Genomic DNA, 54,029 nt, shown 5'->3' on the forward strand with positions numbered 1-54,029 from the left:
ATGGCAAAGAGCAAGTTTGAACGGACCAAGCCGCACGTGAACGTGGGCACGATTGGTCACGTTGACCACGGCAAGACGACGCTGACGGCGGCGATCACGACGGTGCTGTCGCGCAAGTTCGGTGGCGAAGCCAAGGCCTACGATCAGATCGACGCGGCGCCGGAAGAAAAGGCGCGCGGCATCACGATCAACACCGCGCACGTCGAGTACGAAACGGCCAACCGCCACTACGCGCACGTCGACTGCCCGGGTCACGCCGACTACGTCAAGAACATGATCACCGGCGCCGCCCAGATGGACGGCGCGATCCTGGTGTGCTCGGCTGCCGATGGTCCGATGCCGCAAACGCGTGAGCACATCCTGCTGGCCCGTCAGGTCGGCGTGCCCTACATCATCGTCTTCCTGAACAAGGCGGACATGGTCGACGACGCCGAACTGCTTGAGCTCGTCGAAATGGAAGTGCGCGAACTGCTCAGCAAGTACGACTTCCCCGGCGACGACACCCCGATCGTCAAGGGCTCGGCCAAGCTCGCCCTTGAAGGCGACAAGGGCGAACTCGGCGAAGAAGCCATCTACAAGCTCGCCGAAGCCCTCGACACCTACATCCCGACGCCCGAGCGCGCCGTTGACGGCACCTTCCTGATGCCCGTCGAAGACGTGTTCTCGATCTCGGGTCGCGGCACGGTCGTGACCGGTCGCGTCGAGCGCGGCATCGTCAAGGTCGGCGACGAAATCGAAATCGTCGGCATCAAGGCGACCGTCAAGACGACCTGCACGGGCGTCGAAATGTTCCGCAAGCTGCTCGACCAGGGTCAGGCTGGCGACAACGTCGGCATCCTGCTGCGCGGCACCAAGCGCGAAGACGTCGAGCGCGGCCAGGTGCTGTGCAAGCCGGGCTCGATCAAGCCCCATACCCACTTCACCGCCGAGGTCTATGTTCTCAGCAAGGAAGAGGGCGGCCGCCACACCCCGTTCTTCAACAACTATCGCCCGCAGTTCTACTTCCGCACGACGGACGTGACCGGCGCGATCGAGTTGCCGAAGGACAAGGAAATGGTCATGCCGGGCGACAACGTGTCGATCACCGTCAAGCTGATCGCCCCGATCGCCATGGAAGAGGGCCTGCGCTTCGCCATCCGTGAAGGTGGCCGTACCGTCGGCGCCGGCGTCGTCGCGAAGATCATCGAGTAATGATCGACATTTCCGACGATCAGAACGATCGCCGGAAATCGCTGATCGACGTCATTCCGTTCTTTGGAGCACTACATGCAAAACCAGAAGATCCGCATTCGCCTCAAGGCCTTCGACTACCGTCTGATCGACCAGTCGGCGCTCGAAATCGTCGATACGGCCAAGCGCACTGGCGCGGTTGTCAAGGGCCCGGTGCCGCTGCCGACACGTATCCAGCGCTTCGACGTCCTGCGTTCGCCGCACGTCAACAAGACCTCGCGCGACCAGTTCGAGATCCGTACCCATCAGCGTCTGATGGACATCGTCGATCCGACCGAAAAGACGGTCGATGCGCTGATGAAGCTGGATCTGCCGGCGGGTGTCGATGTGGAAATCAAGCTCCAGTAAAGCTTGACTGCGGCGAGAGCCGCACGCCATAATCAATGGCTTCGCCCGCTTCGTGCGGGCGCGAATTTTTTGGTCCGGCCAATCGCAGCCGGGTTTGGAGATAACAATGGGTCTTCGCTCCCAATTGGGTCTGATTGGGCGGAAGGTCGGTATGACCCGCATCTTCACGGACGATGGTGATTCCATCCCCGTGACCGTGCTGGACGTGTCGAACAACCGCGTTTCCCAAGTCAAGTCCCTCGAAGTGGACGGCTATGCTGCCGTCCAGGTCGTCTACGGTACGCGTCGTGCATCGCGCGTCACCAAGGCGCAAGCCGGCCATCTGGCTAAGGCAGGCGTCGAGGCCGGCTCCCTCGTCCGCGAATTTCGCGTCGACGAAGGCAAGGCCGCCGAACTGCCTGCCGGTTCGGTCGTTGGTGTTGATCTGTTCAGTGCTGGCCAGAAGGTTGATGTGCAAGGCACGTCGATCGGTAAGGGCTATGCCGGCACGATCAAGCGTCACAACTTCTCGTCCAACCGTGCCTCGCACGGCAACTCGCGTTCGCACAATGTCCCGGGCTCCATCGGTATGGCTCAGGATCCGGGTCGCGTGTTCCCCGGCAAGCGCATGACGGGTCATCTCGGTGATGTGATCTGTACGGTCCAGAACCTCGAGATCGCGCGTGTCGACGCCGAGCGTCAGTTGCTGCTGGTCAAGGGTGCTGTTCCGGGCGCGAAGGGTGGCTCCGTGATCATCACGCCGGCCGTCAAGGCCAAGGCATAAGGAGCGAACGCAATGGAACTCAAGCTCCTGGGCAATGAAGGTACCGTCAGCGCTCCCGACACGATTTTCGGTCGCGAGTACAACGAGCCCCTGATTCACCAGATCATCATCGCGTATCAGGCGAATGCCCGTTCGGGCAACCGCGCTCAAAAAGATCGCGAGCAGGTCAAGCACACGACCAAGAAGCCGTGGCGCCAGAAGGGCACGGGCCGTGCCCGTGCCGGTATGTCGTCGAGCCCGCTGTGGCGTGGCGGCGGTCGCATCTTCCCGAACTCCCCCGAGGAGAACTTCACCCAGAAGGTGAACAAGAAGATGTACCGCGCCGGCATGCAGTCGATCTACTCGCAGCTAGCCCGCGAAGGTCGCCTGTCGGTCATCGATTCGTTCTCGGTTGAAGCTCCGAAGACCAAGCTGCTCGCTGAAAAGCTGAAGGCGCTGGGTCTGCAATCGGTTCTTCTGATTACCGACAGCGTCGATGAAAACCTGTTCCTGGCCTCGCGCAATCTCGCTCACGTTGAGGTCGTGGAGCCGGGTCAGGCCGATCCGCTGTCGCTGGTTCGCTACCAGAACGTCGTGATCACGAAGGCCGCGATCGACAAGATTCAGGAGATCCTGGCATGAGCAACTTCAGCGAAGAGCGTTTGTACAAGGTCCTGCTGGCGCCGGTGATTTCCGAGAAGTCGACATTCGTTGCCGACAAGCACGAACAGGTCGTGTTCCGCGTTCTGCGCGATGCGACCAAGCCGGAAATCCGTGCCGCCGTCGAAAAGCTTTTCGACGTGCAGGTGGAGTCGGTGCAGGTGAGCAACCGCAAGGGCAAGGTGAAGCGTTTCGGCCGCACGATCGGCCGTCGTGATCACGAGAAGAAGGCCTTTGTCTGCTTGAAGCCCGGTCAGGAAATCAACTTCCAGGCGTTGGAGGCGAAGTAATGGCCCTCGTCAAAGTCAAGCCGACGTCCCCGGGACGTCGCGGCGTGGTCAAGGTGGTGAACCCGAATCTTTACAAGGGTCGCCCGGTTGCCTCGCTCGTCGAGCCGCAGTCCAAGACTGCCGGTCGCAACAACAATGGTCACATCACCACCCGTCACAAAGGTGGTGGTCATCGCCAGCACTATCGCCTCGTTGATTTCCGTCGTAACAAGGACGGCATCATCGCGAAGGTCGAGCGTCTGGAATACGACCCGAACCGCTCGGCGAACATCGCCCTGCTGTGCTACGCGGACGGCGAGCGTCGCTACATCATTGCCCCCAAGGGAATTGATGTCGGTGCCCAGCTGCAGAGCGGTCCGCAAGCGCCGATCAAGGCTGGCAATGCCCTCCCCATTCGTAGCATTCCGGTTGGTACCACCATCCACTGCGTCGAGATGCTCCCGGGCAAGGGGGCGCAGATCGCGCGTTCGGCCGGTACCAGCGTTCAGCTGCTCGCGAAGGAAGGCATCTACGCTCAGCTTCGTCTGCGTTCCGGTGAAATCCGCAAGGTGCACATCGAGTGTCGCGCGACCATCGGTGAAGTCGGCAACGAGGAACACAGCCTGCGTCAGATCGGCAAGGCCGGTGCGAACCGCTGGCGCGGTATCCGCCCGACGGTGCGCGGTACGGCGATGAACCCGATCGATCACCCGCACGGTGGTGGTGAGGGTCGTACGGGCGAAGGCCGTGAGCCGGTCAGCCCGTGGGGTACGCCGGCCAAGGGCTACCGCACGCGTAGCAACAAGCGCACGACGAGCATGATCGTCCAGCGCCGTAAGAAATAAGCGGAGGACTGAATGTCTCGTTCCATCAAGAAGGGACCGTTCGTCGATGCGCACCTCGTGCACAAGGTGGACGCCGCGCGCGCTTCGAACGACAAGCGCCCGATCAAGACCTGGTCGCGTCGCTCGACGATCATGCCCGACTTCGTCGGCCTGACGATCGCCGTGCATAACGGCCGCCAGCACGTGCCCGTGTACGTGTCCGAGAACATGGTCGGCCACAAGCTCGGCGAGTTCGCGCTCACCCGCACTTTCAAGGGGCACGCTGCGGACAAGAAGGCGAAGAGGTAAGCCATGGCAATCGAAACCACCGCCACCCTGCGTGGCGTTCACCTGTCGGCCCAAAAGGGTCGCCTCGTGGCCGACCAGATCCGCGGCCTGAAGGTCGACAAGGCACTCAACGTGCTGGCTTTCAGCCCGAAGCGTGCCGCGACGATCATCAAGAAGGTTGTTGACTCGGCAATCGCAAATGCCGAGCACAACGACGGCGCCGATATCGACGAGCTGCGGATCAAGCGCATCCACGTCGAGGAAGGCACCCCGATGAAGCGGTTTACCGCGCGCGCCAAGGGCCGCGGCAATCGCATCCTGAAGCGCACTTGCCACGTTTACGTGGTCGTCGGCGACTGAGGAAAGACATGGGACAGAAAATCCACCCTACCGGGTTCCGGCTCTCGGTCACGCGCAACTGGTCGTCGCGCTGGTATGCCAACGGTCGTGACTACCCGCAGATGCTCGGCGATGACATCCGTGTCCGCGAGTACTTGAAGAAGAAGCTGAAGAATGCATCGGTTGGTCGCGTGCTCATTGAACGCCCGGCGAAGAACGCCCGCATCACGATCTTCAGCTCGCGTCCTGGTGTCGTCATCGGCAAGAAGGGCGAGGACATCGAGACGCTGAAGGCCGATCTGCAGCGCCTGCTGGGTATTCCGGTTCACGTGAACATCGAGGAAATCCGCAAGCCCGAGATCGACGCCCAGTTGATCGCCAACAGCATCGCCCAGCAGCTCGAGAAGCGGATCATGTTCCGCCGTGCGATGAAGCGTGCGATGCAGAACGCCATGCGTTTGGGTGCCCAGGGTATCAAGATCATGTCGTCGGGCCGTCTGAACGGCATCGAAATCGCCCGCACCGAGTGGTATCGCGAAGGCCGTGTGCCGCTCCATACGCTTCGCGCCGACATCGACTACGGCTTCGATGAAGCTCGCACCACCTACGGTGTGATCGGCATCAAGGTCTGGGTCTACAAGGGCGATCTGCTGGCCCGCGGTGAAGCGCCGACCGTGGCCGAGCCCGAAGAAGAGAAGCGTGGTCGTCGCCCGGGTCGCCCGGGTCCGAAGGACGGTCGTCCGCCGCGTGGCCGCGGCACTCGCGACGGCGGCAAGCCCGCCCGCAAGGTTGAAGGAGAGAAGGATGCTGCAGCCAGCTAGGCGGAAGTACCGCAAGGAACAGAAGGGCCGCAACACCGGTCTGGCGACTCGCGGCGCTTCGGTGTCGTTCGGTGAGTACGGCCTGAAGGCAATCGGTCGCGGTCGTCTGACGGCCCGCCAGATCGAAGCGGCTCGTCGTGCGATGACCCGCCATATCAAGCGTGGCGGTCGCATCTGGATTCGTATCTTCCCGGACAAGCCGATCTCGCAAAAGCCTGCCGAAGTCCGTATGGGTAACGGTAAGGGCAACCCCGAGTACTACGTGGCTGAGATTCAGCCGGGCAAGGTGCTCTACGAAATGGACGGCGTCGACGAATCGCTCGCCCGCGAAGCTTTCCGCCTCGCGGCGGCGAAGCTGCCGCTGCCGACGATCTTTGTCACGCGCCAGGTCGGCGCTTGACGCAGGGAGCAAGCAATGAAGGCTAGTGAACTCCGCGCCAAGGACGTCCCGGCGCTCGAGGCCGAACTCAAGGACCTGCTGAAGGCCCATTTTGGTCTGCGCATGCAGCACGCCACACAGCAGCTGTCGAACCCCGCGCAGCTGTCGCGCGTGCGTCGCGACATCGCTCGTGTCAAGACGGTCCTTCATGAGAAGGCGAGCAAGCAATGAACACCGAAACCAAGTCCACGTTGCGTCGCGTCCTGCAAGGTCGCGTCGTGAGCGACAAGATGAACAAGACGGTCGTCGTGCTGGTTGAGACGCGAGTCAAGCACCCGCTTTACGGCAAGTTCATCAAGCGCTCGAAGAAGTACCACGCTCACGATGAAGCCGGTGATTGCCATACCGGCGACACGGTCGAGATCAGCGAATCCCGTCCGATCTCGAAGACTAAATCGTGGGTCGTGACCCGTCGAATCGCCCAGGCTCAAGTCGTCTGAGGTAGAGAAGCTTGACGCTGCGACGGCGTCAAGCTATAGTTTTTTGCTTTCCTTCTCGCGCCTTGTGCGTGAGCCTCTTCCCAAGCAGGCCTTGCCTGACGGGACCAAGACTGACCAAGGCGAATTCGCCTTGGCTTAAGTTGGGACAAATCCATGATCCAGATGCAATCGACTCTGGATGTCGCTGATAACACCGGTGCGCGTACTGTCATGTGCATCAAGGTGCTCGGCGGCTCCAAGCGCCGGTACGCGAGTATCGGGGACATCATCAAGGTGAGCGTCAAGGACGCTGCGCCCCGTGGTCGCGTCAAGAAGGGCGAGGTGTACAACGCCGTCGTCGTTCGGACCGCCAAGGGTGTTCGTCGCCAAGATGGCTCCCTCGTCCGTTTCGACGGCAATGCTGCCGTCCTCCTGAACAATAAGCTTGAGCCGATCGGCACCCGCATCTTCGGGCCGGTCACTCGCGAGCTGCGCACCGAGCGATTCATGAAAATCGTCTCGCTGGCGCCGGAAGTTCTGTAAGGAGCGGCAGATGAACAAGATTCGCAAGGGCGACGAAGTCGTCGTGCTGACCGGCAAGGACAAGGGCAAGCGCGGCGTCGTGCTGCAGCGTGTCGATGTCGATCACGTCCTCGTCGAAGGCGTGAACGTCGCGAAGAAGCATGTTCGCCCGAACCCCATGAAGGGTGTCCAGGGTGGCATCGTCGACAAGACCATGCCGCTTCACATTTCGAACGTCGCGCTGTTTGACGCCAAGGCCGGGAAGGCCTCGCGCGTTGGCGTGAAGATCGAAGACGGCCAAGCTCAGCGCTTCTTCAAGAAGAGCGGCGAACTGGTTAAGGCTTGAGGTGACGACGATGGCAAGACTGCAAGAGTTCTACCGCGAGAAGGTCGTCGCCGATCTGACGGCCAAGTTCGGCTACAAGTCGGTCATGGAAGTGCCGCGTATCACCAAGATCACGCTGAACATGGGTGTGGGTGAAGCGATCTCGGACAAAAAGGTCATTGAGCACGCCGTTGGCGACATGACCAAGATTGCTGGCCAGAAGCCTGTCGTGACGAAGGCCCGCAAGGCTATCGCGGGCTTCAAGATTCGTCAGGGCTATCCGATCGGCTGCATGGTCACGCTGCGTGGCGTGCGCATGTACGAATTCCTGGATCGCCTCGTGACCATCGCGCTGCCGCGTGTTCGCGACTTCCGAGGCATTTCGGGCAAGGCGTTCGACGGCCGCGGCAACTACAACATGGGCGTCAAGGAACAGATCATCTTCCCGGAAATCGAGTACGAGAAGGTTGATGCGCTCCGTGGGCTGAACATCAGCATCACCACCACCGCGAAGTCGGACGATGAAGCCAAGGCGCTTCTCGCTGCCTTCAAGTTCCCGTTCAAGAATTGAGGTCGGCATGGCGAAGCTTAGCCTAATCAATCGCGAGATCAAGCGCGCGGCACTGGCGGATAAGTACGCCGGCAAGCGCGCAGCCCTGAAGGCGATCATCGACGACCAGTCGAAGTCGGACGAAGAGCGCTACGAAGCGCGTCTGAAGCTGCAGCAACTGCCGCGCAATTCCAATCCGACCCGTCAGCGCAATCGCTGCACGGTGACCGGACGCCCCCGCGGCACCTTCCGCAAGTTCGGTCTTGGTCGCATCAAGCTGCGTGAAGCGGCGATGCGCGGCGAAGTGCCGGGCATGGTCAAGGCCAGCTGGTAAGTCGACGGACGGAGAACGCTATGAGTATGAGTGATCCCATCGCCGACATGCTGACCCGCATCCGCAACGGTCAACAAGTCGAGCGCAAGGTTGTCGAAATGCCCTCGTCGAAGCTCAAGGTCGCGATCGCGAACGTGCTGAAGGACGAAGGCTACATCGAGAGCTTTTTGGTGAAGACCGAGGATGGCAAGGCCACCCTCAGCATCGAGCTTAAGTATTACGCGGGTCGTCCGGTCATCGACCGTATCGAGCGCGTATCGAAGCCTGGTCTTCGCATTTACAAGGGCCGCGACGGCATTCCCCAGGTCATGAATGGCCTCGGCGTGGCGATCGTCTCGACGTCGAAGGGCGTGATGACGGACCGTCGTGCACGTGCCGCGGGTGTCGGTGGCGAAGTCCTGTGCTACGTCGCCTGATCCGGGAGGAATGAAGAATGTCTCGTGTTGGTAAGGCTCCGATCGAGCTGCCGAAGGGCGCGGAAGTCGCGTTCGACGAGCAGACGATCACCGTCAAGGGTCCGCTGGGCACGCTCAGCCAGGCCCGCCATCCGAAGGTCGGCGTTGAAATCGTTGACGGCAAGGTTCAGTTCACGGTCCTCGACGAGAGCCGTGAAGCGAATGCGATGTCGGGTACGCTGCGCGCGATCGTTAACAACCTCGTGACCGGCGTCACCAAGGGCTTCGAGCGCAAGCTCACCCTGATCGGCGTTGGCTACAAGGCACAGGTTCAGGGCGACAAGCTCAACCTGTCGCTCGGTTTCTCGCATCCGGTCGTGCACACGCTGCCCGCTGGTGTGAAGGCCGAGACGCCGACCCCGACGGAAATCGTCATCAAGGGTTCGAACAAGCAGGCCGTCGGTCAGGTTGCTGCCGAGATCCGCGCCTATCGTCCTCCCGAGCCTTACAAGGGTAAGGGTGTTCGCTACTCGGACGAGCGAGTGGTGATCAAGGAAACGAAGAAGAAGTAACGGAGCCAGGCTATGAACAAGAAGGAATCTCGCCTGCGCCGCGCGACTCAGACGCGAGCCAAGATCGCCGAACTTCGCGTTGTGCGTCTGGCGGTGCATCGCACCAACACGCACATCTACGCGAACGTGATTGCCGCCGACGGCGGAACCATTCTCGCCTCTGCCTCCACGTTGGAGAAGGAAGTGCGCGATCAGTTGGCCGGGCAGACCGGCCGTGGCGGCAACGTTGCCGCCGCCGCCCTGGTGGGCAAGCGCGTTGCCGAGAAGGCCAAGGCTGCGGGCATCGAGTCCGTCGCTTTCGACCGTTCCGGTTTCCGTTACCACGGTCGCATCAAGGCGCTCGCTGACGCTGCGCGTGAAGCCGGCCTGAAGTTCTAAGGACACGACGATGGCGAAAGTGCAAGCGAAGGTCGCGGGCGGCGAAGAGCGCGATGACGGCCTGAAAGAAAAGATGATCGCGGTGAACCGCGTCACCAAGGTTGTGAAGGGTGGCCGGATTCTCGGTTTCGCCGCTCTGACCGTGGTTGGCGACGGCGACGGCCGTGTTGGCATGGGCAAGGGCAAGGCGCGCGAAGTGCCGGTCGCTGTCCAGAAGGCGATGGACGAAGCCCGCCGCAAGATGTTCAAGGTGTCGCTTAAGGGCGGCACGCTGCAACACTCGGTTGTCGGCAAGCACGGCGCCTCGACGGTGCTGATGTCGCCTGCCAAGGAAGGTACCGGCGTGATCGCGGGCGGTCCGATGCGCGCGATCTTCGAAGTGCTCGGCGTGACCAACGTCGTGGCGAAGAGTCTCGGCTCGACGAATCCGTACAACATGGTTCGTGCCACGCTGAACGGTCTCCAAGCCATGAACACGCCGGCCGAGATTGCTGCCAAGCGCGGCAAGTCGATCGAAGAGATCCTGGGGTAATGCCATGACCGAAGCGAAGAAGATCAAGGTCACGCTCGTCCGTAGCGTCATCGGCACCCGTGAGTCGCATCGCGCCACGGTGCGCGGCCTCGGCCTCAAGCGCCTGAACAGCAGCCGCGAACTGGTGGATACGCCGGAAGTGCGCGGGATGATCAACAAGGTGTCTTACCTGCTCAAGGTTGAGTGAGACCCGGCGGAGTGATCAGCATGAAACTGAATGACATCAAGCCCGGCGAGGGCGCCAAACACGCGAAGCGTCGTGTCGGTCGCGGTATCGGCTCGGGTCTGGGCAAGACTGCAGGTCGCGGTCACAAGGGCCAGAAGTCGCGTGCCGGCGGTTTCCACAAGGTGGGCTTCGAAGGCGGCCAGATGCCGCTGCAGCGTCGCCTCCCGAAGCGAGGCTTCAAGTCGCTGACCAAGGAATTCAATGCCGAGGTCCGTCTGTCGGATCTTGAGGCGCTGGGTTCGACCGAAGGTGCGATTGATCTCCTGTCGCTGAAGGCGGCCGGCGTTGTCCCGCAACTCACCATCGCGGCCAAGGTCGTGCTGTCGGGTTCGCTGACGAAGAAGGTCGTGCTGCGCGGGATTGGCGCGACTGCGGGTGCCAAGGCGGCGATCGAAGCCGCTGGTGGTTCACTCGAGTAATCGAGTCAGGAGAGCACGTTGGCAACAGCGACTGCTGCCCAGAAGGGACGATTCGGCGATCTGAAGCGCCGAATCGTTTTCTTGCTGCTGGCTTTGCTGGTGTATCGGATCGGCGCCCATATTCCGGTGCCGGGAATTGATCCGACCCAGATCGCAAAGCTTTTCGGCAAGGGCGGAATTCTGGACATGTTCAACATGTTCTCCGGCGGTGCGCTTTCCCGTTTCACCGTATTTGCATTGGGGATCATGCCGTACATCTCGGCGTCGATCATCATGCAGCTCCTTGCTATCGTTTCGCCGCAACTCGAAGCGCTCAAGAAGGAAGGTGAGGCAGGGCGTCGCAAGATCACGCAGTACACCCGTTATGGAACGGTGTTGCTTGCGACTTTTCAGGCTTTCGGTATTGCCGTGGCGCTGGAGTCGCAGGCGGGATTGGTGATCAGTCCCGGCTTCCTGTTCAAGTTCACGACGGTCGTATCGCTCGTGACCGGGACGATGTTCCTGATGTGGTTGGGCGAACAGATCACCGAACGTGGTCTGGGTAACGGAATCTCGATCATCATCTTCGGGGGTATTGCAGCCGGTTTGCCGAATGCGCTGGTCAGTTCGTTCGATCTGGTGCGCAATGGTTCAGTGGGTCCGTTTGCCGCCATCGTGATTCTGGCGCTGGTTGTGCTGGTAACCATGTTCGTCGTGTTCGTCGAGCGTGGGCAGCGAAAGATCGTCGTCAATTATGCGAAGCGGCAGGTCGGCAATCGCATCTACGGAGGTCAGAGCTCGCATCTCCCGCTGAAGCTGAACATGGCAGGTGTGATTCCGCCGATCTTCGCGTCGTCAATCATCCTGTTTCCGGCCACGCTGACGAATTGGTTCAGCAGCAGTGAATCGATGCGCTGGTTGCGTGATATCTCGGCCACGTTGTCGCCGGGGCAGCCGCCGTACGTGATGCTGTATGCGGCCGCGATCGTGTTCTTCTGCTTCTTCTATACGGCGCTCGTCTTCAACAGCAAGGAGACGGCGGACAACCTGAAGAAGAGTGGTGCCGTGGTGCCGGGTATCAGGCCTGGTGAGCAGACCGCGCGCTACATCGACAAGATCCTGATGCGATTGACGTTGGTCGGCGCGATCTACATCACGCTGGTTTGCCTGCTGCCAGAGTTCCTGATTCTCTGGAAGAACGTTCCGTTCTATTTCGGTGGCACGTCTCTGCTGATCATCGTTGTCGTGACGATGGATTTCATGGCGCAGGTTCAGGCGTATGTGATGTCGCACCAATACGAGAATCTGCTGAAGAAGGCCAACTTCAAGGGAGCCGGTTCGCCTTCCCGTTAAGGCAACCTCCAGGACAGGTATGGCGAAAGACGATGTAATCCAGATGCAGGGCGAGGTATTGGAAAACCTTCCGAATGCCACGTTCCGCGTCAAGCTCGAAAACGGTCATGTCGTGCTCGGGCATATCTCCGGAAAAATGCGAATGAATTACATCCGTATTCTTCCGGGGGACAAGGTCACGGTGGAATTGACGCCGTACGATCTGAGCCGGGCGCGAATCGTTTTCCGCGCCAAGTAGTCAAGAACAGGGTTTTGGGAGTCCCGACATGAAGGTAAACGCTTCGGTTAAGCGGATCTGCAGAAACTGCAAGATCATCAAGCGCAACGGCGTGGTGCGTGTCATCTGCACGGATCCGCGTCACAAGCAACGCCAGGGCTGAGTGCCGGCGGTAACGAAGGAAAACTGAAATGGCACGTATCGCTGGCGTCAACATTCCGAATCATCAGCACACCGAGATCGGTCTGACCGCTATCTACGGTATCGGCCGTTCGACCGCGCGCAAGATTTGCGACGCTGCCGGCGTGCCGATGAACAAGAAGGTCAAGGACCTGTCCGACGGTGACCTCGAAAAGCTGCGCGACGAAATCGGCAAGCTGACGGTCGAAGGCGATCTGCGTCGTGAAGTCACGATGTCGATCAAGCGTCTGATGGACCTCGGCTGCTATCGCGGTCTGCGTCATCGCAAGGGCCTGCCTTGCCGTGGCCAACGCACCCGCACCAACGCTCGTACCCGCAAGGGCCCGCGCAAGGCGCCGCAGTCGCTGAAGAAGTGATCGACTGAGTCGCTCGCTCGGTTCGCACAGCATCCCGAAGGAAATTCGCAATGGCGAAAGCATCGAACGCGGCCGCGTCGCAACGCGCCCGCAAGAAGGTCCGCAAGAACGTTGCTGAAGGCATCGCTCACGTTCACGCATCGTTCAACAACACCATCATTACGATCACCGATCGTCAGGGCAATGCGCTGTCCTGGGCGACGTCCGGTGGCCAAGGCTTCAAGGGGTCGCGCAAGTCGACACCCTTCGCAGCCCAGGTCGCGGCCGAATCGGCCGGTCGTGTAGCGCTGGAATGCGGCATCAAGAACCTCGAAGTTCGCATCAAGGGTCCTGGCCCGGGTCGCGAATCTGCGGTTCGCGCATTGAACTCGCTTGGCATCAAGATCACTCAGATCGCCGATGTGACGCCGGTTCCGCACAACGGCTGCCGTCCGCCCAAGCGTCGTCGCATCTGATTCAGATGCAAATCGGATCGGTTCGCGTATGATCGCGGCCCTTCCGACCAAGTCCATTGCCCGCACATCCGGTGTGGGCTGACGCGGGGGCTGTTGCCCTGCCGCGAAGACACCACCCAGGAATTTCAAGATGGCACGTTATATCGGCCCCAAGGCCAAACTTTCCCGCCGCGAAGGCACCGATCTTTTCCTGAAGTCCGCGCGTCGCTCGCTGGACTCGAAGTGCAAGCTCGACAGCAAGCCCGGTCAGCATGGTCGCACCTCGGGTTCGCGCACCTCGGACTTCGGCACGCAACTGCGTGAAAAGCAAAAGGTCAAGCGCATGTACGGTGTGCTGGAGCGTCAGTTCCGCCGCTATTTCGCCGAAGCCGATCGTCGCAAGGGCAATACCGGTGAAAACCTCATCGCCCTGCTCGAATCGCGCCTCGACAACGTCGTGTATCGCATCGGTTTCGGTTCGACCCGTGCCGAAGCGCGTCAACTGGTCAGTCACAAGGCGCTGACCCTGAACGGTCAAGTCGTGAACATCGCATCGATCCAGGTCAAGCCGGGCGACATCATCGCCGTGCGTGAAAAGGCCAAGAAGCAGGCCCGTATCCAGGAATCGCTGCAGCTGTCCGAAACCGTCGGCGTGCCGGGCTGGGTGTCGGTGGACAAGAACAAGCTCGAAGCCACGTTCAAGAATGTTCCGGATCGCTCGGAAGTCGCGCAGGACGTGAACGAGTCGCTGATCGTCGAACTGTATTCGCGCTGATCTGCATGAGCGCCGCCCGGTTCGTCCGGGCGGTGTCACATCAAGTCGAGGACCGCGCTGGGCGCGACCTCGGCTTATGTCATTTCTGGCGGGACGATTTGTTCCGTCATCGGCAGCGATGGTTGTGACCCGGCTCGCTGCCTTGTTTGTCCAGGGTCGCCCTTCAGCCTTATCGGTGTAACGAGCCGAGGGTATTCGACAGGAAATCCAGTCAATGCAAAGCATTCTCAAGCCCCGTGCGATCGAGGTCGAAACCATCGCGCCGAACGTCGCGCGCGTGACGATGGAGCCGTTCGAGCGTGGCTATGGTCATACGCTCGGCAACGCGCTGCGCCGCGTGCTGCTGTCGTCGATGGTTGGTTTCGCGCCGACCGAAGTCTCGATCGCCGGCGTGGTGCACGAGTACTCGACGATCGACGGCATGCAGGAAGACGTTGTCGATCTGCTGCTGAACCTCAAGGGCGTGACCTTCAAGCTCCACAACCGTGACGAAGCCATCGTCACCCTCAAGAAGGATGCGCCGGGTGTCGTGACCGCCGGTGACATCGACGTCTCGCATGACGTCGAGATCATCAATCCCGATCACGTCATTGCCCACCTGACCGCTGGCGGCAAGCTCGACATGCAGATCAAGGTCGAACGCGGCCGTGGCTATGTGCCGGGCACGATGCGCAACTTGGGCGAGGAGTACAAGCAGATCGGTCGCATCGTTCTCGATGCGTCGTTCTCGCCGGTGCGCAAGGTTAGCTACGCGGTCGAGTCGGCCCGTGTCGAGCAGCGTACCGACCTCGACAAGCTGGTGATGCATATCGAGACCAATGGCGTCATCACGCCGGAAGAGGCGATCCGCCAGTCGGCCCGCATCCTGGTCGATCAGCTGTCGGTGTTCGCGGCGCTCGAAGGCATGGCCGACACGACCGTGCGCGCCGAAGCCGGCCGCCCGACCGTCGATCCGATCCTGCTGCGTCCGGTGGACGATCTCGAACTGACGGTGCGTTCGGCCAACTGCCTGAAGGCCGAGAACATCTTCTACATCGGTGACCTGATCCAGCGCACCGAGAACGAACTGCTCAAGACGCCGAACCTCGGCCGCAAGTCGCTGAACGAGATCAAGGAAGTGCTGGCCTCGCGCGGCCTGTCGCTCGGCATGAAGATCGACAACTGGCCCCCGGTCGGAATCGAGAAGTGATCGGTGCGGCTGTGAGGCCGCACAGCGGGACGGTCGTCATGACCGGCCTCACAACGGCCAGTCTGCGGACCGGTCGGCGCGGGACGATGGCGCAGCCGTCGTCCCGCGAAGCAGCAAGAGGTTTTCGCGGCCCACGATTCAGCTAGACTCGCGGGCCTTTCACTGAGGCGGGTGAACTGCACAAGGCTGAGCTTCAGCCCGGTGCCCGCCGACAACCGTGCCCGACCGCTCGCGGACCGGGACAACACAAAGGAAACGCCATGCGTCACCGTAACGGCCTTCGCAAGTTCAACCGGACTTCGGCACACCGTATCGCCATGTTCCGCAACATGGCCAACTCGCTGATCCAGCACGAAGCGATCAAGACCACGCTTCCCAAGGCCAAGGATCTGCGCAAGTTCGTCGAACCCCTGATCAACCTGGGCAAGACCCCGTCGCTGGCCAACCGCCGCCTCGCCTTCGACCGTCTGCGCGACCGTGATTCCGTCGTGAAGATCTTCAACGTGCTCGGCCCGCGCTACGCGACCCGTCCGGGTGGCTATCTGCGCATCCTCAAGATGGGTTTCCGCGTCGGCGACAACGCGCCGATGGCCTTCGTCGAACTGGTCGATCGTCCGGAAGTCGAAGAGACCGAGGAAGCTTCGACGGAAGCGACCGAGGCGTAAGCTTCAGGCGTCTCAGCCGACCACGAGAAAGCCGGGTTCGCCCGGCTTTTTTCTTGCCCGTCGAAAGCGGGTGACGGACGGTTGACGGACGCGAACAATTGCAGGCGGATGACGATGGATCAGGTGCTTTTGCTCGCTGCCGTGATGGTGGCGGTGATTTCCGCGGGCCGGACGGCCGTGCTGCGCGGCATGGCGATCGGCGTCGCGCTGCTGGTGCTGACCGCTGGCGCGCAAGCGGCCGACGACTTTCTCGATCCGACCGACGCATTCCGCATGGACGCGCGTCTCGTGTCCGGGGGGGGCGGGCTGGCGGTCGAGGCGCGCTTCACGGTGGCGGACGGCTACTACGTCTATCACGACCGTTTCGCCTTTTCGGCCGAGGGCGCGACGCTCGGCGAGGCTGAGGTGCCGCCGGGCAAGGTGAAATTCGACGAGAACTTCGGCAAGGAGGTCGAGACGCATCGCGGCGAGATCGTCGTGCGCGTGCCGGTCGCGCAGGCCGGCGGCGCCTTCGATTTCACGGCGAAGCTCCAGGGTTGCGCCGACAAGGGCCTGTGCTATCCGCCCGAGACCCGCGTCGCGCATCTCGATCCCGCGCGCGTGGCGAGCGAGGGCAGCGCCGAGGCGCCGGCGGACCGCATCGCCGGCGCATTGGCTTCGCGCTCGGTGGCGGCGGTGGTCCCGGTATTCCTGCTGCTTGGTCTGCTGCTGAGCTTCACGCCCTGCGTGCTGCCGATGCTGCCGATCCTCGCCTCGATCATCGTCGGTCAGACGCATCACGCTGGCGGGGAAGGCTCGCCGCGCAAGCCGAACCGGGGGCGTGGCTTCACGCTCGCGCTTGCATATTCGCTCGGCATGGCGCTGGTCTATACCGCGATCGGCGTGGCGGCCGGTCTGGCCGGCGAAGGCCTGGCCGCGACCTTGCAAAAACCCTGGGTGCTGGCGCTGTTCGCCGCGCTGCTCGCGGGCATGGCGCTGTCGATGTTCGGCTTCTATGAATTGCAGCTGCCGGCGAACTGGCAGTCGCGGCTCGCGTCGGCATCGGGACGCCAGCATGGCGGGCGCTACCGCGGTGTATTCGTGATGGGCGCGCTCAGCGCGCTCATCGTCGGTCCCTGCGTGGCGGCGCCGCTCGCCGGCGCGCTGCTCTACATCTCGCAGACGCGCGATGTGCTGATCGGCGGGCTGGCGCTGTTCTCGCTGGCGGCGGGCATGAGCGTGCCGCTGCTGCTGCTCGGGCTGTCGGCGGGCACGCTGCTGCCACGCGCGGGCGCCTGGATGGAGGCGGTCAAGCGCTTCTTCGGCCTGCTGCTGCTGGCGACCGCGGTGTGGATGCTGGCGCCGGTGCTGCCCGACTGGGCGGCGATGCTGGCCTGGGCAACGCTGGCCTTCATCGGCGCGGCGCTGCTCGGCGTGTTCGAGACCCAGCCGGCGGGCTCGGGCGCGGCGGCACGGCTGGGCAAGGGCATCGGCTATCTGCTGTTCGCGCTCGGCGCGGTACAGGTCGTGGGCGTGGCGAGCGGCGGGCGCGACGTGCTGCGGCCGCTCGCGGTACCTGCCTCGGCGCGCGCGGCGACGGGCGCGGTGGCGGCGCAGACCGCGACCGCCGAGCCGACGACGTCTCAAGGCGCGGAGTCGGCCGGCCACTGGCAGCCGATCGACAGCCTCGCCTCGCTCGACACGGCGCTCGGGCAAGCGCGTGGCCGGCTCGTGATGCTCGACTTCTATGCGGATTGGTGCGTGAGCTGCAAGGAGATGGAGCGCTTCACCTTCGCCGATCCGGCGATCGCCGGGCGCCTGGCCGGCATGCTGCTGCTGCGCGCCGACGTCACTGCCAACGCCGACGCGCATCGCGCGCTGCTGCGCCGCTTCGGGCTGTTCGGGCCGCCGGGCATCGTGTTCTTCGGGCCGGACGGCCGCGAGCTGGACCGCCAGCGCGTGATCGGTTTCGAGGATGCCGCCACCTTCGGCCGCTCGCTCGACCGCGCCGAGGCCGCCGCGCGAATGTCGCGCGTGGCGAGCGTGCCGGGCAGTGGCGCGCTGAACTGAACAAGGCAAGGGCGCGGCGCTCTTCCGCGGGCCCGCCCGCCCGCAGGCCGCCCCGCTCGTGAAGCGGCGCCGTCCGCCGACCTTCTCACTCCCGCTCGCGCAGGCTGCGCCTGAGCACCTTGCCGACCTGGCTCTTGGGCAGCACGTCGCGGAACTCGATGATCTTCGGCCGCTTGTAGCCCGCGAGCCGGTCGCGGCAGAACGCCGTCAGGGTGGCAGTGTCGAGCGCGGCGTTGCGGCGCACCACCACCAGCTTCACCGCCTCGCCCGAATGCTCGTCGGGCACGCCGATCACCGCGCACTCGGCCACGCCCGGATGCGCCGCGACCAGCGCCTCGATCTCGTTGGGGTACACGTTGAAGCCCGACACCAGCACCATGTCCTTCTTGCGGTCGACGATGACGGTGCGGCCCTCGCCATCCATCACGCCGATGTCGCCGGTACGCAGCCAGCCGTCGGGCGTGAAGGCCTGGGCGGTTTCAGCGGGGCGATTCCAGTAGCCCGCCATCACCTGCGGCCCGCGCACGCAGATCTCGCCCGGCACGCCGTGCGCCAGCTCGGTCAGGCCGTCGTCGTCGCGAATCGAGATCGCCGTGGACGGCAGCGGCAGACCGATGCTGCCGGTGAAGCCCTCGGTCGTGACCGGATTGCAAGCCACGATCGGCGAGGTTTCCGACAACCCGTAGCCCTCGACGATGTTGCTGCCGGTCACGCGCCGCCAGTCGGCCGCGACGCTGGGCTGCACCGCCATGCCACCGCCGATTGACAGCCGCAGCGCCGAGAAATCCACCTCTCCGATACGCGGATGCCGCGTCAGCTCGCGGAACAGCGTGTTCACCGCCGGAAAGACGTGGATGCGATGCCTCTTCAGCAACGCGACAAGCCCGTCGATGCGACGCGGATCGGGCACCAGCACCGCGTGGCCGCCCAGCTCCATGAATAGCAGCGCCCCGACCGTGAACGCGAACACGTGATAAAGCGGCAGTGCGATCAGCACCGTGAGCGGCTCGGCATTCGCACCGGCGTCGACAGATGTTGCCGAGGCGACGTTCGCGTTCCGATCGGCGCCCGCGCCCGTATTCCTGTCCGCGCCGTGATCCGCGCCCACCGCCTTCTGCCCGTCCTCCGTCCACGCAGGCGCCAGCCAGGCGCGCGACTGCGCGAGGTTGGCCAGCAGGTTGCGATGGCTGAGCATCGCGCCCTTGGCCGTGCCGGTCGTGCCGCCGGTGTACTGGAGCACCGCCACATCGTCGGGCGCGGGATCGGGCGCGCGGCTCTGCAGCCGGCGTCCCTCGGCCAGCGCGCGCGGCAGCCTGACCGCGCCGGGCAGCGTCATTGCCGGCACTTCCTTGCGTACATGGCGCAGCACGAAGTCGGTCGCCGCGCCACGCAGCGGGCCGAGCAAATCGCCGGCGCTCGCGACCACGATCACGCGGATGCGTGTCGCCGGCAGCGCTTCGGCGAGCGAGGGCGTCACCTTGTCGAGCACGACGATCGCCTCTGCACCGCTGTCGGCGAGCTGGTGTGCCAGCTCGCGCGCGGTGTAGAGCGGGTTCACGTTCACCAGCACGGAGCCGGCGCGGATCACGCCTGCCGCCGCCACGGGCCAGCTCATGAGATTGGGCAGCATCACCGCGACACGGCCGCCCGGCGCCATGCCGCGTGCCTGAAGCCAGGCCGCGAAGGCCCGCGACAGCGCATCGAGCCGCGCATAGCTCATGCGCGCCCCGAGGCAGGTGAAGGCGGTGCGTCGCGCATGACGCGCGAAGGCGCTGTCGAGCAGCCGGGCCAGCGTGGCTGCGGGAAGAGCCTCAATGTCTGCCGGCACGCCCGGCGGGTAATGTGCCAGCCAGGGACGCGGCCCGGCCATCGAGGCGAACAGGTCGTCGGGCACCGGCTTATCCGGTGATGCGAGCGGAGCGGGGGTGGTCATCATGGCGAGGCATTGTTCGCGCCACCTCGGGCTGCCGCGATGTGCCGTCGGGACGCAACCGGGTGTGTCGCGGACGGACCGGGGTTATCCCGGCGCTGTCCGCGTCGGACCCGGTGGCGTCCCCGGTGCACCTAGGCGCGTTTCGCCGCGCCCGCCGACCATCGGCGCCACCACATAACGAGCAGCGGTTGGCCGGCGCGGCCAACCGCGACACGAGGAGATACGCATGCAAGCCCTTGCCCATCGCCTGAAGCCGATCGCCGCCGCAACGCTGGCATTCGGCCTTGCCCTGCCTGCCATGGCCCAGACCGCCGGATCGCATGTCGTGTCGGTCGGCGCGCTGCGCTACCAGCCCAACGACAGCAGTGATCCGCTCAACATCACCAACGTGCCGGCGGCTGCCGGCGGCGGACCGCAAGCCGGCAGCGGCTTCACGATCAGTGCCGAGACCACGCTGGCCTTTACCTACGAGTACTTCATCACCGACAACATCGGCATCGAGGTGCTCGGTGGCGTGCCGCCCAAGCACACGCTCAAGGGCACCGGCACGCTCGGGGCCGACGCGATCAACCCGCTCGCCACCGTGCGCCAGTACAGCGTGCCCGTGCTGCTGCGCTGGCACTTCAACGAGCCGACCGACCGTTTCCGCCCCTATGTGGGCCTGGGCGCTGCGTACACGTGGTTCGACGAGATCCGCATCACGCCGCAGTTCCAGCAGGCGCTGTCACTCAAGCTCACGCGCGGCGCGAGCGGTGCCGGCGTCACGACTGCGAGCGTCGATGGCCGGCTCAAGCCGGTGTTCAACGTCGGCGCCACCTACGCATTCGACAAGAACTGGGGCGCGATCGCCTCGGTGTCGTACATGCCGCTCGACGCCACCGCCAAGCTCACCACCACGCTGCCGACCGGCGCCGTGGTCAGGAGCGAAGGCAAGCTGGATATCAACCCGGTCATCATGTACCTGGGTGTGACGCGCACCTTCTGAGAGGGGCGGCGGCGCTGGCGGCGCGACTGCGCGCCCTCCATCGTCCGCAGCCCTTTGCAAGCGATTGCAAGCCGGGATGGCGGCGCGGGCCGGTCAGCGCCGGTACTCGCCCGGCGTGCGGCCGGTCCAGCGGCGGAAGGCGTGGCGGAAGTTGGCGCCGTCGCTGAAGCCGAGCGCGGCCGCGATGTTGTCGGTGCTCATGCGCGTGTTGCGCAGGTAGTCGATGGCGAGATCGCGCCGCACCCGAGCGAGCAGTTCGCTGAAGGAGCTGCCTTCGGCTTCGAGCTTGCGGCGCAGCGTGCGCGCGGTGATGTTGAGCCGCGCGGCGGTGGTGTCCATGTCGCAGAACTCGCCCGGCATCCGCATGAGCATGCGTTCGACCCGCGCGGTGAACGAGGCCGCTTCGCCGGCGCGCGCGAGCAGGCGGTCGCAGGCTTCGGTGGCCATCGCCTTGCTGAGCGGGCTGCCGAGCGGCAGCGGCAGGTCGCGCAGCGCGGGGTCGAAGCGCAGCTCGGTGCGGTCGGCGCCGAATTGCACGGGGCATTCGAGATGCCATTCGTACAGCTCGCGCAGGCGCGCGTCGCCGTCGTGAGCGATGCGTGCGTCCACCGGCTGGCCGCGCTCGCCGAACAGGTCGCGGCTCATGCCGACGATGATGCCGAGCACGACCGCAAGCCCGAACCGGTACAGCTCGGCCGGCACCGGCACGGCCGCGTTCGGCGCGAGCCGGCAGACGACGGCGTCGCGCTCGACCGCCCAGGTCATCTCGGTGACGGGCGCGGTCAGCGCGTGGTAGCGGGTCGTGAAATCGACGATCTCGTCCACCGACGAACAGCACAGCAGCGCATAGCCGTACATGCCGAACTGGGACAGCCGCAGCCGTCGCGCGACGCGAAAGGGCAGGGCGGGATCGCGCGTCAGCGCGAGCGCATTGCGATGCACCCGCATCAGCTGGCGCAGCGAGGTGAGCAGTGCCGGATCGCGCAACTCGGCCGGCGCGATGCCGCTGCCGTCGAGCAGCAGGGCGGCATCGATGCCAAGCTCGGCGCCGGCCTCGACCACCGCGGCGATGCGCTGCGCGGAATAGGCCTTGTCGGCCGGGACGCGGTCGAGGAGGTCGTCGGTGACGTGGGCGAGGGAAGCGGGCATCGGCATGGCGCGGCAGTGAAGGCTGGGCAGCGCCCGATTGTGTTGACCCGCGGCGCCAGGCATCAACACGGAAAATCCCCATACGTAGCCGTCCGGCAGGCACTCGATGCTGACCGGCAGCGACCTCGCCCGCGGGGAAAGGCGACCAGCAGAATCCGTCCCCTGCGCCGCGAGCCGAAGGCGCGGCGCGCCCCTCGCCCGTTTCCGCCGGAGCCCGGACCATGACCGAACAGAAGATTCATCCGCATTGCAGGATAAGCCGGCGCCGGCTTCGAGCGGCCATGCGCCTGCTGCTGCTCGCGGCCGCGTTCGCGCTGCCGCCGGTGTCGGCACTGGCCGTCGATATTGCCGGCGCGCGTCTGCCCGACAGCCAGCAGGCCGAGGGCCGCGAACTGGCGCTGGTAGGTGCGGGCCTGCGCACGCGCTTCATGTTCAAGGTGTACGCGGCGGCCCTGTACGCGGTCGAGCGGCCGGCATCGGCGCAGGCGGCGATCGAGACGACGGCGCCGCGCCGCCTCGTGCTGCACCTGCTGCGCGAGGTCGAGGCCGACACGCTGTTCGGTGCGCTGCACGAAGGCTTGCGGGCGAACACGACGGAGGCCCAGCTCCCGGCGCTGGCCGCGTCCGAGGAGCGGCTCGAGCGCATCTTTCGCGGCATCGGCAGGGCACGCGAGGGCGACGTGATCGCGCTCGACTTCGGCGCGCGCGGCGTCGCGGTGGCCGTCAACGGCGAGCCGCGCGGCGAGGTGGCGGATGCCGCGTTTGCCCGCGCGCTGCTGCGCGTCTGGCTCGGCGAGCAGCCGGCCGATGCGGCACTCAAGCGGGCACTGCTCGGTCAGCCGCCGGGTTGAGCCATACGCAGCCGCCGGCCACATCCTGGACGCCAACGCCAACGCCAACGCCAACGCCAACGCCAACGCCAACGCCAACGCCAACGCCAACGCCAATCGCCGCGCTTCGCCTTGCCGGCGCCCGCCCGCACCTTTCCTCAAGGACCACGCATGACGACTCCCGCCGCCCGGCTTCGCGCCCAGCTGACCTTGCCTGTCATCTGCGCGCCGATGTTCATCGTCTCCAACCCCGACCTCGTGCTCGCGCAATGCCGCGCGGGCCTTGTGGGCTCGTTCCCGGCGCTCAATGCGCGGCCGGCCGAGCTGCTCGACGACTGGCTCACGCGCATCGAGACCGGCGTGGCCGAATCGCGCGCCGCCGATCCGGCCGCGAAGATCGCGCCCTATGCCGTGAACCAGATCGTCCACCAGAGCAATGCGCGGCTGGAGCAGGACATGGCCGTGTGCGTGCGGCATCGCGTGCCCATCGTCATCACCAGCCTGCGCGCGCCGGGCGAGGTGGTGAAGCATGTGCATGGCTATGGCGGCATCGTCTTCCACGACGTCATCAGCGTGCGTCACGCCGAGAAGGCGCTGGAGGCGGGGGTGGACGGGCTGGTGCTCGTGTGCGCGGGCGCAGGCGGCCATGCGGGCACGCTCAGCCCCTTCGCGCTCGTGGCCGAGGTGAGGCGCTTCTTCGACGGGCCGATCGCGCTGTCGGGCGCCATCGCGACGGGCGACGCCATCCTCGCGGCCGAGGCAATGGGCGCCGACTTCGCCTACATGGGCACGCGCTTCATCGCGACGCGCGAGGCGAACGCCTCGGCCGCCTACCAGCAGGCGCTCGTGGCCGGCAGCGCGGCCGACATCGTGTACACGCCCTACTTCACGGGCGTGCACGGCAACTACCTCAAGCAGAGCATCGTCGCGGCCGGTCTCGATCCCGACAACCTGCCCGCCGAGCGTCAGGCCATGGCCTTCGACAAGCCCGACAGCGCGGCCAGGGCATGGAAGGACATCTGGGGCGCGGGGCAGGGCCTGGGCAGCATCGCCGACGTGCCGTCGACGGCGGAGCTGGTGGCGCGGCTCGCGGGCGAGTACGCGGCGGCGCGGGCGCGCCTGCTCGGCGCATGAAGCTGTATTCCAGTTGCGGCTTTTTTCCATGCGGCTGACGAGGCTCTTGCCGCGACGGGCTGTTCTGATGAAAGCTGCACGCTGAATGCGGCTTTCTGTCACCGCCCATGCCCGGCCCGCCGGCGCGCCGCCTCAGCGCCGCCGCCCGCGCGACAGCCGCAGCGCGATCAGCTTGCGCGTCTGGAAGTAGATCAGCAGCACCACGGCGATCACCGCCATCGCCGTCATCACCGCGTCGAAGCCCCAGCGGTCCTTGAGCAGCGGCATCACCTCGAAGTTCATGCCGAACACGCCCGTGATGAGCGTGAGCGGCGCGAAGATCGCGGTGATGATCGTCAGCGTCTGCACGACCTGGTTGGTGCGGTGGCTCACGGCCGCGAAGTGCAGCTGCACCGCGGTCTCGATCGACGCTTCCAGCCGCCGCGTGTGCGCCAGCACCCGGCCCACATGCTCGGCCACATCGCCCATGCGCACGAGGTAGCCGTCGTTGCGCTGGGCGTCGGGTGTGTTTTCGAGATAGCTGTCGCGCAGCTCCTGCAAGGCGTCGGCCTGTTCCTCGCAAAGGTTCTCAAGCTTGCGCAGCTCGTTGCGGGCGTCGAGCAGGGCCATCCAGTTGGTGAAGCTGCGGCGCGGGTCGAGCAGCTCGCGCTGCCAGCGGTCGAGCTGGTCGGTGAGCGGCTGGCGCAGTTCGAGGTAGCGATCGACCATGAGGTTGAGCAGCCTCAGCATCAGCTCTTCCGGGCGCGGCGGCAGACGGTACTTCTCGTTGCCGTTGCCCTCGGCGCCATGGCGCGGCTGGTAGCTCGCGATGCGCTGGCGCGCCATGTCGAAGGTACGGCTGCTTTCGCCGCGCACCGTGACCAGCACGCGGTCGAACACGAAGAAGACTACCGGCCGCGTGACGATCGGTTGCAGCACGCGACGCTCGCGGCGTTCGTCGGCCGACAGGCCAACAGAGGAAGCCTGCTCGCTCAGCGGCGCGGCGCCCGCATTGGTGAGCTTGCGGAACACGACCATGTCGTAGTCCAGCGTCGCCTCGAAATAGGACGGATGCTGGAGATTGGTCGCGTCGGTCAGATGCGGGTCGTGCAGCCGCTTGGCCGTGAGCGCGAACACGACATCGCGCAGCCGTTCGCGGCCTTCGGCGATGCGCGCCTGCGCCTCGGGGCTGGCGTGGTCGCAGGGGTCGCCCATCAGCTCCTCGTGCGTCACGTCGAGCCAGTACCAGCCGGTGTGCGGCGGCGAGGCTGGCGCGTGGTCGAGGTGGATGACCTGGTCGGGATGGAAGTGGAAGGCGTCCATCGGTGCTGCTCATGCAATCGGGCGTCCGGCAGGCGGGCCGGACCGGCGGTGCGCCGGCCTTGCCGGCCGGCCGCGGTGACGGGGCGCGTCGCAGCGGCCCCGGGCGGCGTCAGCCGCGCAGCCAGCGCGCCACGTCGCGCGCGAAGTAGGTGAGCACGCCATCGGCGCCGGCGCGCTTGAAGGCCAGCAGGCTTTCGAGCACGACCTTCTCCTCGTCGAGCCAGCCGTTGGCGATGGCGGCCTTGAGCATCGCGTACTCGCCGCTGACCTGGTAGGCGTAGGTCGGCACGGCGAACTCGTCCTTCACGCGGCGCACGATGTCGAGATAGGGCATGCCGGGCTTCACCATGACCATGTCGGCGCCCTCGGCGATGTCGAGCGCGACCTCGTGCAGCGCCTCGTTCGAGTTGGCCGGGTCCATCTGGTAGGTCATCTTGTTGCCCTTGCCCAGGTTGGCTGCCGAGCCGACCGCGTCGCGGAAGGGGCCGTAGAAGGCGCTGGCGTACTTGGCGCTGTAGGCCATGATCTTCGTGAGCTGGTGGCCGTTGGTTTCGAGCGCGGCGCGGATCGCGCCGATGCGGCCGTCCTGCATGTCGCTCGGCGCGACGATGTCCACGCCGGCGCCGGCCTGCACCACCGCCTGCTTCACGAGTAGCTCGACGGTGATGTCGTTGATGACATAGCCGTCGTCGTCGACGACGCCGTCCTGGCCGTGCGAGGTGTAGGGGTCGAGCGCGACGTCGGTCAGTACGCCCAGCTCGGGGAATTCGCGCTTGAGCGCGGCCACCACGCGCGGCACGAGGCCGTCGGGATTGGTGGCCTCGATGCCGTCGGGCGTCTTGAGCGCCGGGTCGATGACCGGAAACAGCGCGAGGCAGGGGATGCCGAGCTTGAGCGTGTCTTCCGCCACGGGCAGCAGGCGGTCGAGCGACATCCGCTCGACGCCGGGCATGCTCGCGACCGGTTCGGTGCGGCCCTGGCCGTCGAGCACGAACACCGGGTAGATGAGGTCGTCGGCCGTCACGATGTGCTCGCGCATCATGCGGCGCGAGAAGTCATCGGCGCGCATGCGGCGCAGGCGGCTGGACGGGAAGGCGGGGCGGGTCATGCGGGTACTCCGTGGATGCGCGCGCCGACGGGCGCGGCGCGTGACGTCAGAACTCTTCCTTCGGGCGCAGCGGGCGGCCGTCCTCGGGCGGGAACCAGCCGAGCACCTTGGCATCGGCTTCCTCCAGCCCGACGCGCTTGAGCGCCGAGAACAGCTGCACCGTGTGATCGGGCATCGCCGCGCGGGTGCGCACGAGCACCTGGGCCTGCTCGCTGCGGGTGAGCTTGTCGGCCTTGGTGAGCAGCGCGAGCACCGGCAGCTTGCGCGGCGCGACGAAGTCGAGCAGCGCGAGGTCGAGGTCGGTGAGCGGACGGCGCGCGTCCATCATCAGCACGAGGCCGCGCAGCTCGGCGCGCTCGGCCAGATAGCGGCCGAGGAACTCGTCCCACTCGCTCTGGCGCTGATGACCGGCCTCGGCATAGCCGTAGCCGGGCAGATCGACCAGCAGGCCGCGGCGCTGGTCGCGGTCGGCGATCTCGAAGAAGTTGAGGTGCTGGGTGCGGCCGGGCGTCTTGCTCGCGAAGGCGAGACGCTTCTGGTTGCACAGCAGGTTGATGGCGGTGGACTTGCCGGCGTTGGAACGGCCGACGAAGGCGACTTCGGGAAGCCCGTCATCGAGGCCCGGTCGGCGCAACTGGCCGAGCGCGGAAACGGTGTCGATGAAGCGGGCGCGGTGCAGCAGGCTCATTGGGCTGGGGCGCGGTAGAAGAGGCGTCCGCGCGGTAAGGAAGGCTGCGCGACTTGGGCGCAACACCCGGGCGGTGAAGGCGGTTGCCTTCGGGCGAACGCTATAATAAGGAGTTTTTTTGGCCCGGCCGGGCGCGTGTCAAGCTCTCGTTTGCATGCAGGTGTCGCGCCCTGAAACCGGATGCTTCGCGCGCGATCAAACGCTCGTCAGGCACCAGACAGGGACAGCGGCGCAGCCTCCGCTCGGGCGAGCCGTGCCGGTGTTGTCGGGCCGGCCCTAGCAGTCTTGAACAAAAGAACCGCTCGCGCGGACCGCACAGCACCTTCTTCCATCGAGGAACCCATGAAGTCGTCGAAGCCGACCTTGCAAAAGTTCGCTTTCCTGCAGAACTCCCTTGTTGCCGCGTCGTTCCTGTTCGCGGCGGGCGTCCAGGCGCAACAGGCCGAACCGCTCCAGAAGGCGGACGCCGCGCGCGGTCAGGCGACTTCGGCCCTGTGCGCCGGTTGCCATGGCGCCGACGGCAATGCGCCGGCGCCCACCTTCCCCAAGCTGGCCGGCCAGCATCCCGAGTACATCGTCAAGCAGCTCAAGAACTTCAAGCCCAAGGAAGGCGGCAAGCCCGAGCGCGAGAACAGCGTGATGCTCGGCATGGCCTCGACGCTGACCGACCAGCAGATGCTCGACGTCGCGGCCTATTTCGGCAGCCAGACCCAGGTGCCGGCCGTCGCCGCCACCAAGGAAGGCGCCGAACTCGGCAAGAAGATCTGGCGCGCCGGCATCCCGTCCAAGAATGTGCCGGCCTGCGCGGCCTGCCACGGCCCCAAGGGCGACGGCATGCCGGCCCAGTACCCGCGCCTCGCGGGGCAGTGGGCCGAGTACACCGAAGCCCAGCTCGTCGGCTTCCGCCAGGGCACGCGTCTGAACAACGCCGTCATGACCACGGTCGCCTCGCGCCTGTCGGACAAGGAAATCAAGGCGGTCGCCGACTTCGCCGCCGGCCTGCGCTGAACACGCGGCGGTCGTCAGGGTCAAAGCCCTGTCGGTAATGCAGGGCAGGCAACATTCGGGCAGGCAGCCGGAGCATTCCGCTGCCTGCCTTTGCATTTGATGGATGGATGAAATGAACGGCAGCGTCGAACCGGCAAGCCCGGCTACCACGGGCTTGCAAGTGCGCAGCCGCAGCGCCTTCGTGCGCGACAGCGTCGAGCTGCTCAGCTCGATGCGCTTCGCGATCTCGGTGCTGACCGTCATCGCGATCGCATCGGTGATCGGCACCGTCATCCAGCAGAACCAGCCGCCCATCAACTATCTCAACCAGTTCGGGCCGTTCTGGGCCGAGCTGTTCAAGGCCGTCGGGCTCACCGCGCTGTACACGACGGGGTGGTTCTACGTCCTGCTGACCTTCCTGGTCATCTCGACCACGCTTTGCATCATCCGCAACGCGCCGCGCTTCCTGCGCGACATGCGCGACATGCGCGACCGCGTGCGCGAAAACTCGCTGCGCGCCTTCCATCACCGCATCGAGGGCGAGGGCGCGCTGGCGCCGACCGAGATCGTCCGGCGCGCGGTGGCGCTGCTGCGGGCGCGCGGCTTCAAGGCCGTGGTGCGCGAGGGCCAGCCGCCGGTGGGCGGCAGTTACGCCGCAAGCGCGGCCGGCGCGCCGGAAGGCGGGGGCGCCGAGGCGGGAAGCATCCAGGCCGGCCCCGTCGTGCCGGGCCAGACATTCCTCATCGCCGCCAAGGCCGGCAGCGCCAACCGCCTCGGCTACATCGCCGCACATGCCGCCATCGTCGTGATGGCGGTCGGCTATCTGCTCGACACCAATCTGCCGATCCGCATGCAGATGTGGTTCAGCGGCAAGGCGCCGATCCAGTCGGCCACCACCGTGAGCGAAGTGCCGGCCAGCGCGCGCTTCGGCCCGGCCAACCTGAGCTTTCGCGGCGACGTGCTCATTCCGGAAGGCGAGGCGAGCGACGTGGCCGTCGTGCCCTACCGCGACGCGCTCTTCCTGCAGGACCTGCCGTTCTCGATCGCGCTCAAGAAGTTCAGCGTCGCCTACTACCCGACCGGCATGCCGCGCGAGTTCAAGAGCGAGGTCGTCGTCACCGACAAGGACACGGGCGCGCAGCGCGAGGCCGAAATCAAGGTGAACGAGCCGCTGATCCATCGCGGCACCGCCATCTACCAGTCGTCGTTCGAGGACGGCGGCTCGCGGCTCAAGCTCGTCGGCTGGCCGATGCGCGGCGCGCGCGCCTACACCTTCGACTTCGCTGGCGAGGTGGGCCAGAGCGCGAAGCTCGGCCGCAGCGGCGCGGCCGACACCGACGCCTATCAGGTCGAGTTCAGTGGCTTTCGCGCGATCAACGTCGAGAACCTCGCCGACGGCGGCGAGGACGCGGCCGACACCGAGAAGCGCTTCCAGGACCATGTCGCGGCGGTGGTGTCGTCCACCACGCGCGGCGACAAGAGCAAGAACCTGCACAACGTCGGCCCGAGCGTGCAGTACAAGCTGCGCGACAAGGCCGGCCAGGCGCGCGAGTTCAGCAACTACATGCTGCCGATCGAGCTGGAAGGCCGGCGCTGGTTCCTCGCCGGCGTGCGCGACACGCCGGGCGAGCCCTTCCGCTACCTGCGCATCCCGGCCGACGACGACATGACGGTGCGCGAGTTCATGCGCCTGCGCGCCGCCGTGCAGGACCCCGAGCTGCGCCGCGCCGCCGCCGAGCGCTTCGCGACGCGTTCCTTCGGTCAGGCCGGCGGCGGGGATGCGCAACTGCGCGCGCCGCTCCAGGCTTCGGCCGAGCGCGCGCTCGAAGCCTTCGCGCGCCAGGGCTTCCAGTCGGTGGCCGACTTCATCCAGCACAACGTGCCCGAGGCCGAGCGCGAGAAGGCGGCCGGCGTGTTCATCAAGATCCTCGACGGCGGCATGTGGGAGCTGTGGCAGCTCGCCCGCGAGCGCGACAAGCTCGCGCCGTCGCCGGCCGACCGCGAACACGGCGAATGGCTGTCGGCCGCCGTGCGCGCCGTGAGCGACGCCGCCTTCTACAACGCGCCCGTGCTGCTGATGCTCGACAGCTTCGAGCAGCGGCAGGCGAGCGTCTTCCAGGTCACGCGCGCGCCGGGCAAGAACATCGTCTATCTCGGCTGCCTGCTGCTCGTGATCGGCGTGTTCTCGATGTTCTACATCCGCGAGCGCCGCGTCTGGTGCTGGGTGGCACCGGGCGCGAACGGCGGCGGCCGGCTGCTGATGGCGATGTCGGCGACGCGGCGCTCGCTCGATTTCGAGCGCGAATTCGCCACGCTGAGCGGCCAGCTCGCGGGCGCGACGGGGATTGCGGCGCATCCGGCGGAGGGCGTGCATCGCGTCGGGTCGGCCGGCGATGCGGCGTCGGTGGCCGGTGCGGCGTCCGCCGGCGAGACGGGTTCGGCGGCCGGCGACGCCGCACCGGCGCCTGCCGCCAGCCCGGCCGCGCCGTCCGACGGCACTGCCGGCGCGGTCAATCCCGCCGGTGGCAACCGAGCCGGCGCAGAATCCGCCGACGGCAAGCACTAGCAGTCAAGCAGCAAGCCTTCGCGCGGCGCCCGGCGCCGGCGCGCCATGGAGACGACATGAGCAGCACTTCCCCCCATCCGCACGCCGCGCCGATGACGGCGCCCGCCAGCCTCGACGAATTCGCCGAACCGTCCTGGTTCGCCCGCCGCGATCTCGGCGACTGGCTGTTCGCCGCCGCCGTGCTCGCGGCGACGGTCTTCGCCTTTGTGCGCTTCGGCACGGCGATGGACTACTACGAGAAGCTCATCCTCGCCGGCACCGCGCCGGCGGTGATCGCCACCGCCTGGGGCTTCCGGCCGCTGCGGCTGTTCGTCGTCGGACTCGCGCTGCTGAGCTACGCCGGCATCGCGGCCTACGGCGGCTTCGGCGGCGGCGACCTCGCCCGCGCCGACACGGCCTTCGTGCTCAAGTACTTCCTCGCCAGCCAGAGCGCCATCCTCTGGATGTGCGCGCTCTACTTCCTCGCCACCGTCATCTACTGGATCGGCATCGGCGCGCGCAGCGATTTCGTGCAGCGCATGGGCAGCTGGTTCACCTGGGGCGCGACGCTGCTCGGCTTCACCGGCCTGATGCTGCGCTGGTACGAGAGCCACCAGATGGGCGAGGGCATCGGCCACATCCCGGTGTCCAACCTGTACGAAGTGTTCGTGCTGTTCTCGCTCATCACGGCGCTGTTCTATCTGCACTACGAGCGCCGCTATCTCGCCCAAGGCGGCGGCCGCGCGCTCGGCGGCTTCGTGCTGCTGGTGATCAGCTCGGCGGTCGGCTTCCTGCTCTGGTACTCGTTCGACCGTGGCGCGCATGAAATCCAGCCGCTGGTGCCGGCACTGCAAAGCTGGTGGATGAAGATCCATGTGCCGGCCAACTTCATCGGCTACGGCACCTTCTCGCTGTCGGCGATGGTGGCCTACGCCTATCTCATCAAGCAGAGCGCCAGCACCAGCGCGCCGTCGCGCCTCGTGCCGCTGTTCCTGTTCGGCGTGCTGCTCGGCATGGAGCCGCTGGTGTTCCGCATGAAGAACGCGGTGCAGGGCGGCGGCTGGGTCGGCTATGTGGCCGTGGGCGTGATCGCGGCAGGCGCGCTGGTGGGCTTCCGCAAGCGCATCGGCGCGGCGTTGCCGAGCTTCGAGGTGCTCGACGACATCATGTACAAGGCGATCGCCGTCGGCTTCGCCTTCTTCACGGTGGCGACCATTCTCGGCGCGCTCTGGGCCGCCGACGCCTGGGGCGCCTACTGGCAGTGGGACCCGAAGGAAACCTGGGCGCTGATCGTCTGGCTCAACTACGCGGCCTGGCTGCATCTGCGGCTCATGAAGGGCCTGCGCGGCACGATGGCGGCGTGGTGGGCGCTGGTGGGCCTGCTCATCACCGGCTTCGCCTTCCTCGGCGTGAACATGTTCCTGAGCGGGCTGCATTCCTACGGGCAGCTTTGAGCGGTCGGGGCTGAAACCACCGCTTTCAACTTCGCTGAAATTTCCCGGCGCGGGACGCGACTACGCTCGTGGTCAATACAGGAGTCCACGCCATGTCGAGCTTCAAGCGCGCCCTGAGGGGCGAGAACCTGCCCGCGTCCGAGATCACGCCGCGCGAGGTGTACGAGGGCCGTCGCGCCCTGCTGCGCGGCCTTGCGGGTACGGCGCTCGCGGGCTGGGCCGGGCGCGAGGCGCTGGCCGCGTCGGCGGGCGGCGTGGCTGGGCTCGCTGCTGGCGCGGCTGCCGGTCACGGCGGCGGTCTCGCCAGGCTCGATGCGAAGCCGTCGCCGCTGTCGGTCGTGGACAAGCCCACGCCCTACAAGGACGCGACCACGTACAACAACTTCTACGAGTTCGGCACCGACAAGTCCGATCCGGCGCGCAACTCGGGGCGCTTCCGCCCGACGCCCTGGGCCGTGCGCATCGAGGGCGAATGCCGCAAGCCGTTCACGCTCGACCTCGACGCGCTGCGCGCGCTCGCGCCGCTGGAAGAGCGCATTTACCGCCTGCGCTGCGTCGAGGGCTGGAGCATGGTCATCCCGTGGATCGGCTATTCGCTGAGCGAGCTGCTCACGCGGGCCGAGCCGACCGGCAACGCGAAGTTCGTCGAGTTCACGAGCGTCGAGCAGCGCGACACCCAGCCCTATCTCGGCTCGCGCGTCATCGACTGGCCCTATGTGGAAGGCCTGCGCATCGACGAGGCGATGCAATCGCTTGCAATGTTGGTGCTCGGCATGTACGGCGAGGTGCTGCCGAACCAGAACGGCGCGCCGGTGCGCATCGCCGTGCCGTGGAAGTACGGCTTCAAGAGCGCCAAGTCGATCGTGCGCATCCGCTTCACCGCAACCCAGCCGCAGACGAGCTGGAACCGCATCGCGCCCAATGAGTACGGCTTCTATTCCAACGTGAATCCGACGGTCGATCATCCGCGCTGGAGCCAGGCCACCGAGCGCCGCCTGCCCGAAGACGGCTTCTTCGCGCCCAAGCGCAAGACGCTCATGTTCAACGGCTACGACCAGGTGGCCGGCCTGTACGCCGGCATGGACTTGCGCAAGTTCTACTGATCTCCGCCATGACCGCATCTCCCGACAACGTCGTTCCGATGCGCCGCCGCGCGGCGCCGATCGCCTTCGGGCTGCGCCACCTGCTTCTGATCAAGATCATGGTCTGGCTGATTGCCCTGCTGCCGGCGTTGCGCCTGGGCGTCGGCGTCCTCGGGCCGGTACTGGCGCCATCCGAGGGCTCTTTCCTGCTCGCCCTCGGAAAAGACCTCGGTGCCAATCCGCTTGAAACCCTTACCCGAAATACCGGTTTCACCGCGCTTTGCCTGCTCTCCCTCACGCTCGCGGTGACGCCGCTGCGGCAATGGCTCGGTCAGCCCTGGCTCATCCGGCTGCGCCGGATGCTCGGGCTGTTCGCATTCTTCTATGCCGCGCTGCATGTGCTGTGCTGGGTCTGGTTCGATCACTTCTTCGATCCGCGCGAGATGGCGAAGGACGTGCTGAAGCGGCCATTCATCACGCTTGGCTTCATCGCCTTCGCATTGCTCGTGCCGCTCGCGCTCACGAGCTTCAATGCTGCCTTGCGCTTTCTGGGCGGCAGGCGCTGGCAATGGCTGCACCGGCTTGTCTATGTGGCCGCGCCGCTCGCGGTCGCGCATTTCTGGTGGATGAAGGCGGGCAAGCACGATTTCGCGCAGCCGCTCGGTTTCGTGGCGGTGCTTGCGCTGCTCGCGGGTGCTCGCGTCGCATGGCGCCAGCGCGAGCGGCGCGCGCGGGCGACACCGACCGACTGGATCCAGGTCTCGCGCAAGAGCTGAAACCGGGTGGCGTTCACCTAGGAGAAGGGCGATGTGCCGTCTATGGACGGTGCGTATTCGGGCACATACGCTTCTTGGCCGGCCGACCCAGAATCGGCCGGACCCAACTCCAACAAAGGTGATACCCAATGCGCGCCGAGGCTTTCCAGAACATCCTGAGCGACCTCAATGGCACATCGGCCGACATCGAGGCCTCTGCCGTGATCTCGTCGGACGGTCTGATGATGGCGGCGATGCTGCCGAGCAATGTCGACGAAGACCGGGTGGGCGCGATGAGCGCGGCGATGCTGTCCCTCGGTGACCGCACCGCGCGCGAACTCTCGCGCGGCTCGCTCGAGCAGGTGCTCATCAAGGGCGAGCGCGGCTACGTGCTGATGGTGCAGGCCGGTGGCGACGCGGTGCTGACCGTGATGGCCAAGCCGAGCGCCAAGCTCGGTCTCGTGTTCCTGGACGTGCGACGCGCCGCCGATGCGCTCGCGAAGATCCTGAACTGATCCCGGTCCTTCTCAAGAAAGCTTCGCCCCCATGGTCAGCCCCCACAAATTCAGTGTCTGCCCGCACGACACGGCCAAGAACCTTCTGGGCTGGTTCACGCTCAACACCTATCTGCAGCGCACGGTCGAAGTCACGATGAACTTCGAGCCCCAGGACAGCTTCCTGGAGGAACGCCAGCGGGTGCTCGACCTGCCGCACCACTTCGTCTATGCCAACCCTTACAGCGCGGTGATGTTCGCGCGCCAGCGTGGCTTCGTGCCGCTGGCGCGGCCGATCGGCGTGTTCGACGAGACGGTGCTGGTTAAGAAGGCCGGCGCCGAGCTGCCGGCCGCGCCGCGCATCGCGAGCGCGACCGACAAGCTCGTCATCCACAACCTCGGGCTGACGCTGCTGCCGCGCGCCGGCATCGATGCCGCGAGCGCCACCTTCTCCTATGTGGGCAACCACATGAACGCGGCCAAGGCCGTGCTGCGCGGCGAGGCCGACCTGGGCTTCGTGTTCAACGAGACCTGGAACGGCATGAACGACAGCACGCGCGCCGAGTTCGAGATCGTGGCCCAGACGCGCGATGGCGCTGCCTTCCACTGCTTCATGCTCGCGCCGGTGTGGGCCGACAAGGCCGGTGCCTTCCGCAGGGTGCTGTTCGGCATGCCGGATGATCCGGCCGGCAAGCGCATCCTCGACGACCTGCGCTTCCGCGGCTTCGACACGGTGAGCGACGCGGACATCGACCGCGTCGCCGCGTTGCTCGGCCTTTGACGGAGCGAGGGGCCGCCCGCATCACTTCATGACCGACATCTCGCCCGCGTAGCGCACGCACAGCGCCCAGATCATGTCGGCGAAGGCCGGCTGGTTGAGGCGCGGTCGCCCCGTCAGCGCGAGCGCGAGTCGCACCGGGCCGACATGCAGCGGCCACAGTCCGAAGGCGCCCACGCCGACCGGGTCCACCATGCCCCAGCCCGAGGCGCCCGGCTTGCCGAGCGCGGCCAGCGCGCGCTCGTGGCGCTCGGCTACGGTGAGCATCTCGGCGCTCATCGCCGCGATCGCGTCGGCATCGGCCTCGGGCCAGGTGCTGGACGCGACCCGGAAGCCGAGCGCGTCGGCCAGCACCGCGCGCTTCTCGCTGCCGATCTGTTCGAGCAGCGGCGGCAGCAGTTGCTCCAGCGCTTCGGCCGGCACGCGCGCCGGTCGGTCGAGGGCCTCGATGCAGCCGGCCTGCTGGAGCGCGTAAAGATGCAGCAGCGCTGCATGTTCATCGTCCTCGCCGGTCCACAGGCAGGCGGCGGTGATGGTGAGCAGCGGGCTTTCGGGTTCACGCAGGATCGCAAGCAGGGCCCGCCGCGCGGGTTCGTCACCCCGGTTCTCGATCGCGCACCAGGCGCCCCAGGGTGTGATGCGCAGGTAGGAACCCGGAATGATTTCAGGCATCGGCCATTCCCGGGTCGAGCGTGAACATGAGCGCCCGCACCAGGGCGGCGATGTCGGTGCGCTTGCGTGCATCGACCGTGAAGACCGCCGGCGCCGGGAAGTAGTCGAGCTCGCGCAGCCGGCGGCGATAGTCGGCCAGCGTCGGTTCGGGATGGGTATCGGTGTGGGTGATGCCGATGACCACGGCAGTGCCCGCGATGAACTGCTGAAAGGCTTCGAGGTAGAAGGCGAGCGATTCGAGCGGACGCGATTCGGCGTTGTTGACCAGGAGCACGAGACCGATGCCACCCTCGGCGAGGATCTCCCACATGAAGCTGAAGCGCTCCTGGCCCGGCGTGCCGTAGAGCATCACCTTGTCGCCCTCGGGCAGTTGCAGCACGCCGTAGTCCATCGCGACGGTGGTGGTCTTCTTGATGCGTGCGGTGTCGTCGGTGGCGTTCTGCTCGGTACTGACGACCTGGATGTCGCTGAGCGCGGCGATGGCCGTGCTCTTGCCCGCGCCGACGGTGCCGGCGAAGACGATCTTGTTGTGGTTGCGCGAGCGGTCAGTCTGCATGGCGGAGCTTGCGGAGGATTCGGGACAGCATCGATACCCGCCCGCTGGCGGGCAGCGGCGCGAGCACGGGTTGCACGATGGTCGTGTCGAACAGGCCGGCATGCAGCGCCGCGCTGTACACGGCGAAGGCGTAGCGCTGCGGGATGCCGAGGTGGCGCGCGATCTCGACCGGGCTGAGCGTGTCGCGCGTCCACAGCGCGACGAGGCGGTAGGCGTGCGGCGTCGAGAAGGTGCGCGTGAAGTCGGGCCAGCCGACCATGCGCACCGGCTGCCACGGATCGGTGCCGACCGGCAGGCGGCCGCGACAGGCCCAGAGCGCGGTCTTCCAGAGCAGGCTTTCGGCGCTGAGGGTGAACTGGCCGTCGCGGCGCGCGGCGGGATCGAAGGGCGCGATGCCGATGGCCGAGTCGCGCGGGATCTGCACCATCGACAGTGGCCGCAGATGCGGATCGCGCACGGAGGTCCAGACCGTCGGCATCGTGCCGGGCACGATGTCGAGCACGCCGGGCAGGCCGGTGATGCGGCTCGGGCGGCGCTGCTCGATCGCCGTGCGCGTGGCTGCGTGCAGATGGCCGAGCAGGTAGTGCGCGGGATCGAAGAAGACCGACGCCGGCGGCGCGATGCGGCCGGGCTGGGCGGGCAGGTCGTCGGCGGTGCCGCACACGTCGCGCTCGGCCTCGGCCGGCATCTGGCTGCCGAGCGCGGACTCCTCGCGCGGCGCGCGCGTGACCCGGCTGGCGCTGGCGCGCAGCGCGGTGCCGAGCCGGCGCAGTGTGGCGATGAAGCTGTCGGCGTGGAGCGGCTTGCCGAGCACGCGGCTGCCCGGCAGGCGCTCGGCGTGGGCATCGGGCCGAAACGAGTAGGACACGACCTGACAGCGCCGCGCGCCGGCCTGGGCGATGGCGACTTCGGCGCCGGGACGGTCTAGGTCGACCACGAAGATGTCGGCTTCGCTCGCGTCATCGACGACGACCGCCTCGTCGCGCGCAAGCCGGTCGAGCGTGAGCCGGATCATCTTCATGTCGAGCGAGCCGACGTGGGCGAGCAGCAGGCGGACTGCCGCCTGCGGTGGCGAGAGTGCGGACATGGCAGGTTTCATGAGCGGGGCGCGGAGGAGCGGAGGAAGGCTGCGCCGTTCGCGCCGGGACGCGCGAGGACGGCGGTGGTGATGTGTGGCACGAGCGAGCCGGCGGCGAGGCCGCTGTCGAGATGGGCATCGAGCAGCCTGACGAGAGTGGCCGGCAGGCGCGCGCGCTGCTCGTCGAGCACGCGGGCGCGCAACGCGCGGCCGGCGCTGCCGAGCGCGATGAACAGGTCGGCGACCGCACCTTGCAACTGCTCGTCGTCGTCGGTGTGCGACGCGAAGCCGATGCGGCGCAGATGCGCATGCAGGTCGAGCGGCGCGCGCGCGACCTCGGCCTCGAAGCTCGCGTTGAAGCGGGTGCGGCACCATTCGGGCGGCGGCGCGAGATGGCGCGTGGGCAGGGCAAAGGGCGGAGGGGGAAGGTCGGCCGGTGGAGCAGGGCCGTCGAGCCTGAGCGCCGCCCGGACGCACGATGGGCTAGGCAGTGCAGCGGAGGAGTCGCTCATCGCACCTGGGGCCGGCGCGGGACGCCGGTGGGACGGTTTTGGTCTTTGAATGACCGATCGCCGTGGTCGGGATCGGCTCGCTGTGGGACAGCATATCGCCACGTGAAGTCGCGCCAAGCGGACTTAGTTCGCGCTCGAAGGCGGTCCGGCGCCGTCAGATCAAGTGAGCCACGAATCTCTCGCCGACGCGTGTCCGCGCCTTGACGCGCGGATTGCAGGCAGGCCCGCGCCCAGCGCGATGGCGGCCAGCAGCATGGCCAGGCCGGGCACGCCGAAGTGATCGAACGCAGCCCCGCCAAGCGCGGGCGCGACCATGCCGCCGACCGTGTAGGCGCCCACCAGCAGCGCTGCCCCATCGACCAGCGCGGCGCCTTCGAGTACCGAGGCCGCGCCCAGCAGGTTGAGCGTGTAGAGCGTGCCGCCGGCCGCGCCCCAGCAGAACACGATGGCCCAGGCCAGCGCCGAGATCGTGCCGGCGAAGGGCAGGGCGATCGAGCCGAGCACCAGCGCGGCAACGGCGACGCGGCTGACGCGGCGATGGTCGAGCCGGTCGGCCAGCTCGCCGACCGGCCACATCATCAGCGTGCCGCCGACGCCGTTGATGGCGACGAGCATCGCGGCGGCTTCGGGCGTCCAGTGCCAGTGCAGGCCCACGAGCGGCATGAGGCCCGGTGTGCCCGACTCGAACACACCGCCCACGAAGCCGGCGAGCGCGAGCGAGGGCATGGCGCGCAGGCGGGCGAGGAGACCGGGAGGGCGGCTGGCGTCGTGGCGGTCGCCGAGGTGAGGGGCACTCCCCGCATCCGCATTTGCAAGCGTTTGCACATTCGACGGCAGCGCGGCCGCGCAGACGAGCGATGCGACCAGCAGCGCACCGATCACGAACAGCGGTAGCCGGCCTTCCGCGCCCGTCAACCCCAGCAGCGCCGGCCCGATGATGAAGGTCGTGCCCACCATCGTCTGGTACAGGCCGACGATGCGTCCGCGTCGCTCGGGCGGCGACAGTTCGGCCACGAGCGCCTCCGACACGATCCAGCGCAGGCCGCTGCCGAAGCCCGCCATCAGGTAGAGCGGGAACCACAGCCAGAGCGAATCGCTTGCGAAGAAGCCGCCCAGCGCCACCAGCGGCAGCACGCCCGACAGCCAGAAGCAGCCGCGTGCGCCGAGCCGCGGCGTGATGCGCCCCGCGACCAGCGACGACACGAGGATGCCGGCCCACATCGACGCATTGAACAGGCCGATGACTGTCGGACTCACGCCGCGCGCGCCCAGCGTGAGCGTGAGCAGCGGCAGGAGCATGAACCAGGCGTCCAGCTCCAGGAAGGTGGCGGAAAAGGCGGCGAGGAGGCTGCGCCGGGCATGACGCCCGGCGGGGGAGGGCGGCATCAGCCGGGCAGGCGGCTTTCGAGCGCGAACAGGTCGGCCGGCGTCTCGCGGCGGCGGATGAGGTGGACGGCATCGCCGTCGACCATGACCTCGGCCGCGCGGCCGCGCGTGTTGTAGTTGCTGGCCATGCTCATGCCGTAGGCGCCGGCGCTCATCACGGCAATGAGGTCGCCGGGCGCGAGCGCGAGTTCGCGGTCGCGCGCGAGCCAGTCGCCCGACTCGCACACCGGGCCGACGATGTCCACGCGCTCGCCCGCGCCGGCCGGTGCTGCAATCGCTTGCACGCCGTGCCAGGCCTCGTACATCGCGGGACGGGCGAGGTCGTTCATCGCCGCGTCGACGATGGCGAAGTTGCGTGTCTCGCCGCGCTTCATGAACTCGACCTTCGTGACCAGCAGGCCGGCGTTGCCGACGATGCTGCGGCCCGGTTCGAACATCAGCGTCTTGCCGCCGTGGCCGTGGGCCTCGACGCGCTCGACGAGGGCGCGGATGAGTTCGCCCGTCGCGGGCGGCGTCTCGTCGTCATAGGTGATGCCGAGGCCGCCGCCGAAGTCGATGTGATGCAGCACGATGCCCTCGCGCTCCAGCGTGTCGACGAGGGCCAGCACGCGTTCGGCGGCATCGACATAGGGCGCGACCTCGGTGATCTGCGAGCCGATGTGGCAGTCGATGCCGACCACCTCGATGTTCGGCCGGCGCGCGGCGTCGCGGTACAGGTCGAGCGTGTGCTCGTAGGCCACGCCGAACTTGTTGTCCTTGAGGCCGGTGGAAATGTACGGGTGCGTCTTCGCGTCCACGTCCGGGTTCACGCGCACCGACACTGGCGCCTTCACGCCCAGGCGCTTCGCGACCGCGTCGATGCGCTCCAGCTCGGGCACCGATTCCATGTTGAAGCACAGGATGCCGGCCTTGAGCGCGGCCTCGATCTCGGCCTCGCTCTTGCCGACGCCCGAGAACACGACCTTGCCCGGATCGCCGCCGGCTGCGATCACGCGGGCCAGCTCGCCGCCCGACACGATGTCGAAGCCCGCGCCCTCGCGCGCCAGCAGGTCGAGCACGGCGAGGTTGCTGTTGGCCTTCATCGCGTAGCAGACGAGCGCCTTGCGGCCGGCGAGCGCGTCGCGGTAGCCGCGGAAGGCGCTGACGATGGCGGCGCGCGAATAGACGTAGGTGGGCGTGCCGAAGCGTTCGGCGATCGCGGGCAGCGCGACGCCTTCGGCGTGCAGCACGCCGTTGCGGTGTTCGAAGAAGCTCATGGGCGTTTGCTGTCGGGACGGGCCGCGTCGGGCGCGGGCGTCGGGGAAGACGGAAGGGCGGACTGGCTGTCGGGCGTGGGGCCCGGCGCCGTGTTCGGGGTGCCGACGGTGCTTGCCGGCATGGGAGCCGCAGGGCGCGGCACGGCAGGCGGGCGGGGTTCGGTCGGCAGCGTGAGCGGCCCCTTGAGGCCGCAGCCGGCGAGAGCGCTGGCTAGAATCGTCGCGCCCAGCACCGCGCGGCAGATGCCGCCGGCGCGGGCTGCGGAGCCCTGGCTTCGCATCGGCAGGCACAGCCTGTGCAAGACCCGCCCGCTCGCGGCTGAAACACGCTGCACGGCCGCTCTCCCCCGAACAAAAGCGACGAATCTAGCATGAGCCCTTCCGAATTCCTGGCCCTCGCCGACGAGACCCTCAATGCCATCGAGGACGCCGTCGCCACGCTTGGCGACACCACCGACGTGGATATCGAAGCCACCCGCTCCGGCAATGTCGTCACGATCGACATCGACAACGGCTCGAAGATCATCGTGAACAGCCAGGAGCCGATGCAGGAGATCTGGCTCGCCGCCAAGGCCGGCGGCTTCCACTTCAAGTGGAACGGCAACGCCTGGATCGACACGCGCGGCGCCGGCGAATTCTTTGCCGTGCTGTCGCAGCACGCCAGCACCCAGGCCGGCGTGCCCATCGTCATCAAGGGCTGATCGCCCCGGTCAGAACAGCTCGCTCTTGACGGCGTTGGGGTCCTTGCCCTCGTCGTCGCTGAGCGTGCCGATGGCTTCGCCGGGCTGGCGCTCGGCGTAATAGAACTCGCCGTTGGCGCTCACGATGCCGGCCGGTACCGGCCGGTCGATGTTGGGCACGCCCGCGAGCGCCTTGCCCATGAAGTTGATCCAGATCGGCAGCGCCGCGCCGCCGCCGGTTTCGCGGTCGCCGAGGCTCTTGGGCTGGTCGTAGCCGATCCATGTGATGCCGACGAGCGTCGGCTGGTAGCCGTTGAACCAGGCATCGACCGAGTCGTTGGTCGTGCCGGTCTTGCCGGCGAGGTCGGTGCGCTTGAGCTTCATCGCGCTGGCGGCGGTGCCGTAGCGCACGACGTCTCGCAGCATGCTGTCGATGAGGAAGGCGTTGCGTTCGTCGAGCACACGATTGCTCTCGTCACCGGCGAGCAGCGGCTTGGCTTCGGCCAGCACCCGGCCGTTCGCGTCGGTCATCTTCGCGACCACGAAGGGCCGCGTCCGGAAGCCGCCGTTGGCGAACACGCTGTAGCCCTGCGCCATCTGCCAGGGCGTGACCGAACCCGCGCCGAGCGCCATCGTGAGGTAGGGCGGATGCTTGTCGGCATCGAAGCCGAAGCGGGTGATGAAGTCCTGCGCGTAGCGCGTGCCGATGGTCTTGAGGATGCGGATCGACACGAGGTTCTTGGACTTCGTCAGCGCGCGGCGCATCGACATCGGGCCTTCGTAGGTGCCGTCGTAGTTCTTGGGCTCCCAGGGCTGGCTGCCGGTCTGGCCAGCATCGAACACGAGCGGCGCGTCGTTGATGACCGTGGCCGGGCTGAAGCCGCGCTCCAGCGCCGCCGAGTAGATGAAGGGCTTGAAGCCCGAGCCCGGCTGGCGCCAGGCCTGCGTGACGTGGTTGAACTTGTTGCGCCAGAAATCGAAGCCGCCCACGAGCGACTTGATCGAACCATCCATCGGGTTCACCGCGATGAAGGCCGATTCGATCTCGGGCTGCTGGACGATCTCCCAGCCGTTGGCCGTCTTCATGATGCGAACCACCGCGCCGCGCCGCAGCTTGCGGTTGGGCTGAGCCTTGTCGGACAGCGAAGCGGCCGCGAACTTGAGCCCGGCCTCGCCGATGTCGATCGGCTCCAGTCCCGGCCGTGCGACGCGCACGCGCTTCGGGCTCGCGTCGAGCACCACTGCCGTGAGCAGATCGTCGGCATCGGGATGCTTCTCGATCACGTCGTCGATGAACTCGTCGGTGATGCGCTCGGGCAGGTCGACGAAGGCCTCGGGGCCGCGATAGCCGTGGCGACGGTCGTAGTCGAGCACGCCGGCGCGCACCGCCGCGTACGCGGCCGCCTGGTCCTTCGAATCGATGGTCGTGTAGACATTGATGCCGCGCACATAGGCATCGTCCTTCCACAGGTCGTAGGCCGCCTGCCGCGCCATCTCGGCGACGTATTCGCCATGTACCGCGTAGGTGCTAACGCTTGCATGGATGTCGAGCTTCTGCGCGAGTGCCTCCTCATGCTGCTGGTCGTTGATGTAGCCCAGAGAACGCATGCGATCGAGCACATATCTTTGCCGCGCGCTGGCCCGGCGGAAGTTGGCGACCGGGTTGTAGGCCGACGGTGCCTTCGGGATGCCGGCGAGCATCGCCGCTTCGGCGACGGTGATGTCCTTGATGTTCTTGCCGAAGTAGGCCTGGGCAGCCTGGGCGAAGCCAAAGGAACGCTGGCCCAGATAGATCTGGTTCATGTAGAGCTCGAGGATCTGGTCCTTGCTCAACGTGGACTCGATCTTGAAGGCCAGGAGAATCTCGTAAACCTTCCGCGTGTATTGCCGTTCATTCGTGAGGAAGAAATTCCGGGCGACCTGCTGCGTGATGGTGGAGGCCCCTTGGCGGGCGCCACCGGCCATGAGATTGGCGAGGGCGGCGCGGGCGATACCGGACAGGTCGATGCCGGGGTGGTCGTAGAAGCGATCGTCCTCAGCGGCGAGGAGGGCCTGCTTCATCTGCGGTGGAAAGTCCTGGATGCGCAGGACGCTGCGTCGCTCCTCGCCGAATTCCCCGATCAGCACGTTGTCGGCGGTGTAGATGCGCAGCGGCATCTTGGGGCGGTAGTCGCTCAGCGTTTCGATCGACGGGATCTTCGGATAGACAAGTGCAAGCGATAACGCCAGACACAGCAGACCAATCAGGGCGAGTGAAGCAGCCAGGCCGCCGAGCCAGGCGAGTGTGCGTGCCCACCAGGGCCAGCGTGCGCGAGTGGCCGTGCCGGAGCCGTCAGGGGAGGAAGTTGTCGTCACGGGATGGTCTGCTGCCGAGAGGTGCCTCAAGGGCGGGGAGTGACAGCACTGCCTTTGTGCCGCCGGGGTGCGGCTTCGGATTATATGAGGGGCCCCAACTCGTAACTCCAAAAGCCAACGATGGGGGAGGAGTGCCCAGCTTTATGCCTTTACACTTGTTTTCCCTTGTTGCTAGCATCGAACGAGATTTATGCGGTTTGCACGCTAAGTGCGTAATTCGCAAAGGATTTTTTCCAAGCAGCTTTCGTGGCGCCGGTGGCAGGACGGGTTTTCCGGTCCCGCGACGCATGGGCTTCGAACGGGCACCAACAAGTTTTCTGACGTGGAGGGGGGCTCGTGGCCTTTGACCTCGGGTCGCTTTTGTCGCCCAAGAATCCGCCGCTGATCGGACTCGATATCAGCACCACCAGCGTCAAGCTCGTGGAGCTTTCCGAAGTCGGCAAGAACGCCATCCGCCTTGATCGCTATGCGATCGAACCGCTGCCCAAGGGCGCGGTGGTCGATGGGAACATCGACAACATGGATGCCGTCACCGAGGCTGTGCGACGTGTCTGGAAGAAGAGCGGCACGCGCATCAAGAACGTGGCGATGGCACTGCCGAGCGCGGCGGTCATCACGAAGCGCATCTTCCTGCCCGCCGGCCAGACCGACGAGGCGCTCGAGCTTCAGGTCGAGTCCGAGGCGAGCCAGTACATCCCATTCGCGCTTGACGAGGTGAGTCTCGACTTCCAGGTGCTTGGCGAAGCGGCCAGTTCGCCCGACGACGTCGAGGTACTGATCGCGGCCTCGCGCAAGGAGAAGGTTGAGGATCGCGTTGCCGCCGCGGAGGCCGCCGGCCTCAAGCCGGTGGTCATGGACATCGAGTCGTATGCGTCGCGCAGCGTCGTCGAGCGTGTGCGCAAGCTCATGCCCAATGGCGGCGAGAACCTCATCGTTGCCGTGTTCAACCTTGGGGCGAATACCACCACGATCACGGTGCTGCTCAACGGACTGAGCATCTACGAGCGCGAGCAGGCTTTCGGTGGCAACCAGCTCACGCAGGACATCGCCCGGGCCTACGGCTTGACCTTCGACGAGGCGGAAGCGAAGAAGCGCTCCCTGGATCTGGCCGAGAACTACGCGCGCGACATCCTCCAGCCCTTCATCGAAAGCGTCGCGATCGAGGTCACGCGCGCGCTCCAGTTCTTCTTCACCTCGACGCCCTACGGTCGGGTCGATCACATCATGCTCGGCGGCGGTTGTGCGGTGATCGAGGGGTTGGCCGATGTGGTCGCGAACCGCTCGCAGACGCCGACGAGCATCGTCAACCCGTTCAAGGGCATGGAGTTCGGTGAGTCGGTCAAGGAGCGCGAGTTGCGCACCGATGCGCCTTCGCTGCTGACCTGCGCCGGCCTCGCCATGCGGAGATTCACCGGATGACCGTCATCACCATCAACCTGCTGCCACATCGCGAGCTGAAGCGCGCGCAACGGCGGCGTGATTTCTATGTGCTGTCGGGGCTGTTCGCGGGTGCAGGCGCGGCGATCGTGCTGCTCGTTGGCGCGATCATCAGCGGCTATGTGGCGGTGCAGCAGTCGCGCAACGAGTTCATCAAGCAGGAGAACGCGGCCCTCGACAAGCAGATCGCCGAAGTAGCCCAGCTCAAGCAGGAGATCGACGCGCTGCGCGAGCGCCAGCAGGCGGTAGAGAACCTCCAGACCGATCGCAACATCCCGGTGTACCTGTTCACTGAACTGGTCAACCAGGTGCCCGAGGGCATTTATCTGCGCAGCTTCAAGCAGGAGGGTCTGAAGGTGACGCTTACCGGCCTCGCGCAGTCGAACGAGCGCGTGTCGGAGTTGCTGCGCAATCTCGCGAACAACTCGTCCTACATCGAGAAGCCGAACCTCATCGAGATCAAGGTCTCGCAGCAGCAGTCGCGGCGTGGTTCCCGGCTGTTCGACTTCTCGCTGGACATGCTGCTCAAGCGTCCGGTGGTCGAGGCGCCCGAGAAGCCGGGTGCCGCGAAGAAGCGTTCGGTGCCGGTGACGCCCGCGGCGCAATGAAGAGGCCAAGGTGAAGAGTCCACAAATCGATCTCAAGCGCATCAGCGACCAGTTCGTCGGGCTGAACGTACGCGACGTCGGCACCTGGCCGGTCGCGCCGCGGCTGGCCGCGCTGTTCCTGATCCTGGTCGCGATGCTGCTCGGCGGCTACTTCCTGTACTGGAGCGACCTGCTCAACGATCTCGAGCAGGGGCGCAACGAGGAGGAGCGCCTCAAGCAGGACTATCGCGGCAAGCTCCAGCAGGCCATCAACCTCGATGCGCTCAAGAAGCAGAAGGAGCAGGTATCGCAGTACGTGACCGCGCTCGAGAAGCAGCTGCCGAGCAAGGCCGAGATGGATGCGCTGCTGTCCGACATCAACCAGGCGGGCCTCGGGCGCGGTCTGCAGTTCGAGCTGTTCAAGCCGGGCGCCTCCGTGCGCCAGGCCTATTACGCCGAACTGCCCATCAACGTCCGCGTGACCGGCCGCTACCACGACATGGGCGCCTTCGTGTCCGATATCGCCAACCTGCCGCGCATCGTCACGCTCGGGAACATCGAGGTGAAGACCGACCCGACGGGCAAGCTCATCTTCGATGCCGTGGCTCGCACCTTCCGCTACCTCGACGCCGACGAGATCGAGGCTGCGCGACGCGATGCTGCCGCCGCCAAGAAGAAGGACAAGGGAGGCGCCAAGTGATGCGACGCATGCTGGCGCTGACCGGCGCCGTCGTCGTGGGTCTGGCCGGTTGCGCCGGCGCCGACGAGGACGAACTCAAGGAATGGATGTCGGAGGTGCGCCGCGACGTGCGCCCAATGGTCCAGCCGATCCCGGCACCCAAGAAGTTCGAGCCCTATGTGTATGACCGGATGGCGCAGGACGAGCCGTTCAATCCGGTCAAGATCGAAGCGGCGCTGCAAAAGCTTGCAGCGCGGTCGAGCAGCGGGATCAAACCCGACATGGATCGTCGGCGCGAGGCGCTGGAAGCCTTCCCGCTCGATTCGCTGAAGATGGTCGGCACCCTGCAGAAGGATGCGACGCGCGTCGCGCTTCTGAGAGTGGACGGTTCTGTCTTCCAGGCCCGCGTGGGCAACTATGTCGGGCAGAACTTCGGGGTCATTACCCGCATCACCGAAACCGATGTCGCGATCAAGGAGATCGTCCAGGACGCGGCTGGCGAGTGGGTCGAAAGAATGAGCACTCTGCAATTGCAGGAGAACCAGCGATGAGTTTGGCCGCAGCTTTGTTCAATCCTCCGGTCGCCCATGGGTGGCTGGGCAGGGTGTTCGCCGCGCTCTGGGCATTGGTGGCCGTCGTCACCTGCCTTGGCGCCGCGCAGGCGCAGGAGGTGGCGATCGAGTCCGTGGCTGCAAGCCAGCGTGGCTCGTCCGTGGTGCTGCGCGTGCAGCTGAGCGCCCCGGTGCGCAATTCGCCGGCATCTTTCGCCGTGGCCAATCCGGCGCGCATCGCCTTCGATCTGCCGGGCGTGGTGAACGGCACCGGCAAGAACAGCATCGACGTGAGCCAGGGCGATCTGCGCTCGGTCAGCCTCGTGACCGTGGGCGATCGCACCCGCGTCGTGCTCAACCTCAAGGGGAGCGTGCCCTACTCCACGTCGCTGGACGGCAATGCGATCGTCGTGACGCTCGATGGTGGAGGCGCCAGCAATTCGGCAGCGGTGCGCTTTGCCGAGCCGGTCGCGGCGGCCAACAGGCATTCGATCCGCAACATCGACTTCCGTCGCGGCCGCGATGGCGAGGGACGTGTCGTGGTCGATCTGGCCGATACGTCCACCGGCGTGGACATCCGCCAGCAGGGCCAGCAGATCGTGGTGGAGTTCCTTCAGACCACGATGCCGGATGAACTGCGCCGCCGCCTCGACGTGACCGACTTCGGTACCCCGGTCCAGTTCGTCAACACCACGTCGCAGGGCAACAGCGTGCGCATGGTGATCGAGCCCAAGGGCACCTGGGAGCACAACGCCTACCAGAGCGACACCCAGTTCGTGGTCGAGGTCAAGCCGGTGCGCGAGGATCCGAACCGCGGCACGCTCGCCACGTCACGCCCGCAGTACCAGGGCGACAAGCTCTCGCTGAACTTCCAGAACATCGAGGTCCGCTCGGTGCTTCAGGTCATCGCCGATTTCACCAATATCAACATCATCACGAGCGAGAGCGTCAACGGGAACCTGACGCTGCGCCTGCGTGATGTGCCGTGGGATCAGGCGCTGGACATCGTCATGCAGGCCAAGGGCCTCGACATGCGCCGCAGCGGCAATGTGATCTGGGTCGCGCCGCGTGAGGAGCTGGCCGCGAAGGAGAAGCTGGAACTCGAAGCCAAGCAGGCCGTGGCCGAACTCGAGGCGCTACGTACCGAGAGCTTCCAGCTGAACTATCACAAGGCTGCCGACGTGGTGAAGATCATCGCGCCGCCGGTGACCACCAGCAGCAGCAGCACCGTCGCCCAACACCGGCTGCTGTCCAAGCGCGGCAGTGCCGCAGCCGATCCGCTTACCAACCAGATCTTCGTGCAGGACATTCCGTCCCGTCTGGACGAGGTGCGTCGCCTGGTCCGCCAGATCGACATACCCACGCGTCAGGTGCTGATCGAGGCTCGCATCGTCGAGGCGACCGATGGTTTCTCCCAGAACCTTGGCGTGCGGCTGAGCGGCTCGTCGGGCGTGCCGACCAAGATCAACGGCACGGGCGTGTATGGCAGCGTCACCGGTTCGAGCGCGTCGACGACCTCCGTCACCGTGGGCGATACGACGCTGTCGGGCGGCGATTTCGTGAGCCTGCCCGCGGCCAATCTCAACGGCTACTCGGCCGGCGCGCTTGGCATCACGCTGTTCAATTCGAGCCTGTCGAAGTTCATCTCGCTCGAACTGAGCGCGCTCGAATCCGATGGCAAGGGCCGAATCATCTCCAGCCCGCGCGTCATCACGGCCAACCAGGTCGAGGCGACGATCGAGGACGGCGAGGAAATCCCGTATCAGCAGTCGACCAGCAGCGGCGCCACCAGCATTTCCTTCCGCAAGGCCGTGCTCAGCCTGAAGGTGACGCCGCAGATCACGCCGGAGGGCAGCGTCATCCTCAACGTCAACGTGAACAAGGACAGCCGCGGTACCGACACCACGTCCGGCCCGGCCATCAACACCAAGAACGTGAAGACCCAGGTGCTCGTCGACAACGGCGGCACGGTCGTGATCGGCGGCATCTACCGCATGCAGGAGCAGAACACGGTGACGAAGATTCCCCTGCTCGGTGATATCCCCTTCCTCGGGGCGCTTTTCCGGAACAAGTCCCAGGTCAACAGCAAGAGCGAACTGCTGATCTTCCTGACGCCCCGGATCATTTCCAATTCGCTGGCTAACGCAACCCGCTGACCTATCGATATGAGTATTCCCAGAATGATTTTTCATCCGTCAGCCCGTGCGCGGCGTCTTGGCGCCGGGGTTCTGGCGCTGACGTTGGCACTTGGTCTGTCAGCCTGTGGCGGTTCCGCTCCGGGAGCGACGACCAGCAGTTCCGGCGGCAGCAACTCCGGCGGCAGCGGCAGCAGCACCTCGACGACGCCGACGGTTGCCGTCAGCTTCGCTGACAGCTCCGGTGTCGCCATCCCCGATGGTCAGCAGCCCAACATCAGCGGTTCGACGCCGCTGCGTGCCGTTGCGACCCTCAAGCAGGGTTCGACGCCCATCGCGAACCAGCTCGTCACCTTCACGGCGGGCACGGCGGGGCTGGTGAGTTTCGATCCCTCGACCGGCACGGTGCTGACCGACAGCAATGGCAAGGCGTCGATCGCCGTGACGGCCGCAGGCAGCGCCACCGGCGCGACGCTCATCACGGCATCCGCCGCGGTCGTTGGCAGCAGCACGATCACGGCAGGTACGTACACCGGTTCTGCCGGAGTTCAGGTGAATGGTGTGTCGGTTGCCTCGATCACCGTCGATCCGACGCTGACGCTGTCGCCTGCCACGCTGAGCGCCTACGGCACCGCCAGCGTGACGGCCAAGGTGCTGCAGAACGGTGCCTCCTACAGCGATGGCACGACCGTCACCTTCACCCAGGGCTGTGGCAGCGGCGCCTCGATCACCTCGTCGGTCATTTCGCAAAGCGATGGCACGGCGACCGCGACCTTCACGGATGCCGGCTGCGCGGTCGGCGGAGATAAGAACGTGGTGATCACGGCGACGGTCGGCAGCTCGAGCGCCACGTCCACGTTGAGGGTGCGCAGCCCGTCGAGTGGCAGCCTGATGGTCACGTCGGTCACGCCCAGCACGAGTTCGATCGTCATCAGGGGCAACGGGGGTCTGAATCGTCAGGAGTTCGCGACCTTGATCTTCAAGCTGGTGGACCTTGCCGGCACTCCCGTGCCGAACGTGCCGGTGTGCTTCAACGCCTCGGCATATACCGGCACTCTGAACATCGACAGCTACTACTACATTGACGAGAGCAACAACAAGCTGCCCGCCGTGCAGGGTGATGCGTCGTCGCCCTGTGCCGCCGGCGACAAGGTGCGTTACGTCAAGAGCACCGGCCCTGATGGCACGGTCAAGCTTCAGGTGAATTCCGGCGATACGCCTACTAGCGTGCTCATCCTGGCCCGCGCCTTCTATCCGATCGGCTCGTCAACGCTGCTTTCCACCGAGTCGAAAAATCTCACGATCTCCACCGGCTTGCCCTACCAGCACAAGTTCGATCTTGCTGTGGACAAGGCGAACATTGACGGCATGGATTACTCGGGTGAGACGGCGGTTGTCACCGCGCGCGTGAACGACTGGTTCGGCAATCCGGTACCCGATGGCACGGTGGTCAACATGATCACTTCCGGTGGCGCGATCTGTACGTCCAGCCTTGGCTCGTGCACGACCAGCAATGGCGTCTGTTCCTGCAATCTCGTGACGCAGGAAGAGCGTCCTGCCGACGGTCGTGTCGTGGTGCTTGCCTATGCGAAGGGGCGGGAAACCTTTACCGACAACGACCACAACAACAAGTACAACTCGGGTGACGGTTTCACCACTGGCCCGAATTCGGACGATCTGGCTGACGCCTACCTCGACAAGAACAAGAGCGGTGCCTTCGAGGCCGCGAGCGACATCGGCATTCCGCTGCAAGGCACGGGCAACTATGTGACGGGTGACGGTATGTACACCGAAACCGGCGTGGACATCCGTCGCTCGGGCATCGTGTACTTCAGCAAGATGTCCGAGCCGATCCTCATCTTCGTGCCGGACGGCAACCGCCTGAAGAAGGACGCTGGCGGCAACTACTACGTGTCGCTGAACGAGGTTGCAGACTGCTCGGGCGCTACCATCGACGAGGTGTCGCTGACCGCCTACCTGGACGACGGCATCGGCAATCCGATGGCCTCGGGTACGACGGTCACGGTCAGTGACCGCTCGTCCAACGTGAGCGCCGAAGTCACCTTCGGTTCGACCGTGCCCGCCGTCGGCTTCCGTGCGCCTTCGGTCACGGTCGACGGGTTGAACGCTCCCAAGACCAGCATTGCGGTCGGCACCGATCCGACGCTGGTCAACACCACGCATACCTTCAAGATCAAGGGCGTGGCCAACGCCTGTACCGGCACCGGCAGCGTGACCATCAGCGTCAAGTCGCCGAAGGGTTCGGAAGTCCCGGCGCGTATCCTGTTCCGCAATGTCAACGGCACACTGTCGTCATCAGACACCCGCGAGACGAATCGCTTTTCGATTCCGGTCAAGTACGAGGCGCGCTGACAGGCCGATACGTCACCAGGCCGGCCCTTCGGGTGCCAGCCGATTTTCGAAGGGCGTGCAATGCACGCCCTTTTTGTTCTTCCTATGTCCGCTCGACACCTCGTTCTCATCGGCATGCCCGGCACGGGCAAGTCAACCATCGGCCGGCTCGTGGCGCGTCGTCTCGACCGGCCTTTCGTCGACAGCGATCACGAGATCGAGATTCGTTGCGGCGTGCGCATTCCGGTGATCTTCGAGCTTGAAGGCGAGGCCGGTTTCCGTGACCGCGAGTCGGCGGTGCTGGCCGATTTGGCCGCCATGCCCGAGCCACTTGTACTCGCCACCGGGGGCGGCGCGGTGCTGCGCGAGGCCAACCGGATTGCCCTGCGGTCGACCGGCCAACTCGTCTATCTGCATTCGACACCCCTGGTGCTCTGGCAGCGCACGCGCGGCGACAAGGGGCGGCCGTTGCTCCAGACCGCCGATCCGCGCGGGAGGATGGAGGAGTTGTATGCCGCGCGCGATGCGATCTACCGCTCGGCGGCGCATCACATCGTCGAAACCGGAGGTCTCAACGCCACCGAAGTCGCGGCGCTCGTGATCGCGCTGGCCGAGGGCGCTGCCAACGCGTAATGAGCGCCGCCTCGCCCCGGGTCGGCTGAACGGCGCTTCCACCGCGCCGGTGGGGCGAATGAGCTGCTGATTATCATCATCGGGTTTGCGGGCCCGGGTTCCTTCCGGGCAGGCCTTATCCCTAGGGACCAGTTTCCATGCACAGACTCGAAGTCGCGCTTGACGAGCGCAGCTATCCCATCGCCATCGGCCGCGATGCTCTGGCCCAGTCCGACTGGATCGGTGTCATTCGCGGCAAGCAGGTGGCGGTCGTCACGAACGAGACGGTCGGGCCACTGCATCTGGCAAAGCTGACTTCTGCGCTCGATGCCGCCGGCAAGTCGGTCACGGTCGTGACCCTGCCCGATGGCGAGGAATACAAGACCGCCGAGACGCTCGACCTCATCTACAGCGCGCTGCTCGAAGCCCGCTGCGACCGCAAGACCACGCTGGTCGCGCTTGGCGGCGGTGTCGTGGGCGACATGACCGGTTTCGCAGCGGCCACCTACATGCGTGGTGTGCCCTTCATCCAGGTGCCGACCACGCTGCTGGCCCAGGTCGATTCGTCGGTGGGGGGCAAGACCGGTATCAATCACCGGCTTGGCAAGAACATGATCGGCGCCTTCTATCAGCCGCGTTTCGTCGTGGCCGATCTGGCGACACTCGACACGCTGCCGGCGCGCGAGCTGTCGGCCGGTCTCGCCGAGGTCATCAAGCATGGCGCCATCGTCGACGCCGGCTTCCTCGGCTGGATCGAGGAGAACATCGACGCACTCGTCGCGCGTGATGCCGCCGCGCTCGGTCACTCGGTGCTGCGCTCCTGCGAGATCAAGTCGGAGGTCGTGGCGGGAGACGAATTCGAGTCGGGGCGGCGCGCCATTCTCAATTTCGGCCACACCTTCGGTCACGCCGTCGAGGCGGGTCTGGGCTATGGCGTCTGGCTGCATGGCGAGGCAGTCGGCGTCGGCATGGTGCTGGCGGCGAGGCTTTCGCAGCGCCTCGGCTATCTGGACGAGGCGGCGGTCCAGCGCCTGACCTCGATCATCGGTCGTGCGGGCCTACCCACCCGTGCGCCCGAGATGCCGGTCAAGCGCTGGCTCAACCTCATGGCCGTGGACAAGAAGGCCGAGGGCGGCGAAGTGCGCTACATCCTGCTGCGCGGACTCGGCAATGCGGTGGTCGAGGCCGTCGACGAGGCGATCGTCGCCGAGGTCCTGCGCGAACACGCGGCCGCCTGATCCCGCATGGCCAGGCTGCCCCGTCTCTACCTGCCAGGCCTGCCGCAGCTCGCCCAGCTCAACGGGCACGACGGCGACACCGTATTTCGGGATGCCGCCGACTATCAGGCCTTCCTCGACGCCTTGCGCGAGGCGGCGCGCGCCAATGGCTTTGCCCTGCACGCCTATGTGCTCCTGCCCGACCGTCTGTTCCTCCTCGGAACGGGTGCCGGGCCGGACAGCCTCGCACGCACCCTCCAGTCGGTCGGGCGTCGCTACGTGACCAGCTTCAATCTGCGCCACAGGCGTAGCGGCACGCTCTGGAACGGCCGATTTCGCTCCACGGTCGTTGCGCCGGACGAATTCTTGCTTCCGGCCATGCGCTTCATCGAGACGCACCCTTTGCGTGCCCAGTTGGTCAGCGATGCTGCCGACTGGCCCTGGTCCAGCCTGCGGCATCACCTCGGGATCACCGCAGACCCGAGCATCACCGACCGCGCCGAATACTGGGCGCTCGGCAACACTCCTTTCGAGCGGCAGGCTGGCTATCGCGTCTATGTCGAGGATTGCGCCGGTGCCGATGCCGAGCACAGGCGGATCGGGGATTCGGTCCGTGGTGGCTGGCTGCTTGCCTCGCCGGAATTTGCCGCAAGCGTCGGACGCAGCACCGATCGAAGACTCAGTCCGGCCCGTCCGGGACGTCCCAGAAAGATTGGCGATTAAGACTGTCCCCATTTGTTTCAATGCGTCGCCGATGCCAATCTGCCTTGGTGTCTGACCCTAATTATTGTTGTTGAACGACGACGGATCGTCACCTAAAGTCACAGGGCTGCGAATTTCGCGCGGATTGTCCCTGCGCATTCCTGCCAGCCAGCCGCCGGTCACGCCAG

Annotated in this window: 63 protein-coding genes; 51 read left to right on the forward strand and 12 right to left on the reverse strand. The window is 66.1% G+C overall.

All coding sequences use genetic code 11. The features are described 5' to 3' along the window. The 31 genes from tuf (at position 1) to dsbD (ending at position 17,850) form a co-directional block, all read left to right on the forward strand. On the forward strand, positions 1-1,191 hold the full coding sequence (gene tuf / locus H566_RS0100410; RefSeq protein WP_028309875.1) for an elongation factor Tu: 1,191 nt from the start codon (positions 1-3) through the stop codon (positions 1,189-1,191). A 75-nt stretch (positions 1,192-1,266) separates the two neighbouring features. Beyond that, the gene (gene rpsJ, locus H566_RS0100415; protein ID WP_028309876.1) at positions 1,267-1,578 is read left to right on the forward strand and encodes a 30S ribosomal protein S10; all 312 of its coding nucleotides are present in this window, start codon (positions 1,267-1,269) and stop codon (positions 1,576-1,578) included. A 106-nt stretch (positions 1,579-1,684) separates the two neighbouring features. After that, a complete protein-coding gene (gene rplC / locus H566_RS0100420) occupies positions 1,685-2,341 on the forward strand; it encodes a 50S ribosomal protein L3 (protein ID WP_028309877.1) in 657 nt (218 codons plus the stop codon). 12 nt (positions 2,342-2,353) lie between these two features. Continuing rightward, positions 2,354-2,962 carry a 50S ribosomal protein L4 gene (gene rplD / locus H566_RS0100425; protein ID WP_028309878.1) on the forward strand — a complete coding sequence of 203 codons (609 nt, stop codon included), beginning with the start codon at positions 2,354-2,356 and terminating at the stop codon, positions 2,960-2,962. Next, complete coding sequence (rplW, locus tag H566_RS0100430) at positions 2,959-3,270, forward strand: 50S ribosomal protein L23 (protein WP_028309879.1); 312 nt, start codon at positions 2,959-2,961, stop codon at positions 3,268-3,270. The genes rplD and rplW overlap by 4 nt, the downstream gene beginning before the upstream one ends. Continuing rightward, complete coding sequence (gene rplB, locus H566_RS0100435; RefSeq protein WP_028309880.1) at positions 3,270-4,094, forward strand: 50S ribosomal protein L2; 825 nt, start codon at positions 3,270-3,272, stop codon at positions 4,092-4,094. Before rplW ends, rplB begins: the two co-directional genes overlap by 1 nt. Positions 4,095-4,106: 12 nt before the next feature. Next, a complete protein-coding gene (gene rpsS / locus H566_RS0100440) occupies positions 4,107-4,382 on the forward strand; it encodes a 30S ribosomal protein S19 (RefSeq protein WP_028309881.1) in 276 nt (91 codons plus the stop codon). Between the two features lie 3 nt (positions 4,383-4,385). Continuing rightward, on the forward strand, positions 4,386-4,721 hold the full coding sequence (rplV, locus tag H566_RS0100445) for a 50S ribosomal protein L22 (RefSeq protein ID WP_034410088.1): 336 nt from the start codon (positions 4,386-4,388) through the stop codon (positions 4,719-4,721). Between the two features lie 8 nt (positions 4,722-4,729). Then, a complete protein-coding gene (gene rpsC / locus H566_RS0100450) occupies positions 4,730-5,521 on the forward strand; it encodes a 30S ribosomal protein S3 (RefSeq protein WP_028309883.1) in 792 nt (263 codons plus the stop codon). After that, entirely contained in the window at positions 5,505-5,921 is a 417-nt protein-coding gene (gene rplP, locus H566_RS0100455; protein ID WP_028309884.1) for a 50S ribosomal protein L16, read from the forward strand. Before rpsC ends, rplP begins: the two co-directional genes overlap by 17 nt. Before the next feature lie 15 nt (positions 5,922-5,936). Continuing rightward, entirely contained in the window at positions 5,937-6,131 is a 195-nt protein-coding gene (gene rpmC / locus H566_RS0100460) for a 50S ribosomal protein L29 (protein ID WP_028309885.1), read from the forward strand. Continuing rightward, positions 6,128-6,400, forward strand: coding sequence for a 30S ribosomal protein S17 (gene rpsQ, locus H566_RS0100465; protein ID WP_028309886.1), 273 nt, complete (start codon positions 6,128-6,130; stop codon positions 6,398-6,400). The genes rpmC and rpsQ overlap by 4 nt, the downstream gene beginning before the upstream one ends. A 153-nt stretch (positions 6,401-6,553) precedes the next feature. Beyond that, the gene (gene rplN / locus H566_RS0100470; RefSeq protein ID WP_028309887.1) at positions 6,554-6,922 is read left to right on the forward strand and encodes a 50S ribosomal protein L14; all 369 of its coding nucleotides are present in this window, start codon (positions 6,554-6,556) and stop codon (positions 6,920-6,922) included. A 10-nt stretch (positions 6,923-6,932) separates the two neighbouring features. Then, on the forward strand, positions 6,933-7,247 hold the full coding sequence (gene rplX, locus H566_RS0100475; protein WP_028309888.1) for a 50S ribosomal protein L24: 315 nt from the start codon (positions 6,933-6,935) through the stop codon (positions 7,245-7,247). 10 nt (positions 7,248-7,257) lie between these two features. Beyond that, positions 7,258-7,797, forward strand: coding sequence for a 50S ribosomal protein L5 (gene rplE / locus H566_RS0100480; RefSeq protein WP_028309889.1), 540 nt, complete (start codon positions 7,258-7,260; stop codon positions 7,795-7,797). A gap of 7 nt (positions 7,798-7,804) precedes the next feature. Beyond that, entirely contained in the window at positions 7,805-8,110 is a 306-nt protein-coding gene (gene rpsN / locus H566_RS0100485; RefSeq protein WP_028309890.1) for a 30S ribosomal protein S14, read from the forward strand. A 20-nt stretch (positions 8,111-8,130) separates the two neighbouring features. Beyond that, the gene (rpsH, locus tag H566_RS0100490) at positions 8,131-8,526 is read left to right on the forward strand and encodes a 30S ribosomal protein S8 (protein WP_028309891.1); all 396 of its coding nucleotides are present in this window, start codon (positions 8,131-8,133) and stop codon (positions 8,524-8,526) included. Positions 8,527-8,543: 17 nt separating this feature from the next. Then, on the forward strand, positions 8,544-9,077 hold the full coding sequence (gene rplF / locus H566_RS0100495; RefSeq protein WP_028309892.1) for a 50S ribosomal protein L6: 534 nt from the start codon (positions 8,544-8,546) through the stop codon (positions 9,075-9,077). Positions 9,078-9,089: 12 nt separating this feature from the next. Continuing rightward, positions 9,090-9,455 (forward strand): 50S ribosomal protein L18, encoded by a 366-nt coding sequence (gene rplR, locus H566_RS0100500; RefSeq protein ID WP_028309893.1) that lies wholly within the window; start codon positions 9,090-9,092, stop codon positions 9,453-9,455. Positions 9,456-9,465: 10 nt separating this feature from the next. Further along, the gene (rpsE, locus tag H566_RS0100505; RefSeq protein WP_028309894.1) at positions 9,466-9,987 is read left to right on the forward strand and encodes a 30S ribosomal protein S5; all 522 of its coding nucleotides are present in this window, start codon (positions 9,466-9,468) and stop codon (positions 9,985-9,987) included. A gap of 4 nt (positions 9,988-9,991) precedes the next feature. Next, a complete protein-coding gene (rpmD, locus tag H566_RS0100510) occupies positions 9,992-10,174 on the forward strand; it encodes a 50S ribosomal protein L30 (protein ID WP_028309895.1) in 183 nt (60 codons plus the stop codon). A gap of 20 nt (positions 10,175-10,194) precedes the next feature. Next, entirely contained in the window at positions 10,195-10,632 is a 438-nt protein-coding gene (gene rplO, locus H566_RS0100515; RefSeq protein WP_028309896.1) for a 50S ribosomal protein L15, read from the forward strand. A gap of 18 nt (positions 10,633-10,650) precedes the next feature. Next, on the forward strand, positions 10,651-11,964 hold the full coding sequence (secY, locus tag H566_RS0100520) for a preprotein translocase subunit SecY (RefSeq protein WP_028309897.1): 1,314 nt from the start codon (positions 10,651-10,653) through the stop codon (positions 11,962-11,964). Between the two features lie 19 nt (positions 11,965-11,983). Next, a complete protein-coding gene (infA, locus tag H566_RS0100525) occupies positions 11,984-12,202 on the forward strand; it encodes a translation initiation factor IF-1 (RefSeq protein WP_028309898.1) in 219 nt (72 codons plus the stop codon). Positions 12,203-12,230: 28 nt separating this feature from the next. Continuing rightward, a complete protein-coding gene (rpmJ, locus tag H566_RS27855; protein WP_084544585.1) occupies positions 12,231-12,344 on the forward strand; it encodes a 50S ribosomal protein L36 in 114 nt (37 codons plus the stop codon). Between the two features lie 28 nt (positions 12,345-12,372). Further along, positions 12,373-12,738 (forward strand): 30S ribosomal protein S13, encoded by a 366-nt coding sequence (gene rpsM / locus H566_RS0100530; RefSeq protein WP_028309899.1) that lies wholly within the window; start codon positions 12,373-12,375, stop codon positions 12,736-12,738. Between the two features lie 50 nt (positions 12,739-12,788). Then, positions 12,789-13,193 (forward strand): 30S ribosomal protein S11, encoded by a 405-nt coding sequence (gene rpsK, locus H566_RS0100535; RefSeq protein WP_028309900.1) that lies wholly within the window; start codon positions 12,789-12,791, stop codon positions 13,191-13,193. 130 nt (positions 13,194-13,323) lie between these two features. Further along, positions 13,324-13,947 carry a 30S ribosomal protein S4 gene (rpsD, locus tag H566_RS0100540; RefSeq protein ID WP_028309901.1) on the forward strand — a complete coding sequence of 208 codons (624 nt, stop codon included), beginning with the start codon at positions 13,324-13,326 and terminating at the stop codon, positions 13,945-13,947. 214 nt (positions 13,948-14,161) lie between these two features. After that, positions 14,162-15,136 (forward strand): DNA-directed RNA polymerase subunit alpha, encoded by a 975-nt coding sequence (locus tag H566_RS0100545; RefSeq protein ID WP_028309902.1) that lies wholly within the window; start codon positions 14,162-14,164, stop codon positions 15,134-15,136. Between the two features lie 260 nt (positions 15,137-15,396). Beyond that, complete coding sequence (rplQ, locus tag H566_RS0100550; RefSeq protein WP_028309903.1) at positions 15,397-15,801, forward strand: 50S ribosomal protein L17; 405 nt, start codon at positions 15,397-15,399, stop codon at positions 15,799-15,801. A 114-nt stretch (positions 15,802-15,915) separates the two neighbouring features. Beyond that, a complete protein-coding gene (dsbD, locus tag H566_RS22045; protein ID WP_245591252.1) occupies positions 15,916-17,850 on the forward strand; it encodes a protein-disulfide reductase DsbD in 1,935 nt (644 codons plus the stop codon). Between the two features lie 85 nt (positions 17,851-17,935). Here the strand turns inward: dsbD and H566_RS0100560 are convergent, their stop codons facing one another. Continuing rightward, positions 17,936-19,720 (reverse strand): AMP-binding protein, encoded by a 1,785-nt coding sequence (locus H566_RS0100560; RefSeq protein WP_028309904.1) that lies wholly within the window; start codon positions 19,718-19,720, stop codon positions 17,936-17,938. 289 nt (positions 19,721-20,009) lie between these two features. On the opposite strand from H566_RS0100560, the gene H566_RS0100565 reads away from it, so the two are divergent. Next, positions 20,010-20,768, forward strand: a complete 759-nt coding sequence (locus H566_RS0100565; RefSeq protein ID WP_028309905.1) for an OmpW/AlkL family protein — start codon at positions 20,010-20,012, stop codon at positions 20,766-20,768. A gap of 93 nt (positions 20,769-20,861) precedes the next feature. Here the strand turns inward: H566_RS0100565 and H566_RS0100570 are convergent, their stop codons facing one another. After that, a complete protein-coding gene (locus H566_RS0100570) occupies positions 20,862-21,917 on the reverse strand; it encodes an AraC family transcriptional regulator (RefSeq protein WP_028309906.1) in 1,056 nt (351 codons plus the stop codon). A 281-nt stretch (positions 21,918-22,198) separates the two neighbouring features. Here H566_RS0100570 and H566_RS0100575 point away from each other — a divergent pair, with 281 nt between their 5' ends. After that, positions 22,199-22,768: a chalcone isomerase family protein gene (locus tag H566_RS0100575; RefSeq protein ID WP_034410092.1), complete on the forward strand. Its 570-nt coding sequence runs from the start codon at positions 22,199-22,201 to the stop codon at positions 22,766-22,768. Between the two features lie 150 nt (positions 22,769-22,918). Continuing rightward, on the forward strand, positions 22,919-23,881 hold the full coding sequence (locus tag H566_RS0100580) for an NAD(P)H-dependent flavin oxidoreductase (RefSeq protein WP_028309908.1): 963 nt from the start codon (positions 22,919-22,921) through the stop codon (positions 23,879-23,881). A gap of 132 nt (positions 23,882-24,013) precedes the next feature. Here H566_RS0100580 and H566_RS0100585 read toward each other — a convergent pair whose 3' ends face one another. The 3 genes from H566_RS0100585 to yihA all read right to left on the reverse strand — a co-directional run bounded on the left by H566_RS0100585 (position 24,014) and on the right by yihA (position 26,979). Continuing rightward, positions 24,014-25,183, reverse strand: a complete 1,170-nt coding sequence (locus H566_RS0100585) for a magnesium transporter CorA family protein (RefSeq protein WP_028309909.1) — start codon at positions 25,181-25,183, stop codon at positions 24,014-24,016. Positions 25,184-25,292: 109 nt separating this feature from the next. Continuing rightward, positions 25,293-26,291, reverse strand: a complete 999-nt coding sequence (hemB, locus tag H566_RS0100590; RefSeq protein ID WP_034410094.1) for a porphobilinogen synthase — start codon at positions 26,289-26,291, stop codon at positions 25,293-25,295. 46 nt (positions 26,292-26,337) lie between these two features. Next, positions 26,338-26,979, reverse strand: a complete 642-nt coding sequence (gene yihA, locus H566_RS0100595) for a ribosome biogenesis GTP-binding protein YihA/YsxC (protein WP_028309911.1) — start codon at positions 26,977-26,979, stop codon at positions 26,338-26,340. Positions 26,980-27,342: 363 nt separating this feature from the next. On the opposite strand from yihA, the gene H566_RS0100600 reads away from it, so the two are divergent. From H566_RS0100600 to H566_RS0100630, 7 genes are all read left to right on the forward strand, one after another. Continuing rightward, positions 27,343-27,987: a c-type cytochrome gene (locus tag H566_RS0100600; protein ID WP_425387915.1), complete on the forward strand. Its 645-nt coding sequence runs from the start codon at positions 27,343-27,345 to the stop codon at positions 27,985-27,987. 112 nt (positions 27,988-28,099) lie between these two features. Then, entirely contained in the window at positions 28,100-30,532 is a 2,433-nt protein-coding gene (locus tag H566_RS29810; protein ID WP_084544588.1) for a cytochrome c biogenesis protein ResB, read from the forward strand. Positions 30,533-30,624: 92 nt separating this feature from the next. Continuing rightward, positions 30,625-31,965, forward strand: a complete 1,341-nt coding sequence (gene ccsB / locus H566_RS0100610) for a c-type cytochrome biogenesis protein CcsB (protein ID WP_051377748.1) — start codon at positions 30,625-30,627, stop codon at positions 31,963-31,965. A gap of 92 nt (positions 31,966-32,057) precedes the next feature. Further along, the gene (gene msrP, locus H566_RS0100615) at positions 32,058-33,068 is read left to right on the forward strand and encodes a protein-methionine-sulfoxide reductase catalytic subunit MsrP (RefSeq protein WP_028309914.1); all 1,011 of its coding nucleotides are present in this window, start codon (positions 32,058-32,060) and stop codon (positions 33,066-33,068) included. A gap of 38 nt (positions 33,069-33,106) precedes the next feature. Further along, on the forward strand, positions 33,107-33,823 hold the full coding sequence (locus tag H566_RS22055) for a protein-methionine-sulfoxide reductase heme-binding subunit MsrQ (protein WP_051377750.1): 717 nt from the start codon (positions 33,107-33,109) through the stop codon (positions 33,821-33,823). 128 nt (positions 33,824-33,951) lie between these two features. After that, positions 33,952-34,317, forward strand: a complete 366-nt coding sequence (locus H566_RS0100625) for a roadblock/LC7 domain-containing protein (protein ID WP_028309915.1) — start codon at positions 33,952-33,954, stop codon at positions 34,315-34,317. A gap of 31 nt (positions 34,318-34,348) precedes the next feature. Further along, on the forward strand, positions 34,349-35,077 hold the full coding sequence (locus H566_RS0100630) for a phosphate/phosphite/phosphonate ABC transporter substrate-binding protein (protein ID WP_028309916.1): 729 nt from the start codon (positions 34,349-34,351) through the stop codon (positions 35,075-35,077). A 21-nt stretch (positions 35,078-35,098) separates the two neighbouring features. Here H566_RS0100630 and H566_RS0100635 read toward each other — a convergent pair whose 3' ends face one another. From H566_RS0100635 to lysA, 6 genes are all read right to left on the reverse strand, one after another. Then, positions 35,099-35,746 carry a hypothetical protein gene (locus H566_RS0100635; RefSeq protein ID WP_028309917.1) on the reverse strand — a complete coding sequence of 216 codons (648 nt, stop codon included), beginning with the start codon at positions 35,744-35,746 and terminating at the stop codon, positions 35,099-35,101. Continuing rightward, positions 35,739-36,302, reverse strand: coding sequence for a GTP-binding protein (locus H566_RS0100640; RefSeq protein WP_028309918.1), 564 nt, complete (start codon positions 36,300-36,302; stop codon positions 35,739-35,741). The genes H566_RS0100635 and H566_RS0100640 overlap by 8 nt, the downstream gene beginning before the upstream one ends. After that, entirely contained in the window at positions 36,292-37,389 is a 1,098-nt protein-coding gene (locus H566_RS0100645) for a hypothetical protein (protein ID WP_034410096.1), read from the reverse strand. Before H566_RS0100645 ends, H566_RS0100640 begins: the two co-directional genes overlap by 11 nt. Before the next feature lie 8 nt (positions 37,390-37,397). Continuing rightward, positions 37,398-37,892: a hypothetical protein gene (locus tag H566_RS0100650; protein WP_028309920.1), complete on the reverse strand. Its 495-nt coding sequence runs from the start codon at positions 37,890-37,892 to the stop codon at positions 37,398-37,400. Positions 37,893-38,051: 159 nt separating this feature from the next. After that, on the reverse strand, positions 38,052-39,278 hold the full coding sequence (locus tag H566_RS0100655; RefSeq protein ID WP_028309921.1) for an MFS transporter: 1,227 nt from the start codon (positions 39,276-39,278) through the stop codon (positions 38,052-38,054). Further along, a complete protein-coding gene (lysA, locus tag H566_RS0100660; RefSeq protein ID WP_028309922.1) occupies positions 39,278-40,534 on the reverse strand; it encodes a diaminopimelate decarboxylase in 1,257 nt (418 codons plus the stop codon). Before lysA ends, H566_RS0100655 begins: the two co-directional genes overlap by 1 nt. 371 nt (positions 40,535-40,905) lie before the next feature. On the opposite strand from lysA, the gene cyaY reads away from it, so the two are divergent. Further along, complete coding sequence (cyaY, locus tag H566_RS0100665) at positions 40,906-41,235, forward strand: iron donor protein CyaY (RefSeq protein WP_028309923.1); 330 nt, start codon at positions 40,906-40,908, stop codon at positions 41,233-41,235. A gap of 9 nt (positions 41,236-41,244) precedes the next feature. Here cyaY and H566_RS0100670 read toward each other — a convergent pair whose 3' ends face one another. After that, positions 41,245-43,569, reverse strand: a complete 2,325-nt coding sequence (locus H566_RS0100670; protein WP_028309924.1) for a penicillin-binding protein 1A — start codon at positions 43,567-43,569, stop codon at positions 41,245-41,247. A 336-nt stretch (positions 43,570-43,905) separates the two neighbouring features. On the opposite strand from H566_RS0100670, the gene H566_RS0100675 reads away from it, so the two are divergent. From H566_RS0100675 to H566_RS0100715, 9 genes are all read left to right on the forward strand, one after another. After that, entirely contained in the window at positions 43,906-44,988 is a 1,083-nt protein-coding gene (locus H566_RS0100675) for a pilus assembly protein PilM (RefSeq protein ID WP_028309925.1), read from the forward strand. Beyond that, entirely contained in the window at positions 44,985-45,614 is a 630-nt protein-coding gene (locus H566_RS0100680; protein WP_034410098.1) for a PilN domain-containing protein, read from the forward strand. The genes H566_RS0100675 and H566_RS0100680 overlap by 4 nt, the downstream gene beginning before the upstream one ends. A gap of 10 nt (positions 45,615-45,624) precedes the next feature. Further along, positions 45,625-46,293 carry a type IV pilus inner membrane component PilO gene (locus H566_RS0100685; RefSeq protein ID WP_028309927.1) on the forward strand — a complete coding sequence of 223 codons (669 nt, stop codon included), beginning with the start codon at positions 45,625-45,627 and terminating at the stop codon, positions 46,291-46,293. Further along, a complete protein-coding gene (locus H566_RS0100690; RefSeq protein ID WP_028309928.1) occupies positions 46,293-46,823 on the forward strand; it encodes a pilus assembly protein PilP in 531 nt (176 codons plus the stop codon). Before H566_RS0100685 ends, H566_RS0100690 begins: the two co-directional genes overlap by 1 nt. Beyond that, positions 46,820-48,979, forward strand: coding sequence for a type IV pilus secretin PilQ (locus tag H566_RS0100695; RefSeq protein WP_084544590.1), 2,160 nt, complete (start codon positions 46,820-46,822; stop codon positions 48,977-48,979). Before H566_RS0100690 ends, H566_RS0100695 begins: the two co-directional genes overlap by 4 nt. 24 nt (positions 48,980-49,003) lie before the next feature. Next, a complete protein-coding gene (locus H566_RS0100700) occupies positions 49,004-51,331 on the forward strand; it encodes an Ig-like domain-containing protein (protein WP_156924243.1) in 2,328 nt (775 codons plus the stop codon). 84 nt (positions 51,332-51,415) lie between these two features. Further along, positions 51,416-51,943, forward strand: coding sequence for a shikimate kinase (locus tag H566_RS0100705; RefSeq protein ID WP_028309931.1), 528 nt, complete (start codon positions 51,416-51,418; stop codon positions 51,941-51,943). Positions 51,944-52,080: 137 nt separating this feature from the next. Further along, complete coding sequence (gene aroB / locus H566_RS0100710; protein ID WP_028309932.1) at positions 52,081-53,160, forward strand: 3-dehydroquinate synthase; 1,080 nt, start codon at positions 52,081-52,083, stop codon at positions 53,158-53,160. A 6-nt stretch (positions 53,161-53,166) separates the two neighbouring features. Continuing rightward, entirely contained in the window at positions 53,167-53,862 is a 696-nt protein-coding gene (locus H566_RS0100715) for a hypothetical protein (protein WP_028309933.1), read from the forward strand. Positions 53,863-54,029 lie beyond the last annotated feature (167 nt).

Origin of the sequence: Derxia gummosa DSM 723, assembly GCF_000482785.1 — a bacterium.
In the GTDB taxonomy this organism is placed as follows: domain Bacteria; phylum Pseudomonadota; class Gammaproteobacteria; order Burkholderiales; family Burkholderiaceae_E; genus Derxia; species Derxia gummosa.

What these genes read in the sequence shown, in the direction of transcription:
- rplV (WP_034410088.1), top strand. Translation starts at nt 4,386, where the DNA reads ATGGCAATCGAAACCACCGCCACCCTGCGTGGCGTTCACCTGTCGGCC.
- rpsH (WP_028309891.1), top strand. Translation starts at nt 8,131, where the DNA reads ATGAGTATGAGTGATCCCATCGCCGACATGCTGACCCGCATCCGCAAC.
- H566_RS0100695 (WP_084544590.1), top strand. Translation starts at nt 46,820, where the DNA reads ATGAGTTTGGCCGCAGCTTTGTTCAATCCTCCGGTCGCCCATGGGTGG.
- H566_RS22055 (WP_051377750.1), top strand. Translation starts at nt 33,107, where the DNA reads ATGCGCCGCCGCGCGGCGCCGATCGCCTTCGGGCTGCGCCACCTGCTT.
- rpsJ (WP_028309876.1), top strand. Translation starts at nt 1,267, where the DNA reads ATGCAAAACCAGAAGATCCGCATTCGCCTCAAGGCCTTCGACTACCGT.
- aroB (WP_028309932.1), top strand. Translation starts at nt 52,081, where the DNA reads ATGCACAGACTCGAAGTCGCGCTTGACGAGCGCAGCTATCCCATCGCC.
- H566_RS0100545 (WP_028309902.1), top strand. Translation starts at nt 14,162, where the DNA reads ATGCAAAGCATTCTCAAGCCCCGTGCGATCGAGGTCGAAACCATCGCG.
- H566_RS0100680 (WP_034410098.1), top strand. Translation starts at nt 44,985, where the DNA reads ATGACCGTCATCACCATCAACCTGCTGCCACATCGCGAGCTGAAGCGC.
- H566_RS0100635 (WP_028309917.1), bottom strand. Translation starts at nt 35,746, where the DNA reads ATGCCTGAAATCATTCCGGGTTCCTACCTGCGCATCACACCCTGGGGC.
- H566_RS0100565 (WP_028309905.1), top strand. Translation starts at nt 20,010, where the DNA reads ATGCAAGCCCTTGCCCATCGCCTGAAGCCGATCGCCGCCGCAACGCTG.
- rpsK (WP_028309900.1), top strand. Translation starts at nt 12,789, where the DNA reads ATGGCGAAAGCATCGAACGCGGCCGCGTCGCAACGCGCCCGCAAGAAG.
- rplD (WP_028309878.1), top strand. Translation starts at nt 2,354, where the DNA reads ATGGAACTCAAGCTCCTGGGCAATGAAGGTACCGTCAGCGCTCCCGAC.
- infA (WP_028309898.1), top strand. Translation starts at nt 11,984, where the DNA reads ATGGCGAAAGACGATGTAATCCAGATGCAGGGCGAGGTATTGGAAAAC.
- H566_RS0100645 (WP_034410096.1), bottom strand. Translation starts at nt 37,389, where the DNA reads ATGTCCGCACTCTCGCCACCGCAGGCGGCAGTCCGCCTGCTGCTCGCC.
- H566_RS0100655 (WP_028309921.1), bottom strand. Translation starts at nt 39,278, where the DNA reads ATGCCGCCCTCCCCCGCCGGGCGTCATGCCCGGCGCAGCCTCCTCGCC.
- H566_RS0100570 (WP_028309906.1), bottom strand. Translation starts at nt 21,917, where the DNA reads ATGCCCGCTTCCCTCGCCCACGTCACCGACGACCTCCTCGACCGCGTC.
- rpmD (WP_028309895.1), top strand. Translation starts at nt 9,992, where the DNA reads ATGACCGAAGCGAAGAAGATCAAGGTCACGCTCGTCCGTAGCGTCATC.
- rplF (WP_028309892.1), top strand. Translation starts at nt 8,544, where the DNA reads ATGTCTCGTGTTGGTAAGGCTCCGATCGAGCTGCCGAAGGGCGCGGAA.
- rpsQ (WP_028309886.1), top strand. Translation starts at nt 6,128, where the DNA reads ATGAACACCGAAACCAAGTCCACGTTGCGTCGCGTCCTGCAAGGTCGC.
- rpsC (WP_028309883.1), top strand. Translation starts at nt 4,730, where the DNA reads ATGGGACAGAAAATCCACCCTACCGGGTTCCGGCTCTCGGTCACGCGC.
- H566_RS0100690 (WP_028309928.1), top strand. Translation starts at nt 46,293, where the DNA reads ATGCGACGCATGCTGGCGCTGACCGGCGCCGTCGTCGTGGGTCTGGCC.
- rpsD (WP_028309901.1), top strand. Translation starts at nt 13,324, where the DNA reads ATGGCACGTTATATCGGCCCCAAGGCCAAACTTTCCCGCCGCGAAGGC.
- hemB (WP_034410094.1), bottom strand. Translation starts at nt 26,291, where the DNA reads ATGACCCGCCCCGCCTTCCCGTCCAGCCGCCTGCGCCGCATGCGCGCC.
- dsbD (WP_245591252.1), top strand. Translation starts at nt 15,916, where the DNA reads ATGGATCAGGTGCTTTTGCTCGCTGCCGTGATGGTGGCGGTGATTTCC.
- H566_RS0100705 (WP_028309931.1), top strand. Translation starts at nt 51,416, where the DNA reads ATGTCCGCTCGACACCTCGTTCTCATCGGCATGCCCGGCACGGGCAAG.
- H566_RS0100700 (WP_156924243.1), top strand. Translation starts at nt 49,004, where the DNA reads ATGATTTTTCATCCGTCAGCCCGTGCGCGGCGTCTTGGCGCCGGGGTT.
- H566_RS0100650 (WP_028309920.1), bottom strand. Translation starts at nt 37,892, where the DNA reads ATGAGCGACTCCTCCGCTGCACTGCCTAGCCCATCGTGCGTCCGGGCG.
- rpsN (WP_028309890.1), top strand. Translation starts at nt 7,805, where the DNA reads ATGGCGAAGCTTAGCCTAATCAATCGCGAGATCAAGCGCGCGGCACTG.
- rplW (WP_028309879.1), top strand. Translation starts at nt 2,959, where the DNA reads ATGAGCAACTTCAGCGAAGAGCGTTTGTACAAGGTCCTGCTGGCGCCG.
- rplN (WP_028309887.1), top strand. Translation starts at nt 6,554, where the DNA reads ATGATCCAGATGCAATCGACTCTGGATGTCGCTGATAACACCGGTGCG.
- ccsB (WP_051377748.1), top strand. Translation starts at nt 30,625, where the DNA reads ATGACGGCGCCCGCCAGCCTCGACGAATTCGCCGAACCGTCCTGGTTC.
- H566_RS0100575 (WP_034410092.1), top strand. Translation starts at nt 22,199, where the DNA reads ATGCGCCTGCTGCTGCTCGCGGCCGCGTTCGCGCTGCCGCCGGTGTCG.
- cyaY (WP_028309923.1), top strand. Translation starts at nt 40,906, where the DNA reads ATGAGCCCTTCCGAATTCCTGGCCCTCGCCGACGAGACCCTCAATGCC.
- H566_RS0100630 (WP_028309916.1), top strand. Translation starts at nt 34,349, where the DNA reads ATGGTCAGCCCCCACAAATTCAGTGTCTGCCCGCACGACACGGCCAAG.
- msrP (WP_028309914.1), top strand. Translation starts at nt 32,058, where the DNA reads ATGTCGAGCTTCAAGCGCGCCCTGAGGGGCGAGAACCTGCCCGCGTCC.
- H566_RS29810 (WP_084544588.1), top strand. Translation starts at nt 28,100, where the DNA reads ATGAACGGCAGCGTCGAACCGGCAAGCCCGGCTACCACGGGCTTGCAA.
- rplE (WP_028309889.1), top strand. Translation starts at nt 7,258, where the DNA reads ATGGCAAGACTGCAAGAGTTCTACCGCGAGAAGGTCGTCGCCGATCTG.
- rpsM (WP_028309899.1), top strand. Translation starts at nt 12,373, where the DNA reads ATGGCACGTATCGCTGGCGTCAACATTCCGAATCATCAGCACACCGAG.
- rplR (WP_028309893.1), top strand. Translation starts at nt 9,090, where the DNA reads ATGAACAAGAAGGAATCTCGCCTGCGCCGCGCGACTCAGACGCGAGCC.
- rpsE (WP_028309894.1), top strand. Translation starts at nt 9,466, where the DNA reads ATGGCGAAAGTGCAAGCGAAGGTCGCGGGCGGCGAAGAGCGCGATGAC.
- yihA (WP_028309911.1), bottom strand. Translation starts at nt 26,979, where the DNA reads ATGAGCCTGCTGCACCGCGCCCGCTTCATCGACACCGTTTCCGCGCTC.
- H566_RS0100625 (WP_028309915.1), top strand. Translation starts at nt 33,952, where the DNA reads ATGCGCGCCGAGGCTTTCCAGAACATCCTGAGCGACCTCAATGGCACA.
- lysA (WP_028309922.1), bottom strand. Translation starts at nt 40,534, where the DNA reads ATGAGCTTCTTCGAACACCGCAACGGCGTGCTGCACGCCGAAGGCGTC.
- H566_RS0100560 (WP_028309904.1), bottom strand. Translation starts at nt 19,720, where the DNA reads ATGGCCGGGCCGCGTCCCTGGCTGGCACATTACCCGCCGGGCGTGCCG.
- H566_RS0100580 (WP_028309908.1), top strand. Translation starts at nt 22,919, where the DNA reads ATGACGACTCCCGCCGCCCGGCTTCGCGCCCAGCTGACCTTGCCTGTC.
- rpsS (WP_028309881.1), top strand. Translation starts at nt 4,107, where the DNA reads ATGTCTCGTTCCATCAAGAAGGGACCGTTCGTCGATGCGCACCTCGTG.
- rplQ (WP_028309903.1), top strand. Translation starts at nt 15,397, where the DNA reads ATGCGTCACCGTAACGGCCTTCGCAAGTTCAACCGGACTTCGGCACAC.
- H566_RS0100715 (WP_028309933.1), top strand. Translation starts at nt 53,167, where the DNA reads ATGGCCAGGCTGCCCCGTCTCTACCTGCCAGGCCTGCCGCAGCTCGCC.
- rplX (WP_028309888.1), top strand. Translation starts at nt 6,933, where the DNA reads ATGAACAAGATTCGCAAGGGCGACGAAGTCGTCGTGCTGACCGGCAAG.
- rplB (WP_028309880.1), top strand. Translation starts at nt 3,270, where the DNA reads ATGGCCCTCGTCAAAGTCAAGCCGACGTCCCCGGGACGTCGCGGCGTG.
- rpmC (WP_028309885.1), top strand. Translation starts at nt 5,937, where the DNA reads ATGAAGGCTAGTGAACTCCGCGCCAAGGACGTCCCGGCGCTCGAGGCC.
- tuf (WP_028309875.1), top strand. Translation starts at nt 1, where the DNA reads ATGGCAAAGAGCAAGTTTGAACGGACCAAGCCGCACGTGAACGTGGGC.
- H566_RS0100640 (WP_028309918.1), bottom strand. Translation starts at nt 36,302, where the DNA reads ATGCAGACTGACCGCTCGCGCAACCACAACAAGATCGTCTTCGCCGGC.
- rplO (WP_028309896.1), top strand. Translation starts at nt 10,195, where the DNA reads ATGAAACTGAATGACATCAAGCCCGGCGAGGGCGCCAAACACGCGAAG.
- H566_RS0100585 (WP_028309909.1), bottom strand. Translation starts at nt 25,183, where the DNA reads ATGGACGCCTTCCACTTCCATCCCGACCAGGTCATCCACCTCGACCAC.
- rpmJ (WP_084544585.1), top strand. Translation starts at nt 12,231, where the DNA reads ATGAAGGTAAACGCTTCGGTTAAGCGGATCTGCAGAAACTGCAAGATC.
- rplP (WP_028309884.1), top strand. Translation starts at nt 5,505, where the DNA reads ATGCTGCAGCCAGCTAGGCGGAAGTACCGCAAGGAACAGAAGGGCCGC.
- rplC (WP_028309877.1), top strand. Translation starts at nt 1,685, where the DNA reads ATGGGTCTTCGCTCCCAATTGGGTCTGATTGGGCGGAAGGTCGGTATG.